At 68.7% G+C, this 55776-nt stretch carries 55 protein-coding genes and 2 pseudogenes (2 of these 57 running past the window's edge); 29 read left to right on the top strand and 28 right to left on the bottom strand.

Features of this window, described 5'->3' with window-relative positions:
- Positions 1–191, top strand: partial view of an oxygenase MpaB family protein gene (locus tag Q9G87_RS14285; RefSeq protein ID WP_305916793.1) — the 3' end only. Its footprint begins 661 nt before the window's first position; the window shows 191 of its 852 coding nt (coding positions 662–852); its start codon lies off the left edge, out of view; it ends in the stop codon at positions 189–191.
- A 14-nt stretch (positions 192–205) separates the two neighbouring features.
- Here Q9G87_RS14285 and Q9G87_RS14280 read toward each other — a convergent pair whose 3' ends face one another.
- From Q9G87_RS14280 to Q9G87_RS14255, 6 genes are all read right to left on the bottom strand, one after another.
- Entirely contained in the window at positions 206–946 is a 741-nt protein-coding gene (locus Q9G87_RS14280) for a PadR family transcriptional regulator (protein WP_305916792.1), read from the bottom strand.
- Positions 943–1746: a DUF4097 family beta strand repeat-containing protein gene (locus Q9G87_RS14275; protein ID WP_305916791.1), complete on the bottom strand. Its 804-nt coding sequence runs from the start codon at positions 1744–1746 to the stop codon at positions 943–945. The genes Q9G87_RS14280 and Q9G87_RS14275 overlap by 4 nt, the downstream gene beginning before the upstream one ends.
- A gap of 90 nt (positions 1747–1836) precedes the next feature.
- Positions 1837–2016 carry a DUF6104 family protein gene (locus tag Q9G87_RS14270; RefSeq protein ID WP_305916790.1) on the bottom strand — a complete coding sequence of 60 codons (180 nt, stop codon included), beginning with the start codon at positions 2014–2016 and terminating at the stop codon, positions 1837–1839.
- Between the two features lie 11 nt (positions 2017–2027).
- Positions 2028–3260, bottom strand: a complete 1233-nt coding sequence (locus Q9G87_RS14265; protein ID WP_305916789.1) for a Fic family protein — start codon at positions 3258–3260, stop codon at positions 2028–2030.
- 167 nt (positions 3261–3427) lie between these two features.
- On the bottom strand, positions 3428–7066 hold the full coding sequence (locus Q9G87_RS14260) for a multifunctional oxoglutarate decarboxylase/oxoglutarate dehydrogenase thiamine pyrophosphate-binding subunit/dihydrolipoyllysine-residue succinyltransferase subunit (protein ID WP_305916788.1): 3639 nt from the start codon (positions 7064–7066) through the stop codon (positions 3428–3430).
- A 204-nt stretch (positions 7067–7270) separates the two neighbouring features.
- Entirely contained in the window at positions 7271–7915 is a 645-nt protein-coding gene (locus tag Q9G87_RS14255; RefSeq protein WP_305916787.1) for a B3/B4 domain-containing protein, read from the bottom strand.
- Between the two features lie 76 nt (positions 7916–7991).
- On the opposite strand from Q9G87_RS14255, the gene Q9G87_RS14250 reads away from it, so the two are divergent.
- Positions 7992–8558, top strand: coding sequence for a winged helix-turn-helix domain-containing protein (locus Q9G87_RS14250; protein ID WP_305916786.1), 567 nt, complete (start codon positions 7992–7994; stop codon positions 8556–8558).
- On the top strand, positions 8555–9910 hold the full coding sequence (locus Q9G87_RS14245) for an MFS transporter (protein ID WP_305916785.1): 1356 nt from the start codon (positions 8555–8557) through the stop codon (positions 9908–9910). The genes Q9G87_RS14250 and Q9G87_RS14245 overlap by 4 nt, the downstream gene beginning before the upstream one ends.
- On the opposite strand, the gene Q9G87_RS14240 is transcribed toward Q9G87_RS14245, so the two are convergent.
- Positions 9858–10703: a glutathione S-transferase family protein gene (locus tag Q9G87_RS14240; protein WP_305916784.1), complete on the bottom strand. Its 846-nt coding sequence runs from the start codon at positions 10701–10703 to the stop codon at positions 9858–9860. The genes Q9G87_RS14245 and Q9G87_RS14240 overlap by 53 nt on opposite strands.
- A gap of 46 nt (positions 10704–10749) precedes the next feature.
- On the opposite strand from Q9G87_RS14240, the gene Q9G87_RS14235 reads away from it, so the two are divergent.
- The 8 genes from Q9G87_RS14235 (at position 10750) to Q9G87_RS14200 (ending at position 19826) form a co-directional block, all read left to right on the top strand.
- On the top strand, positions 10750–11814 hold the full coding sequence (locus tag Q9G87_RS14235; RefSeq protein ID WP_305916783.1) for an MBL fold metallo-hydrolase: 1065 nt from the start codon (positions 10750–10752) through the stop codon (positions 11812–11814).
- Positions 11815–11872: 58 nt separating this feature from the next.
- Positions 11873–12745 (top strand): SDR family oxidoreductase, encoded by an 873-nt coding sequence (locus Q9G87_RS14230; RefSeq protein ID WP_305916782.1) that lies wholly within the window; start codon positions 11873–11875, stop codon positions 12743–12745.
- Positions 12746–12943: 198 nt separating this feature from the next.
- Positions 12944–14101 (top strand): ROK family transcriptional regulator, encoded by a 1158-nt coding sequence (locus Q9G87_RS14225; RefSeq protein WP_305916781.1) that lies wholly within the window; start codon positions 12944–12946, stop codon positions 14099–14101.
- A 16-nt stretch (positions 14102–14117) separates the two neighbouring features.
- Entirely contained in the window at positions 14118–15602 is a 1485-nt protein-coding gene (locus tag Q9G87_RS14220) for a sugar ABC transporter ATP-binding protein (RefSeq protein ID WP_305916780.1), read from the top strand.
- Positions 15602–16606, top strand: coding sequence for an ABC transporter permease (locus Q9G87_RS14215; protein ID WP_305916779.1), 1005 nt, complete (start codon positions 15602–15604; stop codon positions 16604–16606). Before Q9G87_RS14220 ends, Q9G87_RS14215 begins: the two co-directional genes overlap by 1 nt.
- Positions 16603–17649 carry an ABC transporter substrate-binding protein gene (locus Q9G87_RS14210; protein WP_305916778.1) on the top strand — a complete coding sequence of 349 codons (1047 nt, stop codon included), beginning with the start codon at positions 16603–16605 and terminating at the stop codon, positions 17647–17649. The genes Q9G87_RS14215 and Q9G87_RS14210 overlap by 4 nt, the downstream gene beginning before the upstream one ends.
- A gap of 11 nt (positions 17650–17660) precedes the next feature.
- Positions 17661–18818: a Gfo/Idh/MocA family protein gene (locus tag Q9G87_RS14205; RefSeq protein WP_305916777.1), complete on the top strand. Its 1158-nt coding sequence runs from the start codon at positions 17661–17663 to the stop codon at positions 18816–18818.
- A 3-nt stretch (positions 18819–18821) separates the two neighbouring features.
- A complete protein-coding gene (locus Q9G87_RS14200) occupies positions 18822–19826 on the top strand; it encodes a sugar phosphate isomerase/epimerase family protein (RefSeq protein ID WP_305916776.1) in 1005 nt (334 codons plus the stop codon).
- 63 nt (positions 19827–19889) lie between these two features.
- Here the strand turns inward: Q9G87_RS14200 and Q9G87_RS14195 are convergent, their stop codons facing one another.
- Genes Q9G87_RS14195 through Q9G87_RS14185 form a run of 3 tightly spaced genes read right to left on the bottom strand, consistent with a single transcriptional unit; the run spans position 19890 to position 21673 of the window.
- Entirely contained in the window at positions 19890–20978 is a 1089-nt protein-coding gene (locus Q9G87_RS14195) for a Zn-dependent alcohol dehydrogenase (protein ID WP_305916775.1), read from the bottom strand.
- A 54-nt stretch (positions 20979–21032) separates the two neighbouring features.
- Positions 21033–21224: a ferredoxin gene (locus tag Q9G87_RS14190; protein ID WP_305916774.1), complete on the bottom strand. Its 192-nt coding sequence runs from the start codon at positions 21222–21224 to the stop codon at positions 21033–21035.
- Entirely contained in the window at positions 21221–21673 is a 453-nt protein-coding gene (locus Q9G87_RS14185) for a pyridoxamine 5'-phosphate oxidase family protein (RefSeq protein ID WP_305916773.1), read from the bottom strand. The genes Q9G87_RS14190 and Q9G87_RS14185 overlap by 4 nt, the downstream gene beginning before the upstream one ends.
- A 79-nt stretch (positions 21674–21752) precedes the next feature.
- Here Q9G87_RS14185 and Q9G87_RS14180 point away from each other — a divergent pair, with 79 nt between their 5' ends.
- Entirely contained in the window at positions 21753–22388 is a 636-nt protein-coding gene (locus tag Q9G87_RS14180) for a class I SAM-dependent methyltransferase (RefSeq protein WP_371825768.1), read from the top strand.
- A gap of 235 nt (positions 22389–22623) precedes the next feature.
- Here Q9G87_RS14180 and Q9G87_RS14175 read toward each other — a convergent pair whose 3' ends face one another.
- From Q9G87_RS14175 to Q9G87_RS14160, 4 genes are all read right to left on the bottom strand, one after another.
- Positions 22624–23652 (bottom strand): DUF1702 family protein, encoded by a 1029-nt coding sequence (locus tag Q9G87_RS14175; RefSeq protein WP_305916772.1) that lies wholly within the window; start codon positions 23650–23652, stop codon positions 22624–22626.
- Positions 23653–23770: 118 nt separating this feature from the next.
- Entirely contained in the window at positions 23771–24820 is a 1050-nt protein-coding gene (locus tag Q9G87_RS14170; RefSeq protein WP_305916771.1) for a glycoside hydrolase family 15 protein, read from the bottom strand.
- Positions 24817–25527 (bottom strand): class I SAM-dependent methyltransferase, encoded by a 711-nt coding sequence (locus tag Q9G87_RS14165; RefSeq protein ID WP_305916770.1) that lies wholly within the window; start codon positions 25525–25527, stop codon positions 24817–24819. Before Q9G87_RS14165 ends, Q9G87_RS14170 begins: the two co-directional genes overlap by 4 nt.
- The gene (locus tag Q9G87_RS14160) at positions 25527–26774 is read right to left on the bottom strand and encodes a glycosyltransferase family 4 protein (RefSeq protein ID WP_305916821.1); all 1248 of its coding nucleotides are present in this window, start codon (positions 26772–26774) and stop codon (positions 25527–25529) included. The genes Q9G87_RS14165 and Q9G87_RS14160 overlap by 1 nt, the downstream gene beginning before the upstream one ends.
- A 232-nt stretch (positions 26775–27006) precedes the next feature.
- Here Q9G87_RS14160 and Q9G87_RS14155 point away from each other — a divergent pair, with 232 nt between their 5' ends.
- Positions 27007–28035 (top strand): GDP-mannose 4,6-dehydratase, encoded by a 1029-nt coding sequence (locus Q9G87_RS14155; RefSeq protein ID WP_305916769.1) that lies wholly within the window; start codon positions 27007–27009, stop codon positions 28033–28035.
- 64 nt (positions 28036–28099) lie between these two features.
- Here the strand turns inward: Q9G87_RS14155 and Q9G87_RS14150 are convergent, their stop codons facing one another.
- Positions 28100–28927, bottom strand: a complete 828-nt coding sequence (locus Q9G87_RS14150) for an AraC family transcriptional regulator (RefSeq protein ID WP_305916768.1) — start codon at positions 28925–28927, stop codon at positions 28100–28102.
- 62 nt (positions 28928–28989) lie between these two features.
- Here Q9G87_RS14150 and Q9G87_RS14145 point away from each other — a divergent pair, with 62 nt between their 5' ends.
- From Q9G87_RS14145 to Q9G87_RS14135, 3 genes are all read left to right on the top strand, one after another.
- Positions 28990–29571 carry a helix-turn-helix domain-containing protein gene (locus tag Q9G87_RS14145; protein ID WP_305916767.1) on the top strand — a complete coding sequence of 194 codons (582 nt, stop codon included), beginning with the start codon at positions 28990–28992 and terminating at the stop codon, positions 29569–29571.
- Positions 29564–30400: an SRPBCC family protein gene (locus Q9G87_RS14140; RefSeq protein WP_305916766.1), complete on the top strand. Its 837-nt coding sequence runs from the start codon at positions 29564–29566 to the stop codon at positions 30398–30400. The genes Q9G87_RS14145 and Q9G87_RS14140 overlap by 8 nt, the downstream gene beginning before the upstream one ends.
- A gap of 61 nt (positions 30401–30461) precedes the next feature.
- Positions 30462–30872 (top strand): DUF2000 domain-containing protein, encoded by a 411-nt coding sequence (locus Q9G87_RS14135; protein WP_305916765.1) that lies wholly within the window; start codon positions 30462–30464, stop codon positions 30870–30872.
- A gap of 257 nt (positions 30873–31129) precedes the next feature.
- Here Q9G87_RS14135 and Q9G87_RS14130 read toward each other — a convergent pair whose 3' ends face one another.
- Complete coding sequence (locus Q9G87_RS14130) at positions 31130–31855, bottom strand: alpha/beta hydrolase (RefSeq protein ID WP_305916764.1); 726 nt, start codon at positions 31853–31855, stop codon at positions 31130–31132.
- A 92-nt stretch (positions 31856–31947) separates the two neighbouring features.
- On the opposite strand from Q9G87_RS14130, the gene Q9G87_RS14125 reads away from it, so the two are divergent.
- Positions 31948–32331: a VOC family protein gene (locus Q9G87_RS14125; protein WP_305916763.1), complete on the top strand. Its 384-nt coding sequence runs from the start codon at positions 31948–31950 to the stop codon at positions 32329–32331.
- A 273-nt stretch (positions 32332–32604) separates the two neighbouring features.
- Here Q9G87_RS14125 and Q9G87_RS14120 read toward each other — a convergent pair whose 3' ends face one another.
- Entirely contained in the window at positions 32605–32766 is a 162-nt protein-coding gene (locus Q9G87_RS14120) for a hypothetical protein (RefSeq protein ID WP_305916762.1), read from the bottom strand.
- 7 nt (positions 32767–32773) lie between these two features.
- Between Q9G87_RS14120 and Q9G87_RS14115 the strand changes: the two are divergent.
- Positions 32774–33220: pseudogene (locus Q9G87_RS14115) on the top strand (DUF559 domain-containing protein); the annotation flags it as partial.
- A gap of 113 nt (positions 33221–33333) precedes the next feature.
- On the opposite strand, the pseudogene Q9G87_RS14110 reads toward Q9G87_RS14115, so the two are convergent.
- Together Q9G87_RS14110 and Q9G87_RS14105 are read right to left on the bottom strand one after the other, a co-directional pair.
- Positions 33334–34421: pseudogene (locus tag Q9G87_RS14110) on the bottom strand (IS110 family transposase); the annotation flags it as partial.
- Between the two features lie 230 nt (positions 34422–34651).
- On the bottom strand, positions 34652–35845 hold the full coding sequence (locus Q9G87_RS14105) for a cytochrome P450 (RefSeq protein ID WP_305916759.1): 1194 nt from the start codon (positions 35843–35845) through the stop codon (positions 34652–34654).
- A 353-nt stretch (positions 35846–36198) separates the two neighbouring features.
- Between Q9G87_RS14105 and Q9G87_RS14100 the strand changes: the two genes are divergently transcribed.
- From Q9G87_RS14100 to Q9G87_RS14065, 8 genes are all read left to right on the top strand, one after another.
- On the top strand, positions 36199–37044 hold the full coding sequence (locus tag Q9G87_RS14100) for a fumarylacetoacetate hydrolase family protein (protein ID WP_305916758.1): 846 nt from the start codon (positions 36199–36201) through the stop codon (positions 37042–37044).
- Entirely contained in the window at positions 37041–38342 is a 1302-nt protein-coding gene (locus Q9G87_RS14095; RefSeq protein WP_305916757.1) for an enolase C-terminal domain-like protein, read from the top strand. The genes Q9G87_RS14100 and Q9G87_RS14095 overlap by 4 nt, the downstream gene beginning before the upstream one ends.
- Positions 38339–39073, top strand: a complete 735-nt coding sequence (locus Q9G87_RS14090) for an SDR family NAD(P)-dependent oxidoreductase (protein WP_305916756.1) — start codon at positions 38339–38341, stop codon at positions 39071–39073. Before Q9G87_RS14095 ends, Q9G87_RS14090 begins: the two co-directional genes overlap by 4 nt.
- 15 nt (positions 39074–39088) lie before the next feature.
- Positions 39089–40114 carry a sugar ABC transporter substrate-binding protein gene (locus tag Q9G87_RS14085; protein ID WP_305916755.1) on the top strand — a complete coding sequence of 342 codons (1026 nt, stop codon included), beginning with the start codon at positions 39089–39091 and terminating at the stop codon, positions 40112–40114.
- A complete protein-coding gene (locus tag Q9G87_RS14080) occupies positions 40114–41595 on the top strand; it encodes a sugar ABC transporter ATP-binding protein (protein WP_305916754.1) in 1482 nt (493 codons plus the stop codon). The genes Q9G87_RS14085 and Q9G87_RS14080 overlap by 1 nt, the downstream gene beginning before the upstream one ends.
- 50 nt (positions 41596–41645) lie before the next feature.
- Positions 41646–42581, top strand: a complete 936-nt coding sequence (locus tag Q9G87_RS14075; RefSeq protein ID WP_305916753.1) for an ABC transporter permease — start codon at positions 41646–41648, stop codon at positions 42579–42581.
- Positions 42578–43510, top strand: coding sequence for an aldo/keto reductase (locus Q9G87_RS14070; RefSeq protein ID WP_305916752.1), 933 nt, complete (start codon positions 42578–42580; stop codon positions 43508–43510). The genes Q9G87_RS14075 and Q9G87_RS14070 overlap by 4 nt, the downstream gene beginning before the upstream one ends.
- Before the next feature lie 153 nt (positions 43511–43663).
- Complete coding sequence (locus Q9G87_RS14065) at positions 43664–44260, top strand: superoxide dismutase family protein (protein WP_305916751.1); 597 nt, start codon at positions 43664–43666, stop codon at positions 44258–44260.
- 371 nt (positions 44261–44631) lie between these two features.
- Here the strand turns inward: Q9G87_RS14065 and Q9G87_RS14060 are convergent, their stop codons facing one another.
- From Q9G87_RS14060 to Q9G87_RS14025, 8 genes are all read right to left on the bottom strand, one after another.
- Positions 44632–45090: a GNAT family N-acetyltransferase gene (locus Q9G87_RS14060; RefSeq protein WP_305916750.1), complete on the bottom strand. Its 459-nt coding sequence runs from the start codon at positions 45088–45090 to the stop codon at positions 44632–44634.
- Between the two features lie 14 nt (positions 45091–45104).
- On the bottom strand, positions 45105–46310 hold the full coding sequence (locus Q9G87_RS14055; RefSeq protein ID WP_305916749.1) for an ATP-binding protein: 1206 nt from the start codon (positions 46308–46310) through the stop codon (positions 45105–45107).
- 214 nt (positions 46311–46524) lie between these two features.
- Positions 46525–47472: a DNA polymerase ligase N-terminal domain-containing protein gene (locus tag Q9G87_RS14050; RefSeq protein ID WP_305916748.1), complete on the bottom strand. Its 948-nt coding sequence runs from the start codon at positions 47470–47472 to the stop codon at positions 46525–46527.
- A gap of 53 nt (positions 47473–47525) precedes the next feature.
- Positions 47526–48206: a FadR/GntR family transcriptional regulator gene (locus tag Q9G87_RS14045; RefSeq protein WP_305916747.1), complete on the bottom strand. Its 681-nt coding sequence runs from the start codon at positions 48204–48206 to the stop codon at positions 47526–47528.
- 25 nt (positions 48207–48231) lie between these two features.
- Positions 48232–49269, bottom strand: a complete 1038-nt coding sequence (locus Q9G87_RS14040) for an MBL fold metallo-hydrolase (RefSeq protein ID WP_305916746.1) — start codon at positions 49267–49269, stop codon at positions 48232–48234.
- A gap of 33 nt (positions 49270–49302) precedes the next feature.
- Positions 49303–50418 (bottom strand): steroid 3-ketoacyl-CoA thiolase, encoded by a 1116-nt coding sequence (locus Q9G87_RS14035; RefSeq protein WP_305916745.1) that lies wholly within the window; start codon positions 50416–50418, stop codon positions 49303–49305.
- A gap of 41 nt (positions 50419–50459) precedes the next feature.
- Complete coding sequence (locus tag Q9G87_RS14030) at positions 50460–51455, bottom strand: sigma-70 family RNA polymerase sigma factor (RefSeq protein WP_305916744.1); 996 nt, start codon at positions 51453–51455, stop codon at positions 50460–50462.
- A 243-nt stretch (positions 51456–51698) separates the two neighbouring features.
- Complete coding sequence (locus Q9G87_RS14025) at positions 51699–52640, bottom strand: NADP-dependent oxidoreductase (protein ID WP_305916820.1); 942 nt, start codon at positions 52638–52640, stop codon at positions 51699–51701.
- A 77-nt stretch (positions 52641–52717) separates the two neighbouring features.
- On the opposite strand from Q9G87_RS14025, the gene Q9G87_RS14020 reads away from it, so the two are divergent.
- The 3 genes from Q9G87_RS14020 (at position 52718) to Q9G87_RS14010 (ending at position 55490) form a co-directional block, all read left to right on the top strand.
- Positions 52718–53680 (top strand): GlxA family transcriptional regulator, encoded by a 963-nt coding sequence (locus Q9G87_RS14020; protein WP_305916743.1) that lies wholly within the window; start codon positions 52718–52720, stop codon positions 53678–53680.
- Positions 53681–53775: 95 nt separating this feature from the next.
- A complete protein-coding gene (locus tag Q9G87_RS14015) occupies positions 53776–54270 on the top strand; it encodes a SigE family RNA polymerase sigma factor (protein WP_305916742.1) in 495 nt (164 codons plus the stop codon).
- Positions 54267–55490, top strand: coding sequence for a TolB-like translocation protein (locus Q9G87_RS14010; protein ID WP_305916741.1), 1224 nt, complete (start codon positions 54267–54269; stop codon positions 55488–55490). The genes Q9G87_RS14015 and Q9G87_RS14010 overlap by 4 nt, the downstream gene beginning before the upstream one ends.
- Positions 55491–55544: 54 nt before the next feature.
- Here the strand turns inward: Q9G87_RS14010 and Q9G87_RS14005 are convergent, their stop codons facing one another.
- On the bottom strand, positions 55545–55776 hold the final stretch of the coding sequence (locus tag Q9G87_RS14005; RefSeq protein ID WP_371825767.1) for a TetR family transcriptional regulator. The gene runs 422 nt beyond the window's last position; only the last 232 of its 654 coding nucleotides appear in the window; its start codon lies off the right edge, out of view — the gene reads right to left on this strand; its stop codon occupies positions 55545–55547.

Raw genomic sequence — 55776 nt, 5'->3', positions numbered from 1 at the left:
CGGCCGTCCGCGCGAAGCTGGGGCTGCGATGGACGGCCCGGGAGGAGCGGCGGCTGCGGCATCTCGGGCACGCGGTGGCGATGCTGACGCCGCGCCTGCCCGAACGCCTGCGCTACATGCCGATCGCCTACCACGCGCGCAAGGCCGCACGGATCTCCCGCCGCCTCGAGCGCCAGCTCCGCTCCGCGTAGCGCGCGAGGTCGGGTCAGGGCTCGAGGATGTCGCGGATGCGGCGGCCGGCGTCGTCGAGCGTCTGACGCAGCTCGGCCAGCATCTCCGGCGTCAGCCGGGCCTGTGAGGCCTCCTGCCGGGCCTGGGCGACGAAGTCGGCCAGCAGCTCGCCCAGCTCGGCATCGAGATCGGCGCGGCTGGGCGCCTCGCCACCGAGCGTGGCCCAGACCTCGGTCCAGATCCTGCGCCACTCGCCGGCCAGCCGCTCACCCTGCCCCTGCCACTGGTAGGCGTGCTCGGTCCACTGCCGCTTCTGCTGCTCCCGCAGCCGCTTGAGGTCCTCCTTCTGCTGCTGCCTGAGCCGCCTGTTGTCCTCTTTGGCGCCGGTGCGCACGTCCTTGGCCATCCGCGTCAGCTCGTCGCGCAGGGACCTGACCGTGTCGCGGACGTCCTCCTTGACCTCGCGGGCGATGTCGCGTACGGAGGCGGAGATCTCCTGCTCCAGGTCGTCGAGCTCGTCGAGGCGGGCGTTCAGCTCGTCGCGGCCCTTGTCGGTGATCGAGAACACCTTCTTGCCCTCGACCACCTCATGCGTCACCAGGCCCTCCTCCTCCAGGCGGGCCAGGCGCGGGTAGATCGTGCCGGGAGAGGGCGAATAGACGCCGAGGAAGCGGTCCTGGAGCAGCCTGATCACCTCGTAACCGTGGCGCGGGCTCTCCTCCAGCAGCTTGAGCAGGTACAGCCGGAGCCGGCCGTGACCGAATACAGGGCTCATTCCTTCTCTCCCTTGAGCAGCGTGACCTCACCGGAGACCGTGATCGCCGACACCGAGGCCATGCCGCCGCCCAGCCGCCCCGACATCGTTTTCGTGCCTGGGCTGCTCATGGTGGACAATTCCTCGAACGTGCTCACTAGCCTGCCGGACGTGGAACGCACCCTGACGTCCGCGTCCGCGTTCTCTGGCAGTCTGACCAGGATGTCACCGGAGACGCTGTTGAGCGTGACATGACCCGTGGGTTGCAGCGCGAGATCCGCGGTGATGCGGCCGGAGACGGTGTTGGCCCGCAGCCGGCGCGGCGTGCCGTCGGCCACGGTCAGATCTCCTGAGACGCTCTTGAACGCCAGATCGCCGGCCATCGCCCGGCTTTCGACCGCGCCCGAGACGGTCGTGGCGCTGACGTCGCCGCTGACCCCGTCCAGCACGATCTCCGCGCTCACGCTCCTCACCTGGGTCATCTTCTCGAACCCGGCCACCACGGCGGGCGCGGACACCACCCCGGCGTTGACGCTGCAGCCCTTCGGCACGGTGATCGTCAGGACCGTCCTGCGCCGGTCGCGCCGCAGCCAGCCGAGCAGGCCGTCCCAGGTGAGGTCCTTGTACGCGACGATGAGCTCCTTGGCGTCCTCGTCATAGGTCACCATCAGCGGCGAGGCCGACTCGAACTCGGCGACCTCCAGAGTGGGCGGGCCCTCGCTGGCCAGCACGTCCAGCCGCCCGGCGACGATCCGCACGTCGAGCGACTCCACTGGGCCGAACGTCAGCTGTTCCGGTGCCTCGATCGTCCACTGCTGCATGATCCCCGCCCTCCTGGCGACACATCCCTATGTAAGACACGATATGTCGCGTCTAGCCAAAACTCAAGATGTATCGCGTCTATCGCGGGGTTACTCGTCGTCCTCGTCGTCGAGCCGCGCCAGCCACGTGGCCAGCCGCTCGACCGGGATCTCGAACTCGGGGTTGAGGTCCACGAACTCGCGCAGCCGCTCACCCAGCCACAGCAGGCTGACCTCTTCCTCGCCCCGCCGTTCGACGAGTTCCTCGATCCCCCGATCGGTGAAATACATCGTGCTCCCATTCAGTCCGTACGCAGCCGTGACGCCAGGTCGCCGACCGGTATCCAGGCATCGGCGCGCCCTCGTCTGACTTTAGTGAGTAGCCCGCGGTGCTCCAGCTCGCGCAGGTCGGTTCTGGCCGTCTGGAGCACGATTTGGTGGCTGGCGGCGTGGGAAGCCACGGTGTACTCGGCGGTGGGATGGTCGGCGGCATGCGCAAGAAGGGCGACCTGGCGGGCGTTGAAGGCCTCCTTGCGGGCGCGGGCCAGATACGCCTGGACCTCGCGCGTCTCGGCGACCTTTTTGTCGAGGTAGGCGTTCAGGTCGTCGATGGCGCGGCGTAGGACGTCGAGCTGGTGGATGACGAAGTAGGTGAGGTCGTTCTCGTCCTGCTCGACGTGCAGGAAGCTGCGGCCGTAGCGGGCGGGTGAGTTCTTCAGGATCCGGGAGATCGAGATGAACTCGGTGAGCCAATAGCCCTGGTTGAGCATTGACCAGTAGAACAGCGCGCGTGCCGTCCTCCCGTTACCGTCCTCGAACGGATGGTCGTAGGCCAGCATGAAATGCACCGCCACAGCCCTGATCACCGGAGGCACGTACGTGGTGCGCGAGTTGCCGTTGGCGAAATCGCACAATCGTTGGATCCGCTCCGGCAACTCCTCCGCGGGGGGAGGCTCGTGCAGGACCTCGCCGTACGTGTCGGCGACCACGACGCGTTTCTCGCCCGGCAGCTGGAAGCGGCCTGCGGCGGCCGGGTTGTGCAGGGTGCCTTCGGTGACCATGCGCTGGATGTCGCAGATGAGAGCAGGCGTCAGGGGCTCGTTGCGCAGCTCGCCGATGCGGCGCATGACGAGGTAGTTGTTGCGGATCATGACCTCGTCGACCGTCTGCGGCTTGCGGCCGCTGCGCAGCATGTCCTTGGCCACCATGTACGTGGTCGCGGCACCTTCGAGCTGGCTTGACGTGATGGCCTCTTCGATCAGCGAGCCGATGAGATAGCGGTCGCGGGTCAGCGGGTTGGCCACGGGCTCCGGCGTGCCGATCCGGCCGCTCAGGTCGCGGTTGAGCGCCTCCAGGCCCCGCAGCACCTCATCCGGCAATGCGTAGGTGAAGGGCGCACCGGCCGAGTCCGCCAGAGGGAGATCCCGTCGCATGCCGAGCCGCGCCATCTTGAGGCCGAGCCACCACTGCTTGTGTGTCAGACCGGCCGGCGGCGTGCGGCGGCGAACCTCGTCCCAGGGCAGGTAGCGCTCCATGGAATCGACTGCTGACAGCAGCCAAAGACTGTCGGCTTCAAGCCAAAGCTCCCGCCACGGTGGCGGCTTCTGAGGTTGGCGCATGGACCCATCTACTAAAATTGGCAGTTGTTAGCTGCTAATTAGCTGCTAACAACTGCCAATTTAGCAGTTGACCCGCTGGATCGTCAGCCGTACACCTGGTGGAGGATCTCCTCCAGCTCGGTGTCGTGGCCGTGGTGCGAGCCCGTCGCCGGCGAGCTGTTGGGCGTGCGCGACACCCGCCGCACCGGCCGGCCGCCCAGCGTCTGCGGGTCCTCGGCCAGCTTCAGCGTCAGGTAGGGCCACGGCCCCATGTTGGCCGGCTCGTCCTGGGCCCAGATCAGCTCCACCTGCGAACCGTAGCGGCCCAGCTCGGCCTGCAGCTCCTCCGCCGGGAACGGGTAGAGCCGCTCCAGCCGGACGAGGGCGACGTCGTCGCGGCCCGTCTTGTCACGCTGCGCGGCCAGCTCGTAGTAGAGCTTGCCGGAGGTGAGGACGACCTTGGTCACCTTGGCCGGGTCGACGGTGGTGTCGCCGAGGACCGGCTGGAAGGTGCCCGAGGTGAAGTCGGACGCCTTGGAGGTGGCCGCCTTGTGGCGCAGCAGCCACTTCGGCGTGAAGACCACCAGCGGCTTGTGCCGGTTGGACTCCACCTGCCAGCGCAGCAGGTGGAAGTAGTTGGCCGGCGTGGTGGGCTGCGCGACCGTCATGTTGTCGAGCGCGCAGACCTGCAGGAACCGCTCGATGCGGGCCGAGGAGTGGTCGGGACCCTGGCCCTCGAAGCCGTGCGGCAGCAGCAGCACGACCGAGGACTTCTGCCCCCACTTCTGCTCGCCCGACGAGATGAACTCGTCGATGATCGTCTGGGCGCCGTTGACGAAGTCGCCGAACTGCGCCTCCCAGAGGACCAGGGCGTCCGGGCGGACGACGCTGTAGCCGTATTCGAAGCCGAGCGCCGCGAACTCGCTGAGCAGCGAGTCGTAGACGTAGAACTTCGTGGTGCCCTGGTTGAACGCCTTCAGCGGGGTGTGGTCGGCGCCGGTCATCCGGTCCACCAGCACCGCGTGGCGCTGGGTGAACGTGCCGCGCCGCGAGTCCTGGCCGACCAGCCGCACCGGGTGGCCGTCCATCAGCAGCGAGCCGAACGCCAGCGTCTCGCCCATCGCCCAGTCGATCGCGTCATGCTCGACCATCTGGCCGCGGCGCTGCAGCACCGGCGCCAGGCGCGGGTGCGGCGTGAAGCCGTCGGGCAGGTTGAGCTGGGTGTCGACGATGCGCTTGAGCGTCTCGTCGCTGATCGCGGTCGGCGTGTCGTCGTGCGACCACTTGACGACCTCGGTCGGCGGCACCCGCATCGCGGCCGCCTCCGCCGGCTTCTTGGCCGCCTCGCGGACCTCGGTGAACGCCTGCTCCAGCTTGGCCTGGTAGTCGCGCAGCGCGGACTCGGCCTCCTCGACCGTGATGTCGCCCCGGCCGATCAGCGCCTCGGTGTAGAGCTTGCGGGTCGAGCGCTTGGCGTCGATCAGGTCGTACATCAGCGGCTGGGTGAAGGCGGGGTTGTCGCCCTCGTTGTGGCCGCGGCGGCGGTAGCAGATCAGGTCGATGACCACGTCCTTGCGGAACGTCTGGCGGTATTCGTAGGCCAGCCGGCCCACGCGGACCACCTGCTCGGGGTCGTCGCCGTTGACGTGGAAGATCGGCGCCTGGATCATCCGCGCCACGTCGGTGGCGTAGACCGACGAGCGGGACGAGGCGGGCGAGGTCGTGAAGCCGACCTGGTTGTTGACCACCACGTGCACGGTGCCGCCGGTGCGGTAGCCGCGCAGCTGCGACAGGTTGAGCGTCTCGGCCACGACGCCCTGGCCGGCGAAGGCCGCGTCGCCGTGGATGAGCACGGGCAGGACGGTGAAGCCCTCCTCACCGCGCTCGATGAGGTCCTGCTTGGCGCGGACGACGCCCTCGAGCACCGGGTCGACCGCCTCCAGGTGGGAGGGGTTGGCGACCACGGACGCGGAGATCGTGTTGCCGCTCGGCGAGGTGAACTCGCCGGTCGCGCCGAGGTGATACTTCACGTCACCGGAGCCGTGCGCGGTGCGCGGGTCGATGTTGCCCTCGAACTCGCCGAAGATCTGGGCGTAGGACTTGCCCACGATGTTGGCCAGCACGTTGAGCCGGCCGCGGTGGGCCATGCCCATGACAACCTCGTCGAGGCCTTCGTCGGCGGCGTCGCTGATCACCGAGTCGAGCAGCGGGATCAGGGACTCGCCGCCCTCCAGCGAGAAGCGCTTCTGGCCGACGAACTTGGTCTGCAGGAAGGTCTCGAACGCCTCGGCGGTGTTGAGCCGCGACAGGATGTTGAGCTGCTCGTCACGCTCGGGCGACTTGTGTGCCTTCTCCACCCGCGCCTGGATCCAGGCCCGCTCTTCGGGGTTCTGGATGTGCATGTACTCGATGCCGACCGTGCGGCAGTAGGAGTCGCGCAGCACGCCCAGGATGTCACGCAGCTTCATCAGCGCCTTGCCGCCGAAGCCGCCGGTGGCGAACTCGCGCTCCAGGTCCCACAGTGTCAGGCCGTGCGACTGGATGTCGAGGTCGGGGTGCTTGCGCTGCTTGTATTCCAGCGGGTCGTTCTCGGCCATGAGGTGGCCGCGCACCCGGTAGGCGTGGATCAGCTCGATCACGCGGGCGGACTTGGCCACGTCGTCGTCGTGGGTGGCGGAGATGTCCTGGACCCAGCGGACCGGCTCGTAGGGGATCCGCAGTGCCTCGAAGATCTCGTCGTAGAAGCCGTCCTCGCCGAGCAGCAGCCGGTGGATCTGGCGCAGGAAGTCGCCCGACTGGGCGCCCTGGATGATCCGGTGGTCGTAGGTGCTGGTCAGCGTCATGACCTTGGAGACGGCCAGCCGCGACAGCGTGTCGGGCGAGGCGCCCTGGTATTCGGCCGGGTATTCCATCGCGCCGACGCCGATGATCGTGCCCTGGCCCGGCATCAGACGGGGCACCGAGTGCACCGTGCCAATGGTGCCCGGGTTGGTCAGCGAGATCGTGGTGCCGGCGAAGTCGTCGACGCCCAGCTTGCCCGCGCGGGCCTTGCGGACGACGTCCTCGTAGGCCATCCAGAACTGCCGGAAGTCCATCTCCTCGGCGCCCTTGATCGAGGGCACGAGGAGCTGGCGCTCGCCGTTGCTCTTTTGCACGTCGATCGCCAGACCGAAGCCCACGTGCGCGGGCTTGACCAGCGTCGGCTTGCCGTCGACCTCCGCGAAGGAGTAGTTCATCTCCGGCATGGCCTTCAGCGCCTTGACGATCGCGAAGCCGATCAGGTGCGTGAAGGAGACCTTGCCGCCACGACCCCGCTTGAGGTGATTGTTGATCACAATGCGGTTGTCGATGAGCAGCTTCGCCGGGATGGCTCGCACACTCGTCGCGGTCGGGACCGACAGCGAGAGGTCCATGTTGGCCGCCGTGCGGGCCGCGGCGCCGCGCAGCTTGACCTCTTCGGCGTCCTTGGGGACCGGAGTGGCAGGCTGCTTCGGCTTCTCGGCCGCCGGTGGCGCCTTGGGGGGCGCCGGGGTGGGAGCGGGGGCGGTCACAGTGCCGTTCGCCGCTTCTTTGACCGGGGTACGGCCCGGTCCGTAATCAGGGTTGTAGTCAGCGAAGAAGTTCCACCAGGCCTTGTCGACCGACTCGGGGTCCTGGAGGTACTTCTGATAGAGCTCGTCGACAAGCCACTCGTTCTGTCCAAAGCTTGCCAGCGGGTTTGCCCGCGACGACTCAGACGACACGGCGGAAATCGCCCTCTTCCGCAGATCGGCGTTGATGTTAGAGAACCTGTCCAAGGCTACTCGCCCGGACTGGCAGCATGCGCCCGGGTGCCCGTGCCGCCTCGCACGATCCTCTCAAGACCGCGCAAAGAGGTCACGACCCCCTCGTCAATCCAGGTGGTGCCGTGTTTGTTGCTGTTTGGTATCAACACTAGGACATCGGGTTTATTTCCCACTGGACAGCAGTCTGCTAGCGATCCGCACCTCAGGGGACAGCTGGGACAGAAGATCGGCGAGCTCCTCGCCGGCCTCCTTGAGCTCCTCCACCGACATCGGCTCCAGCCGCTCCAGCAGGAAGATCGCGTTCGTGGTCTCCTCGGTGAGGCGCGTGCGCACCACCTGACGCCAGTTCCAGCGGCGGCAGGTGACGCCGACGTCGTCGCGCCAGATCACCTCGCCCGGCTCCGGCGTGCCGAGGGCCTCCTCCGACGCCTCGTCGCCGGCGGCCCTGACCAGTCGCGCCGGGCCGACGTAGCGGTCGAGGTCCTCGCCGCCGATCGGCAGCGCGTGCTTCACGCTGATCGAGTTGTACGCGTCCACGGCCCGGTTGATCTCCGGCAGCGGCATGCGCCGGGTGAGGGCGTCGACCGAGGGCCGGGTCCGCTGCGGCTTGGCCCCGAACGCGCGGTAGGCCTCCTTCCACGCCTCGATCTTCACGCTCTGCACCTCGCACTCGGAGGCCGCCGCCAGCCAGGCGCGGGAGCGGTCGTCGGTCGGCCCGTTGTGGAGCCCGTGCGCGGTCATGACCAGGACCGCGAAGTCGGGACGTAGTTCGAAGACGGCGTCGTCCACCCAGATGTCATCAAGCACGCCGCCCAGTTTATGAGCCCGGCAGTACCGCCAAATTCCCTTTGCAAAATTGTCTTTGCGGTTTAGGGTTGGCGTTGTGGAGGAGCAATACAAGATCAGCGATCCGCAGGTGCTCAAGGTGGTCGCCCACCCGCTGCGGGTGCGCCTGCTCGGCCTGCTGCGCACCGACGGCCCGGCCACGGCCAGCGAGCTGGGCCGCAAGGTCGGCGAGAGCTCCGGCTCGACCAGCTACCACCTGCGCGAGCTGTTCAAATACGGCTTCATCGAGGAGGACGACGAGCAGCGCGACGGGCGCGAGCGGCGCTGGCGCTCCCGCCACCGCTACACCTCGTGGGACGCCGTCGAGATGTCCGGCACCGCCGAAGGGCGCGAGGCCGTCAGGATCATGCACCTGCGCCAGGTCGAGATGGTCGGGCGGGTGATGGAGGAGTTCGACCTCGCCGACTGGCCGCGCGAGTGGGTGGACGCCTCAGGAATGAGCGACCACATCCTCCAGATGCCGCCGGCCGCGTTGCGCGAGTTCCACGACAAGGCCGAGGCGCTGCTGCTCGACCTGGCCGCCCGATACGCCGACGACCCCGAGGCCAGGCTGGTCCACGTCTGGATGGGGTCCGTGCCGCGCACACGACAGGAGGACCCGTGACCGCTCCCTCGGCATTACGCCGCTACCTGCTCGTCTGCTTCCTGACCTGGCTGCCCCTCGGGCTCATGATGGCCTCCATGGTGCTCCTGCTGGCCGGGAGAGGTCTCAGCCTGGCGCAGATCGGCCTGGTGGTGACCGTGTTCTCGATCGTCACCGTCGGTCTGGAGTTGCCGACCGGCGGGCTGGCCGACGTCGTGGGGCGGCGCGTGGTGCTGGCCGCCTCCGCCGCGTTCCTGGCCGCGGCACTCGTGCTCATGAGCGTGGCCACGACGTTCTGGATGTTCCTGGTGAGCGGCGTGCTCAAGGGCGTCGCCAGGGCGTTGTCCAGCGGACCCGCCACCTCCTGGTACGTCGACACGCTGCACAGGATCGAAGGGCCCGGCGCCGACCTCAAGCCCGGGCTGGCCCGGGGCGGCGCGGTGGAGTCGGTGTCGCTGGCCGCCGGCGTGCTCGCCGGTGGCGCCCTGCCGCTCCTGGTGCCGCCTGAGCTGATGTTCCCGTTGGCGGCGCCGAGCCTGGTGGGCGCACTGGCCGCCGCTGTCCTGCTGGTCGTGGTGCTGCTCGCGCTGCCCGAGCCGGGGCGCGGGGCGCCTGGCGGCGCGTTGACTGGGCCGGGGCGCGGGGCGCCTGGCGGCGCGCTGAGCGAGCCCGCGCGTGCCCCCGGATCGCTCGGGAGCGTGCTGCGCGACGTGCCCGCCAGGGTCGCCTCCGGTGTGCGGCTGGCGGTCGGCGGCCCCGTCCTGCGTCGTCTGATGCTCGCGGCCGGGAGCTCCGGCGTGATGCTGATGTCCATCGAGCTGCTCACCCCGGGCCGCCTGGCCGAGCTGGCCGGCACTGCGGAGCAGGGAAGCATGGCGTACGCCGTGGTCGCCGCGCTCGGGTTCGCGGGCAGCGCCACGGGCAGCGCACTCGCGCCCCGCGTGGCACGGCTGGCCGGCGGCTCGGCCAAGGGCGCGATCGCGGGTGTCGTCCTGGCCGCACTATCGGTCGGCGCACTGGCCGCGACGGCCGGGCTGGGCGGCGCCGCTGGGCTGCTGACGGCCGGGGCGGCCTACGTCGCGCTGTTCGTCGGGCACTCCGTGGCCGGACTGCTGTGCCTGGAGATGACGCACAACGCGGTCACCGCCGCCGAGCGCACCACCGTGTCCTCGACGGCCTCGCTGGCCCTGCAGTCCGGCGGGATCCTGGGCAACCTGACGCTCGCCGCCCTGGCCACGCAGGCGGGCGTGGCCGCCTCCTGGGCCGTAGCCGCGACCGTGATGCTGGCCTCGGCCCTGCTGTTCGTACGTATGCCGGCGCCTATAGGCTCCAGTCCAGCTCCGGTCCTACCGGCACGATCCGGCTCGGGTTGATGTTGGTCTGGGTGATGTAGTAATGACGCTTGATCTGGTCGAAGTCGGTGGTCTCGCGGAAGGCCGGGATGGCGTAGAGCCTGCGCGCGTACGCCCACAGCGCCGGATAGTCGATCAGCCGCCGGACCGAGCACTTGAAGTGCGCGTAGTAGACGCTGTCGAACCTGGCCAGCGTCGTGTAGAGGCGCACGTCACTGTCGGTGAGGGTGTCGAAGAGGTAGTCCGACTCCGCCAGGCGCACCTCGAGGAAGTCGAGCGTGGTGAAGACCCGCGACACCGCCTCCTCGTACGCCTGCTGGTCACGGGCGAAGCCCGCCTCGTACACCGCGTTGTTGAGGCCGTGGTAGAGGCGGTCGTTCATGATGTCGATGTCGGGACGCAGGCGCTCGGGATAGAGGTTGGGGACGGTGCCCCATGACGTCTCCAGATCGAGGGTGATCTGCGGGAAGTCGTTGGTGACGATGCGCTTGTCCCGGGTGTCCCAGACGCAGGGGACGGTGTAGCGGCCCGTGTAGCCGGGGTCGGTCGCGTGATAGAGCTCCGACAGATACTCCGGGTCGCCATCGGGGATGCGCCAGCCCTTCTCGTCCCTGATGGGGTCGACGATCGTGACGTCCAGCAGGTCCTCCAGGCCCAGCAGTTTCCGTACGATCAGCACGCGCTGCGCCCACGGGCAGGCGTAGGAGGCGTAGACCCGGTACCGGCCGGGTTCGGGAGGGCCGATCCGTTCCGTGAAGCGGTTCGGCTGCCGGACGAAGCGGCCATCGCCTGAGATCTCGCGGCTCAGCTTCATGGCTCCCAGTAGAACACGATTCGGATCCAGAACTATATTCGGGTATGTGTCGAAATTCGTGGTGACCCCTGCCAGCATGGCGCAGCGGGAAGCGTGGACCGGCGGGACGATCCCGGACGTCGAGCAAGTACGCCCGGGACTGTGGTCCATCCCGGTGCCGATCCCGGTCAACCCGCTGCGGTACGTGCTGGTCTACGCCCTGGAGCTGCCCGGCGGCGTGGCCGTCATCGACGCCGGGTGGAACACCGACGAGGCCTACGAGGCGCTCGTCGCCGGCCTGGGCGTGGCCGGGTACACGATCACCGACGTCCAGGCCGTGCTCGTCACCCACATCCACCCCGACCACTACGGCCTGGCCGGGCGCGTCCGCGAGGCGTCGGGCGCCTGGATCGGCCTGCACCCGGCCGACGCGCGCCTGGTCCGCGAGCGTTACGACGACGCGGCCATCGACTCCCTGGTCCAGCGCGAGCGGGCGCTGCTGGCCCGCTGCGGGGTGCCGCCGCTGACGCTGGACGAGCTGGCCGGCGCGTCGATGATGATCAGGCACATGGTCTCCATGGCTGCGCCCGACCGGCTGGTGGAGGACGGCGACGAGCTCGGCCTGCCCGGTTGGGACCTGCGGGCGGTCTGGACGCCCGGCCACTCGCCGGGGCATCTGTGCTTCGTCTCGCCCGAGCGCAGGCTGCTGTTCTCCGGCGACCACGTGCTGGCCAAGATCACGCCGATCGTGGCCGTGCACCCGCAGTCCGGGCCCAACCCGCTGGCCGACTACCTCGACGCGCTGGCGGCCGTGCGCAAGCTGGACGTCGATGAGGTGCTGCCCGCGCATGAGTACCGGTTCCTGGAACTGGCCGAGCGGGTGGACCACGTGCTGGCGCACCACGACGGGCGGCTGGCCGAGATCGAGCGGGTCGTCGCCGGCGGCGACGGCGTGACATGCTGGGACGTGGCGACCCGGCTGAGCTGGTCGCGGCCGTGGGAGACGATCCCGCCGTTCATGCGGCGCGCGGCCAACAACGAGACCCTCGCCCACCTGGTCTGGCTGGCGGCCAAGGGGCGCGTGGTGCGGGTCCCCGGCGATCCGGAACGGTGGCGCCCCGCTGATCGGTAGGCCCGAGCCGAGTTATGGTACTCGTACTAGAACGTTGTTCTCCTGCGCTGGAGGTTCGATGCTTCGGTTCGATGACAGAGTCGCGATCGTCACGGGGGCCGGGCACGGCCTCGGCAGGGCGCACGCGCTCCTGCTGGCCGAGCGGGGCGCCAAGGTCGTGGTCAACGACCTCGGGGGCGCGCTCGACGGCACGGGCGCCTCGACCGGGCCCGCCGCCGAGGTGGTGGCGCTCATCACGAAGAACGGCGGGCAGGCCGTCGCCAACGCCGACAACGTCGCCACGCCGGACGGCGCCAGGGCCGTCGTGCAGGCCGCGGTGGACGCGTTCGGCACGGTCGACATCGTCGTCAACAACGCGGGGATTCTGCGGGACAAGTCGTTCGGGAAGATGACGGTCGAGGAGTTCGACGCCGTCATGGCGGTGCACGTGCGCGGGTCCTACCTGGTCAGCCAGGCCGCCTATCCGATCATGAAGGCGGCCGGCTACGGGCGCCTGGTCAACACGTCGAGCCCGGCCGGGCTGTTCGGCAACTTCGGTCAGGCCAACTACTCCACGGCCAAGATGGGACTGGTCGGGCTGACCAAGACGCTCGGGATCGAGGGTGCGCGCAACGGCATCAAGGCCAACGCCATCGCGCCCGTGGCCTGGACCAGGATGACCGAGTCGCTGCTGCCGGCCGAGTTCGAGGCCAAGTTCACGCCGGAACGGGTGAGCGCGCTGGTGGCATACCTGGTGCACGAGTCGTGCGAGGTCAGCGGCGAGGTGTTCACCGTCGGCGGAGGCCGGGTGGCGCGGGTGTTCGTGGCCGAGGGGCCGGGGTGGAAGGACGACGACATCACGCCGGAGTCGGTCGCGGGCAACTGGGAGTCGATCATGGCCGAGCAGCCGTACGTGCTGACGGCCGGAGACTCGATGAAGGCGATGATCTGACGCCCTATGCCGTCGTGGTACGGCCCGGTTGTCGTGCGGGCGCCGGTTCTCGTTGCAGGCGGGGGCCGGCGTTCGCGTGTGGGGCAGATCCCGAAATATCCCGGCTGATCGGCCTTTGTTCGATCTGTGGCAGAAGTTGGCGGAGTTTGGTCGATCCTCACTCTTGAATTGCCGCATCTGTGATCATATTGTCGCGACATGACCCCTCTGCCGGGCTCCGCCGGAGATGTGCTGACACTGATCAGCGCCGGTTCGGCGACGACCCGTTCCGATCTTGCGAGGCTCACCGGTCTGGCCAGGTCCACGATCTCCCAGCGCGTGGACGCGCTGATCGAGCGAGGCCTGGTGGAGGAGACCGAGAGCGGCGAGTCCACCGGTGGCCGGCCGCCGCGGCAGTTGCGCCTGCACACCGAGGACCACGCGTTCGCGGGCGTCGACCTGGGCGCCACCCACTGCCGGGTGGCGCTGATGGACATCTCCGGCAATGTGCTCGCCGAGTGCGAGGATTCGCTGCTGATCGACGAGGGCCCCGAGAAAGTGCTCGCGCACGTGGACCAGCGGCTCGACCGGCTGCTCGGCCAGGCCGGGCGGCCGCGGGCGGTGTTGCGCGCGGTCGGGATAGGGGTGCCCGGGCCGGTGGAGTTCGCCACCGGGCGGCCGAACAATCCGCCGATCATGCCGGGCTGGAACGACTACCCCGTCCCTGATTACTTCGACGGCGTGAACGTGCTGGTCGACAACGACGTCAACGTGATGGCGCTGGGCGAGCACCGCAACGCCTTCGCCGGCATCAACCACCTGCTGTTCGTCAAGGTCGGCACCGGCATCGGCTGCGGCATCGTGGCCGACGGCAAGTTGCACAGGGGCGCCCAGGGCTCGGCCGGCGACATCGGGCACATCAGGGTCAGCGGCCACGAGGACGCCGGCTGCCGGTGCGGCAACAGCGCGTGCCTGGAGGCCGTGGCCGGCGGCGCCGCGATCGCCCGGCGGCTGACCGAGCTGGGCCTCCCGGCCGAGACCGGCGCCGACGTCGTGGCGCTCGTGCAGTCGGGCAACACGCAGGCGCTGCGCCTGGTCAGGGAGGCGGGCCGGCTCATCGGCGAGGTGCTGGCCAGCCTGGTCAACTTCTTCAACCCCGAGGTCATCGTCATCGGCGGCGCCCTGTCGCGGGTGCACGAGCATTTGCTGGCCGGCATCAGGGAGACGGTCTATCGCAGGTCGCTCCCGCTGGCCACGCACCATCTGTCGATCACGCCGAGCCGTACGGGGATCAACGCGGCCGCGCTCGGGGCGGGGCTGCTCGCCATCGAGCACTACCTGTCACCGGACAACATCAACCGGATCGTCAACGCCTAGAGGAGTGGGACGTCCGATGCTGGTCATGAAGGGCATCGTCAAACAGTTCCCCGGCGTGCGCGCGCTGGACGGCGTCGATCTCGACGTGCGAGCGGGCGAGGTGCACTGCCTGCTCGGCCAGAACGGCGCCGGCAAGTCCACCCTGATCAAGGTCCTGGCCGGCGTGCACCAGCCGGACAAGGGCACCATCGTCTTCAACGGCGACCAGGTGCGGCCGAGCAGCCCCATCGACGCCATCAAGCTCGGCTTCGCCACCATCTACCAGGAGCTGGACCTGGTCGACGGGCTCAGCGTGGCCGAGAACATCTTCCTCGGCCACGAACACGGCCGCTTCGGCTTCGTCAACCGGCCGGCGGCCAGGAAGGCCGCCCGTGAGGTGCTGGAACGGCTCGGCCACCCGGAGATCCGGCCGTCGACCGAGGTCGGGCGGTTATCACCGGCGGCCAAACAGGTCGTCTCGATGGCCAGGGCGCTCTCCCACGACGCCCGCCTGATCATCATGGACGAGCCGTCCGCCGCTCTCGCCCACGACGAGGTCGCGAACCTCTTCCGCATCATCCGCGAGCTCACCGCCCAAGGCGTGGCCGTGGTCTACATCTCGCACCGCCTGGAGGAGATCCGCGAGATCGGCGACCGGGTCACCGTGCTGAAGGACGGCCGCACGGTGGCCGTCGGCCTGCCGGCCCGCGATACCCCCACCACCCAGATCGTCTCCCTCATGACCGGCAGGAACGTCGAATACGTCTTCCCGCCCCGCGGTGGCCGCACGCTGGGGGAGGAGGTGCTCCGGGTCGAGGGCCTGACCGCGCCGGGCGTCTTCCGCGATGTGTCGTTCTCCGTACGGGCGGGCGAGATCGTCGGGCTGGCCGGCCTGGTCGGCTCGGGTCGCTCGGAGATCCTGGAGGCGGTGTACGGGGCCCGCCCGGCCGCCGGCCGCGTCCTGCTCGAAGGGCGGCCGGTGCGCCGCGGCGTCGTCGGCACCGTCCGGCACGGCATGGGCCTGGCCCCCGAGGAACGCAAGGCCCAGGCTCTGATCCTCGACCAGAGTGTTACCGCCAACATCACGCTGGGCACCCTGCCGGGGTTCGCGAAGTTCGGCTGGATCGATCGCAAACGCGAGCGGAGCGAGGCCAAGCGGCTGTCGGACATGCTGGACATCCGGCCACCCGACCCCGAACGCCCGATCAGGAACCTGTCGGGCGGCAACCAGCAGAAGGCGGTGCTCGCCCGCTGGCTGCTCGGCGGCCGCAAGCTGCTCCTGCTTGACGAGCCCACCAGAGGCGTGGACGTGGGCGCCAGGGCCGAGCTGTACGCGGTCATCCACGACCTGGCCGAGCGGGGCATTGGCGTGCTGCTGGTCTCCAGCGAGGTGCCGGAGGTGCTGGGCCTGGCCGACCGGGTGCTGGTGCTGCGCGAGGGGACGGTGATCCACCAGGGTGACGCGGCGGACCTGGACGAGCATCGCGTACTCGACATGATCATGAATGGGAGGGCGGCCTGATGAGCGAGCCCACAACGAAGGGGCCTGTCGCCGGATCGGCCGTGGCTTCGGTGAGCCGCTTCGGTCTCGGTGAGATGCGACATCTCGGCCTGCTGGCGGCGCTGGCGATCCTGGTGGTGGTCGGCCTGGTCACCAGGCCGGACAACTTCGCCACCGCGTCCAACCTGGTCAGCATCCTGTCGCTGGCCGCCACGATCGGCGTGATCACGGTCGGGGCCACGTTCGTGATCATCGGTGGTGGCATCGACCTGTCGGTGGGCGCGGTCATGGCGCTCGCCTCGGTCTGGGCCACCACCTTGGCCACGCAGTCGTACGGGCCCTGGGTCATGGCCATGTGCGCGATCCTCGTCGGCACCGGCGCGGGGCTGGTCAACGGGTTGCTGATCTCGTACGGGCGATTGGTGCCGTTCATCGCCACGCTCGCCATGCTGGTGGCCGCCCGAGGGCTGGCGCAGCGCATGTCCGACCGCAAGACGCAGCTCATCCAGCCGGAGAACTCCGCCCTCGTGGACCTGTCCACCCAGCGGTTGCTCGGCGTCCCGCTGCTGGTCTACATCTTCGCTCTGGTCGTGGTGCTGGGGTGGATCATGCTCAACCGCACGACGTTCGGGCGGCGGACGTACGCGGTCGGCGGCAACCCCGAGGCGGCCCGGCTGGCCGGCATCGACGTCCGCAGGCACACGATGCTGCTCTACGCCCTGTCCGGGCTGTGCTGTGGCATCGCCGCCATTCTGATCATGGCGAGGACCACGACAGGCTCGTCCACCCACGGCGACCTGTACGAACTCGACGCCATCGCCGCCGTGATCATCGGTGGCACGTTGCTCACCGGGGGGCGGGGGACGATCGTGGGCTCGATCCTGGGCCTGCTGATCTTCACCCTCATCACCAACCTGTTCATCCTCAACGGCCTCAACACCAGCGACCAGCTGATCGCCAAGGGCCTGATCATCGTCATCGCCGTCCTTCTCCAGCGGCGGAACTTGAAGGAGAGAGCACCATGAGTGAGAACGTCGCGCGCAGGGGATTCCTCGTCGGCGGGGCCGTGCTCCTGGCGGCCGGCTGCACCAGCAACGAGCCCGCGGCCGGGCCCACCACCGCGGCCCCCGCCCCGGCCCCCGCGGCCAGCGGCAACGACCAGCCGGGGACGAAGGTCACCATCGGCTTCTCCGCGCCGGCCGCCGACCACGGATGGATCGCGGCGATCGCGAAGAACGCCGAGGCCACCGCGAAGCAGTATTCCGACATCGACTTCAAGCCCGTCGAGCCCACCAACGACATCAACCAGCAGATCTCGGCCGTCGAGTCGTTGATCGCGGCGAAGGTCAACGCGCTGGTGATCCTGCCGAACGACGGTCAGCAGCTGAACCAGGTCGCGCTGCAGGCCACGGAGGCGGGCATTCCGGTGATCAACCTCGACCGGATTTTCCCCGACAAATTGGCATATCGGACCTGGGTCGGCGGCGACAACTACGGCATGGGCGTCGCGGCCGGGCACTTCATCGGCAAGCAGCTCAAGGACAAGGGCGTGGCGAACCCCGTGATCGTCGAGATCCAGGGCATCGCCACCCTGCCGCTGACACAGGACCGCACCAAGGGCTTCGCCGACGCGCTGAAGACGTACGGGTTCAGCGTCACGGCCAAGCAGGACGCCAAGTTCACGGTCGAGACCGGCAACCAGGTGGCCACGTCGCTGCTCCAGGCGCACAAGAAGATCGACGCGCTCTGGAACCACGACGACGACCAGGGCGTCGGCGTGCTCGCCGCGATCAGGGAGGCCAGCCGCGACGAGTTCATCATGGTCGGCGGGGCGGGCTCGCTCAACGCGATGAAGGAGATCCAGTCGGGCACGTCGGTGCTGCAGGCCACCGTCACCTACAGCCCGACCATGGCCTCCTCGGCGATCAAACTGGCCCGCTTGATCGCGCAGGGGAAGGGCATGAGTGATCTGGTGGAAAACCAGGTGCCACAGTCCATCACGCTCGCATCGGAGACCATCACCAAGGATAACGTCGAGAAGTACCTGGCACTTGGCTTCGAATCCTGATCGGGGGTTGCATGTCACACAAGACCACCATCGGCGTGGGAATGGTCGGCTACGCGTTCATGGGCCGCGTCCACTCACAGGCCTGGCGCAGCGTGGGGGCCTTCTTCGACCTGCCGCTCGCGCCGCGCATGGCGGCGCTGGCCGGCAGGTCGAAGGAACGCACCGAGGCGGCCGCCGCGCAGCTCGGCTGGGACGCCGTAGAGACGGACTGGAGAGAGCTGATCAAGCGCGACGACGTGCAGATCGTCGACATCTGCACGCCCGGCGACTCGCACGCCGAGATCGCCATCGCCGCGCTGGCCGCCGGCAAGCACGTAATCTGCGAGAAGCCGCTGGCCAACACCGTCGACGAGGCCGAGGCCATGGTGCGCGCCGCCGCCGCGGCGCCGGCTTCGGTCAAGAGCATGGTGGCCTTCAACTACCGGCGGGTGCCCGCGGTCGCGCTCGCCCGCCGGTTCGTGGAGGAGGGCCGGCTCGGCGAGATCAGGCACGTGCGGGCGCAATACCTGCAGGACTGGATCGTCGATCCGGAGTTCCCGCTGGTGTGGCGGCTGCAGAAGGACAAGGCCGGGGCCGGGGCGCTCGGCGACATCGGCTCGCACATCGTGGACGCGGCCGAGTTCATCAGCGGGCAGCACATCGTGGGTGTGTCCGGGCTGATGGAGACCTTCATCAAGGAACGTCCGCTGGCGGGCGAGTCGGCCGGGCTGGGCGCCTCCCGTACGGACGCGACGGGGGAGGTCACCGTCGATGACGCCGCGTTGTTCTTCGGCCGGATGTCGGGCGGGGCGCTGGCCTCGTTCGAGGCCACGCGGTTCGCCACCGGCCGCAAGAACGCCATGCGCATCGAGATCAACGGTCAGCTCGGCAGCCTGGCGTTCGACTTCGAGGCCATGAACGAGCTGTGGTTCAGCTCCGGTGGCGGCGGCTTCGAGCGGATCCTGGTCACCGAGCCCGATCACCCCTACGTGGGCGCCTGGTGGCCGCCCGGGCATGGGCTCGGCTACGAGCACACCTTCACCCACGAGATCAAGGACTTCCTGGAGGCGATCGCCACCGGAGCCGACCCGTCGCCGTCGTTCGCGGACGGTCTCCGGGTGCAGCGGGTCCTGGAGGCGGTAGAGCGGAGCGCGGCTGACGGCAGCCGCTACACGAACGTGGAGGATTGACTCATGCGACCAGTCACACTGTTCACCGGACAGTGGGCCGACCTGCCGTTCGAGGAGGTCTGCCGGCTGGCGGCTGAATGGGGCTACGACGGGCTCGAGATCGCCTGCTCCGGCGACCACTTCGACGTGGGCCAGGCCATGGCGGACCCGTCGTACGTGGAGCAGAAGCACGCCCAGCTCGACAAGCACGGCCTCAAGGTGTGGACGATCTCCAACCACCTGGTCGGCCAGGCCGTCTGCGACCACCCCATCGACGAGCGGCACAAGGGCATCCTGCCCGCCCGCATCTGGGGCGACGGCGAGCCCGAGGGCGTGCGGCAGCGTGCCGCCGAGGAGATGAAGAACACCGCCAGGGCCGCGTCACTGCTGGGCGTGGACACGGTCGTGGGCTTCACCGGCTCGTCCATCTGGCACACGGTCGCCATGTTCCCGCCCGTGCCCGCCTCGGCGATCGACGCGGGCTACCAGGACTTCGCCGACCGGTGGAACCCGATCCTCGACGTCTTCGACGAGGTCGGCGTACGTTTCGCGCACGAGGTCCACCCGAGCGAGATCGCCTACGACTACCACACGACCGTGCGCACCTTGGAGGCCATCGACCACCGGCTGGCGTTCGGGCTCAACTGGGACCCCTCGCACATGGTCTGGCAGGACCTGGACCCGGTGGGCTTCATCCTGGACTTCAAGGACCGCATCTACCACGTGGACTGCAAGGACACGCGCATGCGCGTCGGCGACGGCCGCCGCGGCCGCCTGTCCTCCCACCTGCCGTGGGCCGACATGCGCCGCGGCTGGGACTTCGTCTCGACCGGACGCGGCGACGTGCCGTGGGAGGACTGCTTCCGCGCCCTCAACTCGATCGGGTACGAAGGCCCGATCTCGATCGAGTGGGAGGACGCGGGCATGGACCGGCTGGACGGGGCGAAGGAGGCGCTGGGCTACATTCGCAAGCTCAACTCCATCACCCCGCCCACCACGGCCTTCGACGCTGCCTTCTCCACGACGTAGAGAGCCGCAAAGGAAGGCGCCGGAACGCTCGCCGTTCCGGCGCCTTTCCTTGGAAGGTACGTCTCAGTCCATGAGGACGATCTGGCGCAGGACCTCCCCGGCGCGCAGGGCCGCCACCGCGTCGTTCAGGTCGGCGAGGCGGATGCGGGCGCTGATCATCGACTCGAGGTCCAGCTGGCCGGCCTTGTGGAGCTTGGCGAAGTACGGGAAGTCGTGCCGCACGTCCGCCTCGCCGTACAGGCTGGACAGCAGGTTCTTGCCCTCGAACAGCAGGCTGAACGCCGAGATCGACACCATGTCGTCCATCGCGCCCGCGCCGACCACGATGACGTCGCCGCCCTGCCGGGTGATCTGCCACGCGCTCTGGATGGTGGCCGACTTGCCGACCACCTCGAAGCCGTAGTCGAAGCCCGAGCCGCCGGTGAGCTCGTTGAGCGCGTCAGGCACCTGCTCGGGCGTGACCGCGTGCGTCGCCCCGACCTTCTTGGCCAGCCCGTGCTTGGACTCCAGCGGGTCCACCGCGAGGATCACCCTGGCGCCGGAGACGCGGGCGCCCTGGATGACCGACAGGCCCACGCCGCCGCACCCGATCACCGCGGCCGTGGACCCCGGGCGTACCTTCGCGGTGTTGAGCGCGGCGCCCACGCCGGTCGTGATGCCGCAGCCGATCAGGGCCGCCGCCTCCCACGACACGTCCGGGTCGATCTTGATCGCGCCCTGCCAGGGAACGACGATCTCCTCGGCCCACGTGCCGCAGCCCGCCATCCCGAACGCCGTCGCCCCGTCGCCGCCGAAGCGGAAGTTGCCCTTGGTGAAGCCCTCGATCACGTACTTCATGCACAGGTAGGGCTGGCCGCCCAGGCACAGGTCGCACTCCTGGCAGGCCGGCCGCCAGTTGATCACCACGTGGTCGCCGGGCTGCAGGGAGGTGACGTGCTCGCCCACTTCGACCACCTCGCCCGACCCCTCGTGGCCGGGGACGAGCGGCACGGGTTGCGGCAGCACGCCCGACATGGCCGACAGGTCCGAGTGGCAGACGCCTGTGGCCTTGATCCGCACGCGGACGTCCGTCGGGCCCACCGGGGCCAGCGTGACGTCGTCGCGGATCTCGAGCTTGTCGTTGCCTACGGCGTGCAGGATCGCGGCGCGCATGGGGGGTTCCTCCTCCGGCTCGAAGGCTGGGTCCTCGAGGGGGTCCTCGAGGGGCTATTCCTCGATGGACAGAGCGGCTTTGGGGCAGGACCTGACCGCGTGGCGGACGCGGTCCTGCAACTCAGGGGGTGGTTCTGGAAGAAGGATGTGCAGCTGGTCGTCGTCGTCCACGTCGAACACCTCCGGCGCGAGCCCCATGCACACGGCGTTGGCCTCGCAGACCAGCTCGTCGACCTTGACCTTCATGTCAGCCTCCTGTGGTCCCATGAGACCACTTTGGTGCGCTCGACGACGTACGCAACCCGCTTGCGCCCGGTCTGCTCCACATACGGGCTCAGCAGCTCGTCCGGCACCCCAGGAGTCATCCTGCGGGCGACCATCATCCCGATGGCCATGACGCCGTCCCGGTCGGCGATCGGCTCGGCCTTGCCGTATACCAGGACGCCGCGCAGTTGGTCGTAGTCGTCACCGGTCTCGATCAAGCAGCTTACCCGCGGGTCGCGGGCCAGGTTGCGGGCCTTCTGCGCCTTCGCGTATGTCCAGAAAGCGATCCGGCCGGCGTCGAGGCCGTAGAACATGGTGACCAGGTGCGGTGTGCCATCCGGGTTGATGGTGGCCAGTTGCAGCTTGCGTGAGCTCTCCAGGAAGGCGGCGAGGTCGTCGTCCGACATCGCGATGCGAGCGCGCTGGTTCACGTGCCAAGTAGAACAGGTTCCAGAAGTTGGCTGCAAGAGTTCCCCGGAATGTTGTTCGGTTCGGCTAGGGTTCCGTCGTATGACGATGCCGTCAGCGCTGCTTTACGCAGCGAAGCATGCCAAGGGGTTCATGCCGGACAACGAGGGGCTGGCGCTGTTCGCGGCAGCCTGCCAGTACGGCAAGCTCGGGCCCATCTGCGAGATCGGCACCTACTGCGGCAAGTCCGCGATCTACCTCGGCGCGGCCGCCAGGGAGGCGCGCTCCGTGGTGGTCACCGTGGACCACCACCGTGGCTCCGAGGAGATCCAGCCGGGGTGGGCGCACCACGATCCGACGCTGATGGACATCCGGTTCGGGAAGATGGACTCGCTGCCGACCTTCCGCGCCACGATCGCCGCGGCGGGTCTCGAGGACGAGGTGATCGCCGTCGTCGGCAGGTCGGAACGGGTGGCCGGGCTGTGGAACACGCCGCTGGGCATGCTGTTCATCGACGGCGGGCACTCCGAGGAGCCGGTCACCCGCGACTACGAGGGCTGGGCGCCGCACATCATGCCGGGTGGGGCGCTGATCTTCCACGATGTCTACCCCGACCCGGCCGGCGGCGGTCAGGCGCCTTACCGGGTCTATCGGCGGGCGCTGGAGTCCGGGGCGTTCGGTGAGGTGTCGGCGGAGGGCTCGCTCCGCGTGCTGGAACGCGTCGGTCCCGGCATCTAGCCGACCTACCGGCGGACCCCTGTATTCCGCCGTTCCCGGGACTGGCCTTGCGCTCCTTCGCTGCCCTCCGCACTTCGGCGGAGGTCCTTTGAGAGGAGAGCCGAGGTCGGCGGAGGTCCCGTGGGTGGCCGGAGTGCCGGCGGAGGCCCCTCGAGTGGCCGGAGTGCCGACGGAGGTTCCTTGGGTGGCCGGAGTGCCGACGAGGGCCCTTGGGTGGGCGGAGTGCCGGCGGAGGTCACTTTGGGAGGGGCACAGGGCCGGCGGTCGTCTGGACGGTGTGGCGGCGGGTCCAGGAGTGCCGGGTCTGGGACTGCCAGCGGCGGAAGTCCTCGTGCGTACGGGCCTGGTGCCCGAGCGCGATGAGCGCCCGGTCGGTCCACGCGGCCGCCTCCTCCGGCGCGGCCCCCGCCAGGATCGACGCGGCCTGCGCCGTGTGATCCGGCACCATCCCCGACCGCAGCCGGGCGGCCACGGCGAACGCGCACCCCTGCGCCAGATGGGCGCGGAACCCGTCGGCCCCGGCGTGCTCGGTCAGCCACCACAGCTCGTCGGCCTCGGCGCCGCCCGTGTACGCGGCCGCGAACCCGACCCCGCTCCACAGATCGGCCCGCCGCACCGCGGGAAAGCCTCCGATCCTGGCCGCGACGTCGTCGGGCGAGCCGCAGTCGTGGTACCAGAGCAGCCGCCCGAGTCCCTGGTCGAACACGGCGCAGTGGGCTCGGCTGAACAGGTCGGGCATGGTCCGCTCGCCGATCATGCGATCGGCCCTGGCCAAACTCCACTGGAAGCCGAACCCGTCCACCGCCAACCACCGCAGCAGCGGATGGGCCTGCCGGGCGCCCCGCATGGGACGCAGGCGCACCATGGCGTACCCGCGGCCGGCGCCGAGGTGGGCGGCGTGCCGGTGGTGCTGGGCGGGGCCGGCTAGTAGCTCGTGAAGGCGCCGGCCCCGGGTCAAGGTGAGCAGGTCGAGGACGGTGCAGGCGGCCGCCGCCCCTTCGTAGCCGAAGGGCCGCTGCTCAGCCGGGATCTCCTCGACCTTCTCTACTTCTTTCGACATCATCGCGTTAAAACCGAAAACGAAGGATTTTTCGGCTTTCGCGAAGACCGTCCGACAAGCTCCGTGTCTGATCCGGAACCTGCGCCGGCTCAGATCGCACTCCAGCGGATCCTTGATCAGGAACCTCCGCAGCCCCGTCGCCGCGGTCAGCGTCGGCTCGGTCCCCGCCTGGTCCAAGAACGATGTTGTGCCCGTGTCGCCCACGCTTCCCCCGAAGACGCATCGTACGGCCACTACGAAGCTAGTGACCCCATTGCGCCCGTCATCGGCGACGCACCGGATTTCCCCGGCAAAGAACCGGCAAAAGGCCTTGCGGCGCCGGTCAGTGGACCTGCGGGGGCAGCAGCGGGGCCGAACAGCCGCACACGTCGGGGTCGAACACCGACGTTCCCGCGATGTCGCGGAACAACCCGGCTCCGGGGGACGACTCCAGCAACGCGTCCGCCGCCAGGACCACGGCCGCGGCCGTGTAGCCGGAGCGCTCGTACGGGAAGTGCTTGCGGTTGGCGAACTGCCACCCCGTCCAGTACGAGCCGTCCTCGTGCCGCAGATGTTGCACGTCGGCGAACAGCCGGACCGCCCGCTCCCGATCCCCGAGCGCGTCCAGCGCCAGCACCAGCTCGCACGTCTCGGCCCCGGTCACCCACGGCTGGTCGGACACGCACCTGATGCCGAGCCCCGGCACCACGAACGTCGCCCACTCCCGCTCCAGCAGCTCGTACGCCTGCTGCCCGCGTACCGCGCCGCCGAGCACCGGGTAATACCAGTCCATCGAGAAACGACTCTTGTCGGCGAACGCCTCGGGATGCGCCGTCAGCACGTGCGCCAGCCGGTCGGCGGCCAGCTCCCAGTGCGGCTGCGGGTCGCCCAGGTGGTCGGCCAGCCGCACGCCGCACCGCAGCCCCTGGTGGATCGAGGAGCACCCGGTGAGCAGGGCGTAGGCGGCATCTCTGCCCTGAGCGTCCCGCTCCCAGACGATCTCGCCCCGCTCGGTCTGGAGCCCGGCGACGTAGTCGAGCGCGGCCTTGACCATGGGCCAGCTGTCCTCGGTGAAGCCCTGGTCGCCTGTGACGAGATGGTGGTGCCAGAGGCCGACGGCGATGTAGGCGGCGTGGTTGCTCTCCCCGCCCAGCTCGGCCGGGACGCCGTCGACCAGCTTCATCGGCCAGGAGCCGTCGGCGCGCTGGTGACGGGCCAGGTACGCGTACCCGCGCCGGACCGGCTCGTCGAGGCCCGCGACGGACATCGCCATCAGGCACTCGATGTGGTTCCACGCGTCGACGTGCCCCTCCGGCCACGGGACGCCGCCGTCCTCCTGCTGCATCGCCGCGATGCTCTCGGCCGTCCGCACGACCTCGGCGTGGGAGATCATGGCTTCCGGACGTACAGGACCACGCTCTTGCCGATGATCGGATTGAGCACGGCCTCGGCGATCCTGGTCGCGGCGGGGCGCTTCATGATGTCCCAGACCAGCAGCTCGTGGTACGCCTTCGCGAGCGGATGGTCGTCGTTGTTGACGCCGACCGCGCACTTGATCCACCAGTAGGGGGCGTGCAGCCCGTGAGCGTGGTGGTGCGGGCCGATCTCGAAGCCGGTGGACTTCAGCTTGGCCGACAGCTCCGCCAGCGTGTAGATCCGCACGTGCCCGCCGGGGGCGGTGTGGTAGTCCTCGTCCAGCGCCCAGCAGATCCGCTCCGGCAGGAAGCTCGGGACGGTGATCGCGGCCGTGCCGCCGGGCTTGAGCACGCGGAAGATCTCCCGCATGGCCGTCATGTCGTCCGGGATGTGCTCCAGCACTTCGGCTGCGATGACCCGGTCGAAGGCGCCGTCCTCGAACGGCATGTCGAGCGCCGTGCCCTGGACGGTCTGGCCGGTGGCATCGGGCGGCACCTCGCCCGCCTTGTCCATCGCCGCGAACATGGCCGCCACGTTGTCCAGCTCCGACTGGTCCATGTCGAACGCGATCACGTCAGCCCCGCGGCGCAGCACCTCGAAGGCGTGCCGGCCGCCCCCGCAGCCCAGGTCCAGCACGCGCGTGCCGGGGCCGACGGGAAGCCGGGCGAAGTCGACAGTCAGCACTATTTCTCCTTGTGGGCCTGGATGGCCTCGCGGTACGCCTCGACGGTCTTCTTGGCCACGACGTGCCAGGTATAGCGCTCCATGACGCGGTCGTATCCCGCCTGGCCCACCCGCTCGCGCTCCTCAGGCGAGTCGTGCAGGCGGCGCAGCACCGCGGCCAGCTCCTCCGGGTCGCCCGGCGGCACCTGGACGGCCGCGTCGCCCACGACCTCGGGCAGCGCGCCCGTACGGCTGGCCACGAGCGGCGTGCCGCAGGCCATGTGCTCGACGGCGGGCAGGGAGAAGCCCTCGTACAGCGAGGGCACGACCGAGATCTCCGAGGTGGCGATCAGCTCGCCCAGCTCCTCGTCGGTGATGCCGTGCACGAACCGCACCCGGTCCTGCAGCGACAGCTCCTGCACGAGCTGCTCGGTGGGGCCGCCCGGGGTGGGCTTGCTGACCACGGTGAGATGCACGTCGCGCTCGGTGGCCAGCTTGGCCACGGCGCGCAGGAGCGTCGAGACGCCCTTCATGGGGGAATCGGCGCTGGCCACCGCCACGATCGAGCCCTTGCGCCTGGGCTTGCCGGGGCGCGGGTGGAAGTAGCGGGTGTCCACGCCGAGCGGGATCAGCCGCATGTTGGCCTGCGGGACGTTGAAGTCGCGGTGGATGTCGGCCAGGGACGACTCGCTGACGGTCAGGATCGGGCTGAGCCGGGGCGCGACGCGCGACTGCATCTTCACGAACCCGTACCAGCGGCGCATGGTCAGCCGCTTCGCGCCGGTGGCGGCCTCGAGCTCGATGCGCCGGTCCACGCTGATCGGGTGGTGGATGGTGCCGACCACAGGGAAGAGCTTCTGGATGCCGAGCAGGCCGTAGCCGAGGGTCTGGTTGTCCTGCACGACGTCGAAGTCGCCCACCCGCTTCTTCAGCTCGCGGTAGGCGCGCAGCGTGAACGTCAAGGGCTCGGGGAACCCGGCCGTCCACATCGTGCCGACCTCGAGCCAGTCGATCCAGTCGCGGTATTCGTGCAGCTTGGGCGTCCTGAACGGATCCTCGTCGCGGTAGAGGTCGAGGCTGGGCACCTCGCGCAGGATGACGCCCTCGTCCAGCTCGGGGTAGGGCTGGCCGGAGAACACCTCGACGTGGTGTCCGAGCGCGACCAGCTCGCGGCTCAAGTGGCGGAGATAGACACCCTGCCCACCACAGGTGGGCTTGCTGCGGTAGGACAGCAGCGCGATCCGTAGCCTTCGCTCCGGCACGGACACCCCTTTCACCGCTGATTAGATCATGAATGATGACCTTAGCCCGAGAAGGCTACCATTCGGTAGGTCGTCTGGAATTGTTCACAACGGCTTCCACAGGCCGTGCGAACTGCGACGTTACTGTAACCGAGCGTGGTTCGGTGGAACACGTTCTAGGGGGCTTGATGCTCTTTCCAGGCGCTTAGCTGTACATTCCCGTCACAAAGGGATGCGGTACCCGATCGTTGGAGGACCCTTGGCCAGGCGCGCTCTGATCACCGGCATCACCGGCCAGGATGGTTCCTACTTAGCGGAGCACCTGCTCGAGCAGGGGTATGAGGTCTGGGGGCTGGCCAGGGGGCAGGCGAACCCGCGGGTTTCGCGGATGCGCAAGCTGCTGTCCGACGTGCAAGTGGTGCGAGGTGATCTGCTGGACCAGGGGTCGCTGATCTCGGCTGTGGAACGGGTTCAGCCGGACGAGGTGTACAACCTGGGCGCGATTTCGTTCGTCCCCATGTCGTGGGAGCAGGCCGAGCTCACGGCCGAGGTGACCGGGATGGGCGTGCTGCGCATGCTCGAGGCGATCCGGGTGTGTTCGGGGGTGTCGCGGGGGGCTGCGGGCGGCCCGTACGGACAGATCCGCTTTTATCAGGCTTCATCCTCTGAGATGTTCGGCCAGGTCAGCGAGACCCCGCAGACCGAGCGCACCGCCTTCCACCCGCGTTCCCCGTACGGCGTGGCCAAGGCCTATGGGCATTTCCTCACCCAGAACTATCGCGAGTCGTACGGCATGTTCGCCGTGTCCGGGATCCTGTTCAACCACGAGTCGCCGCGCCGCGGCGCCGAGTTCGTGACCAGGAAGGTGTCGCTCGGGGTGGCCAGGATCAAGCTCGGTTTGGCTACGGAGCTGCGGCTGGGCAACCTGGAGGCACGGCGGGACTGGGGGTTCGCCGGGGACTATGTGAAGGCCATGCAGCTCATGCTCCGGGCCGGCACCCCTGAGGACTACGTGATCGGCACCGGGCGGATGAAGTCGGTCAGGGAGCTGGTGGAGGCGGCGTTCAGCGCGGCGGGGCTGGATTGGGAACGCTACGTGGTGACCGACCAGACGCTGCACCGGCCGGCGGAGGTGGACCTGCTGTGCGCGGATCCGAAGAAGGCGCGGTCGCAGCTGGGGTGGGAGCCGAAGGTGGCTTTTGATGAACTGGTCGCGATGATGGTCGAGGCTGACTTGAGGCTCCTGTCGGATGGCGGCGACCCCGATCAGGACAGTTCCTGGCCGTAAACCTCTGACAGCCCTTCACCGACTGAGCGCCGTTACGGTGCGCAAGGGGCACCTTGTTCCGTGGTCATGGCCTGACCGCCTGGCGGTAGGCGCCTGGGGTGAGGCCGAAGTATCGCGTGAACCAGCGGGTCAGGTGGCTTTGGTCGGCGAAGCCCGTCGCGTTGGCCGCTTCACTGATGGGCGTTCCAGTCGCGATGAGATCGCGAGCCCTTCTGAGGCGTAGCTGGCGCTGGTAGTCGCTGGGTGGAAGGCCGTACTCGGCCTGGAAGGCGCGGTAGACCGTGTAGCGGCTCGTGTCGGTGGACCGAGCCAGATCGTCGATGGACAGATCGTCCGTCATGCGGTCGTGGAGCAGCTGTCTGGCCTGTCGGGCGATGGCTGTCGACCGGCTGGGCTCGGCTGGGCCGGGAAGGGGCTTCGTTGCCGTCCGGTGGACGATGCGGGCGATCGTGGCCGTGAGCAGCTCGTCGCGGCGGAGGGCCGGGGCGCCCGGGTCCAGGAGGGCCACGTGGAGGGCGCGCAGGGTGGTCGCCAGGGCCGGGTCGGCGGCTACGGGCGCCGTGAAAAGGGGGAGTCCGGTGCGGTGGCCTGTCGCGTCCTGGAGGGCGTCGGCGACCAGGCCCGGGGCTATGTGGATCATCCGGTAGGTGAAGCCGAGGGCGTTGGCGGCGTGGCCGTCGTGGGGGTCGTCGGGGTTGAAGGCCATGACCATGCCCGCTGCGCTCGTGTGCGCCGAGCCCCGGCACGTGAACGACTGCGCCCCGGTCTCCGTCACGCCGAACGAGTAGGTCTCGTGGCTGTGACGATGGTAGACGTGCCGCTCGAAGTGGGCGTGCATGGCCTCGATCGGCCGATCCGGCGATCGCCAGTATCTGGACCAGTCATGCGGCATCCCTCCATTCTCTCGGAACGCCATTGACAAAGAGGATTTTTACGTAAAGGATTCTTTTTGCGATGAGAGATGTCCTGTACCTGGAAGAGATCGAGCAGGCCGAGGCGCTGCTCAAGCCGCAGCGCGTGGAGGTGCTGCGGCAGCTGGCCGAGCCGCGCACATGCTCGGAGGTCGCCGAGCGGCTCGGGCAGACGCCGCAGCGGGTCTACTACCACGTGAAACGGCTGGTCGAGGCGGGGTTGGTAGACCTGGTGTCCGAGCGCAAGGTGCGCGGGATCTCCGAGGGCATCTACCAGGCCGGCGCCCGCTCGTACTGGCTGTCGCCGCGCCTGGTCGGCCGGATCGGCGGGTTGCGCCAGGCGCAGGACGAGCTCAGCCTCGGCTACCTGCTGGACCTCATGGAGGAAGTGCAGGCCGACATCGCGGCGCTCGACAGGACCGCGCCCGAGCTGCCGTCCATCGGCCTGTCCGGGGAGATCCACGTGCGTCCGGAGAACCGTCAGGAGTTCCTGAGCGAGCTCCAGACAATGCTGCAGGACCTGTTCACGCGGTACGGCGGGGCCGAGGGCGACGCCTTCAAGCTCGCCGTCGCCTGCTATCCGAAGCAAGTCGACGACTCGTCAGAAGGAGACGACCATGACTGAGCCCATGATCGTGCACGCCCGCGTCCAGGCGCCGCTCAAGGAGGTGCGGCAGGCGCTCACCGATCCGGCCGCTATGCGGATCTGGCTCGCCGAGCACGCCGAGGTGGAGCTGCCCGACCGGTTCGGGTTCTGGGGGCGTACGACCCCTGAGGGGGATGCGCCGCACCAGAGGCTGCTGCACGCCGACGAGCGGACGGTGCGGTTCGCGTGGGTGCTGGACGGCGAGGAGACGACTTCCGAGTTCACGCTGGAAGAGGAGAGCGAGGGCGTCACCGTCGTGACGCTGTCGCAGACGCACTACGACTTCCAGGACGTGATCACGGGCAAGAGCATCCGGGGCGTGCTGCAGACGTACTGGTGCCAGGTCCTGGCCAACCTGGCCGAGCACTTCGAAGGGCGTGAGCTCACGCCCAAGGTGGACTTCACCACTACGGAGATGCGAGTCGACGTCACCATCGACGCCTCGCCGTCCGACGTATTCGCCTCGATCACGGACTCGGAGGCGGTGACGAAGTGGTTCGGGTTCCCGATCGAGATCGAGCCGTTCGTGGGCGGGCGGTTCGCGATGGGCGGACTCGCCAACGACCCGAGCCCGGCGAAGGTGCTGGAGCTCGAGCCCGGTCGCAAGTTCTCCCTCGACTGGGGCGGCCCCGGGGTCGGGACGTGGGAGCTGGAGGGGTCCGAGGGGAAGACGCGGCTGACGCTGGTGCAGAGCGGGTTCGACGCCCAGCGGCCGCCGTACGCGGCGTGGGGCGGCTTCCTGTCGGGCGTATCCGAGCTGCGGCGCTATCACGAGGTGCCGGACTGGCGGCCGGCCATCACGGCATAGTCGACTTTGCCCGCACGAGCGTTCAAGACTGGGCTGGGGCGGGGCGTGGAGACTTGCTGCCATGCGTTTCGACACCAAGATCGGCATCGTGGTCCGCGCGGATCTGGCCGCATGGCAGCAGCTCAACGTCACCGCCTTCCTGGCCAGTGCGGTCGCGGGCGGGGTGCCGGAAACCGTTGGGGGGCCGTACGAGGACGGGTCGGGCAACTCGTACCTGCCGATGTTCCGGCAGCCCGTGCTGGTTTACGTGGCGGGTCTGGAGGAGTTGCGGGTCGTGCGGGAGAAGGCGGTGGGGCGGGGGATGGATGTGGCCGTGTACATCGAGGAGATGTTCAAGACGGGGCACGACGCGGACAACCGGGCGGCTGTGCGGGCTGTGGAGGCCGATGAGCTGGGGTTGGTGGGGGTAGCCGTCCATGGGCCCAGAAACGGCGTTGACAAGGTCCTGAAAGGCCTCACCCTGCATCCCTGAGGCCGGGTGCCGTCACAACTGACGAGCCGCGTTGAGCATCAACCCAACAGCCGACGCGGACGTGTGGAGCGTCCGTCCCGCGGTGTTGACGTCACGCCGGCCGCTCAAGGCAGCCAAAGCGGCGTTGAAGCCACTGGCCAGAAAGGTGCAGCCCGATGGTTCGTGACTGAGCTCAGGCATAGAGATCCGCGATGCCCACGAGGTGGATATTTCCGGCCTGCAAGATCTAGGTGCGGGCGCACCGACGGGACCACTTGTCAGGCGTACCGACGGAGCCAGTCTGCACACAGAACCGTCCATCGGTGGACCTCAGGATCGCCCTCGCCCAGTCCGAAACCATGGCCGCCGTGCGGCAGGACATGCAGCTCGACAGGCACGCGGAGGCGAGCCAGCGTTTCCGTCAGGAGCAGGGAATGGCGGACGGGAATGACGAAGTCGTCCGCGGCATGGATGGCCAGCACGGGTGGGGTGTCCTCGGTGGCTATCAGTTCAATGGAGACGGCATCGCGCTGCGCGCGGGTGGGTTCAGGACCGAGCAGCGAGTCGCGCCGTGGCGAGCCTGGTCCGAAGCGGTCGATCGAGCCCCAGGACGAGGCGGGGTAGACCAGGACCGCGAAGTCCGGCCGTGCGTCGCGGGAGGTTTCCACAGCCGTGGCCACGTGCGCGGCGAGGTGTCCGCCCGCGGAGAAGCCGAGGACGCCGAGGCGTCTCGGGTCGATGCGGTGGTGCGCGGCATTGGCGCGCAGGTGGCGCAGCGCGGCGCGTGCGGTGTTGAGCGGGAGCGGGTGGAAATCGTCCGGGCCCACCGGATACTGGAGGACGAATGCGGCGTAGCCGAGGGAGTTGAGCCACTCGGCGACCGGTTTGCCTTCGTGCTCGGCGAGGTGGGTGTATCCCCCGCCGGGGAGGACGACGACGCCGGGAGCCGGGTCGGCGCTGGGACAGGGATATGGCGTCAGAAGTGGCGCGACGTCGAAGTCCATGATCGGGACAGTAAGGCACCAATGCCGCGGTGGTACAACCCTTTTCGTGCCCCTGTTCTGCCGATGAGCGCGCACGGCGGTACTTTGCAGGCATGGCGACACATTGGACGCTCGGTTCCCATGCGGCCGATCCGCATGGGATTGCTGCGTTCTGGGCGATCGCGCTCGGGTATGTGGCTGAGCCGGGGTACGACGACCCAGACGGAGCATCCATCGTCGATCCGGACGGCGTGGGCCCAGCCATCGGCTTTCTCCGGGTGCCTGAGGGCAAGACATCCAAGAACAGGATGCACATCGACATTCGCGTGGCAGGCGGGCCGCCATGGGACATGGCCGAGCGCGAGCAGCTCATCCGTGCGAAAGCAACCGAGCTGGTCACCGCCGGCGCCACGAATGTCCGCGAGGAGTTCTACGGTGAGCACCTCGGTCATGTCGTGATGCTCGACCCAGAAGGCAACGAGTTCTGCGTCGCGTGATGATGAGAGCACAGAAACCCGCTGCGGTCTCCTCCGGATTGCCGTGCGTGGCGTTCAGCCCACGGATACCGCCGACGCGGATGGGAGATTGTCGGCGCCGACCCATGACTGCTTCGATCGCACAGTTCTCCACAGAATCCCGTTCGGCCCCGCTGCGGCGGGCTCCGCCCCGGCATCCTTCTCGCCGTGAAACCCACGCCCTCGCCCGACAGCCCCCTTGATCGACCGTGCCAGGCGGATAACCCGCGCGGTCCCGCAGGCCGTCGTCTGTCGTCAGACGGCCGCCTGGATCTGGGGCCTGAACATCTTGCCCGCACCGCCGGACGACTCGCCGATCGAGTTGACCGCCCCCAGCCACTTGGCGGTTCCCGACTGCGTCACCTGCATCGCGCCCTTGCCCGATGAGGACATCACCGAGCACAAGGGTGTCCGCATCACGACCATGGAACGCACCGCCCTCGACTGCGCCCGCTGGTTGCCCCGCATGGAGGGCGTGGCGATCCTCGACCAGTTCGCCAGGAAGGGAGTCGACCTCGAAGCGCTGTGGCACCGCCCGTTCAACTCCTGGCGCCTGCGTGACACCCTGAGCTTGGCCGACCCCGGAGCCGCCTCTCCCAGGGAGAGCTGGCTTCGCGTCATTCTCGTGGAGGGCGGCCTCCCCAGGCCCACCACCCAAATCAGAGTCGACCTGGACGATGACAAGCACGCCTACCTCGACCTGGGCTGGGAGGACTTCAAGGTCGCCGTCGAATACGACGGCCAGGAACACCACACCTCGACCACCGACCAGCAACATGACGTCGACCGCCGCGAGGAGCTACGCCGGCGCGGCTGGCGGGTGATCGCCGTCCGGAGAGACGTCATTCCCGGCCAGATCGCCGACCTCCTCCACCACGTGGCCGACGCGCTGATCGAGCGCGGCTGGCAACCCGGCCCGGAAGGCACCACACGCATCCTCCGCGGCATTCGCGCAGCCCGCCGCCAGTCCCGCTTCAGGTCGGATGCTCCTATGGATGTCAAGCGGGGCGTTCTTGATCGTTTGTTGTGATGAGCCCGTAGAGTTCGCGGGCGACGTAGCGCTTCAGGCAGCGGATGATCTCTTTCTTGGACAGGCCGTCTTGAGTGCGTCGTTCCATGTAGGCGCGGGTGCGGGGGTCCCAGCGCAGACGGCATAGGACGACACGGTAGAGGGCCGCGTTGGCTTGCCGGTCGCCGCCGCGGTTGAGGCGGTGCCGGGTCGTCTTGCCGGAGGAGGCGGGGATCGGCGCGACGCCGCAGAGCATGGCGAAGGCGGCTTGGCTGTGGATCCGGTCGTGGTTTTCGCCGGCGGTGACCAGGAGCTGCCCGGCGGTGTCGGTGCCCACGCCGTGGGCGGCGGTCAGACGGGGGTTGATCGCCGCCACCAGGGTGTCCAGGAGTTCGTCGAGGTCGGCGATCTCGGCGGACAGCTGCTGGTGGCGGCGGGCCAGGGAACGCAGCGCGATCTGGGTGGCGGTGACCGGGCCGGCGGCGTGGTCGCGGTCGGGGGTCTGGGCGGCGCAGGTGCCGATCAGTTTCGTGGTCGTCAGGCCGCGCAGGCTTTGGCGCAGGGCCTCCGGGGCGGTGACGATCAGGGCCTTGATCTGCCGCTGGGTGTCGGCGCGCTGGTCGACCGCGCTGCGCCGGGCGATGCGCAGGGTGCGCAACGCTTCGATCCGGCCGTCGCGCTGTTTCGGGGTGGCGGTGCGGTCGCCGGCGAGGGCGGCCTTGGCGGCGGCGATGGCGTCGATCGGGTCGGACTTGCCCTGGAAACGACGCCTCTTGCGGTCCGGCCGGTCGATCTCGATCACGTCGATGTGCTCGGCCTGCAACAGGCGGGTGAGCCCGGCTCCGTAGACGCCGGTGCCTTCCACCCCGGCCCGCCTCAGGTGCCCGAAGGTACGCATCCAGGCCAGCAGCGCCGTGTATCCGGCCGCCGTGGCGGGGAACTGCTCGGTGCCCAGCACCCGGCCGACCGGGTCGATCACTGCTGCGGTGTGGGTGTCCTGATGGGTGTCCACGCCGCCGGCGACTTCGGCGATCGGCGTGTTGTCGGGTGTAATGGAGGTCATCGTCGTCCTGTCGTCTTGACCCGGGGGCAGGGCGGCACGCACCAGCCGGGCAATGCGGACAAGACAGTGATGGGGCCTCTGGCCAGGCTCCTATGAAGTCACAGGTGCCGCGTCCGGTGAGTGCACATGAGCGCTTCCCGCCCAGGGCCGACAGATCCCGTTGAGGACCTCGAGGTCAGTCAGCCGATGGGTCAGACCCTGCCGGGAAGCGCTCACCTCCATCATCACTGTCAGCCGATGGTGACGGGTAGCTCCTTGATGCCGTTGATGAAGTTCGAGCGCAGGCGGCGGGCCGGGCCTGTTTGGCGCAGGCGGGGGCGGCGGCGGGCCAGTTGTTCGAACAGGACGCGGAGTTCCAGCTTGGCGAGGTGGTTACCCAGGCAGAAGTGGGCGCCGCCGCCGCCGAAGCCTATGTGCGGGTTCGGGTCGCGGCCGATGTCGAAGACCTCGGCGTCGGGGAAGACGGCGGTGTCGCGGTTGGCGGCGGCGTAGAAGACCACCACCTTGTCCTCGGCCTTGATGTGCTGCCCGCCCAGCTCCTGATCCTTCGTGGAGGTGCGGCGGAACAGGTTGACGGGGGAGATCCAGCGGACGATCTCGTCGGCGGCCGTCTTGGTCAGCGTGGGGTCCGCGACGAGGCGGTCCCACTGGTCCGGGTGCTCGAAGAGGGTGAGCATGCCGCCCGAGGCCGCGTTGCGGGTGGTCTCGTTGCCGGCGACCACCAGGAGGAGGATGAAGAGGTCGAATTCGTGCTCGTCGAGAGTTTCGCCGTTCTCGTCCGGCTGCAGGAGTTTGGTGACGATGTCGTTCTTGGGGTTGGCTCTGCGCTGTGCCGCCAGCTGGTTGGCCCAGGCGTAGACCTCCATGGCGGCGGCAGAGCCCTCCTGGGGGTTGGCGGCGTAGTCGGGGTCCTGCGCGCCGATCATCCGGTTGGACCAGGCGAACACCTTGTCGCGGTCGGATACGGGCGCGCCGAGCAACTCGCAGATCACGTAGAGGGGCAGGGGCGCCGCGATTTCGGTGACGAAGTCGATCTCGCCCGTGCACTTGTCGAGGAGGTCGTCGCAGATGTCGCGGATGTGTTGTTCGAGGGCTCCGATGGTCCGGGGGGTGAAGCCCCGGTTGACCAGGGAACGGCGTCTGGTGTGCTCAGGCGGGTCCTGGTTGAGCATCATGAGCCGCTGGAGGGCGATCTGCTCCTCCGTCAGCTCCTCGATCAGGGCGAGCTTGCGGTGCGAGGAAAACAGGTCGGAGTGGCGTGAGACGTGGACGACGTCCTCATAGCGGGTGACGGCCCAGAAACCGGGCTCGCCTTCGTGCCAGTGGACGGGAGAGTTCGCGCGCAGCCAGGCGAACTGGTCGTGCGGTGGTCCAGCGGTCGCGTAGCGGTCCCTGTCGACGAGGTCGATGTGCACCTGGGTCACCCTCTTGATCAAACGCTTGGTTACACCCGTACTGAAACGTGTTCTATTACGGTCCTGTACGGCCGTCAAGGAGAGTGAATGGTGGCCTGGCCGTTCCGCCTCGTGCTGTCGCCGCGCTGCGTGGCTTACCTGTGGCCTTGCTCGACCTCCGATGTCTCTTCCCGTGGACATTTCGGCAGCGTGGACGCGGTTCTCCGGACGGTAAACCCGGTTCACAGATCGGGCTTGGCTCTTTGCGAAGAATCTCCAGGTCACGGATCGGATGTTTCCCTCTTCTCACCCTTGACACATGCCGGTAGCTCACACGAGCATCTGGAGACGAGACATCCGATGTATATGATGAAGGATGCGGTGTGAAGCTGCTGCGAGTAGGACCTGTCGGACAGGAGCGGCCGGCCGTGCTGGATGACGCCGGCAACCTGCGCGACATAGGAGAGCCTGACATCGATGGCGCCTTTCTCGCCTCCGGGGGAGTGGCACGCGTCCGCGAGGCGCTCGAGCGCGGTGACCTGCCGGTCATCGATGTCGAGGGGCTGCGCGTCGGCGCACCGATCGCGCGACCGGGCAAGATCGTCTGCATCGGCCTGAACTACAGCGACCACGCCGCGGAATCAGGCTTGGAGGCGCCGGCGGAGCCGGTCGTGTTCATGAAGGCTCCCAACACCGTGATCGGCCCGTACGACGAGGTGCTCGTTCCGCGGGGGAGCGTGAAGACCGACTGGGAGGTCGAGCTGGCCGTGATCATCGGCCAGAAGGCCCGTTATCTGAGCAGCAAAGAGGAAGCGCTGGGTGTGATCGCCGGCTATGCGGTCGCCAACGACGTGTCCGAGCGCGAATTCCAGCTCGAGCGCGGCGGGCAGTGGGACAAAGGCAAGTCGTGCGAGACGTTCAACCCCCTCGGCCCCTGGCTGGTGACCGCCGACGAGGTCGGCGCCCCGCAGAGCCTGTCGCTGCGCCTCTGGGTCAACGGCGAGCGCCGCCAGGACGGCGACACCAAGAACATGATCTTCGATGTTGCGGAGATCGTGCGTTACCTCAGCCAGTTCATGGTGCTGGAGCCGGGTGACGTCATCAATACGGGCACGCCGGCCGGTGTGGCCATGGGGATGCCTGGGCAGCCGTACCTGAAGGCCGGCGACGTGATGGAGCTGGAGATCGAGGGGCTGGGGCGGCAGCGGCAGACGGTGGGGCAGGCATGACCGGAGCAGGGGCGACATACAAGATCGTCGGGATGGAGACGCACGACGTGCGGTTCCCGACGTCGCGGCAGCTGGACGGGTCGGATGCGATGAATCCTGACCCCGACTACTCCGCGGCTTATGTCGTGCTCAAGACCGATGACGGGTTCGAGGGACACGGGTTCGCGTTCACCATCGGGCGTGGGAACGACATCCAGACGATCGCTATCAGCGCGCTCGAGCCATACGTGCTGGGCAGGGACGTCGAGGACCTCGGCACCCTGTACAAGGACATGGTCAACGACTCGCAACTGCGCTGGCTGGGGCCGGAGAAGGGCGTCATGCACATGGCGGTCTCCGCCGTGGTCAACGCCCTGTGGGATCTCAAGGCCAAGCGGGCGGGCAAGCCGTTGTGGCGACTGCTGTCCGAGATGTCCCCTGAGGAGATCGTCGATCTCATCGATTTCCGCTACCTGAGCGACGCACTGACTCCGGACGAAGCCCTACAGATCCTGAGAAATGCGGAAAACGGTAAGGAAGAGCGGATAAATCAGCTCATCGAGGTTGGTTACCCCGCTTACACGACCTCACCGGGGTGGCTGGGGTACGACGACGAGAAGTTGCGGCGGCTCTGCAAGGAGGCCTTGGAGCAGGGGTTCGGGCAGATCAAGCTCAAGGTCGGCGCGGACCTCGACGACGACCGGCGCCGCTTCCGGGTGGCCAGGGAGGTGTGCGGCCCCGATTTCCCGATCGCGATCGACGCCAACCAGCGCTGGGACGTCGGCTCGGGCATCGCGTGGATCAACGCGTTGCGTGAGTTCAACCCCCACTGGGTCGAGGAGCCGACCAGCCCCGACGACGTGCTCGGGCACGCCGCCATCGCCAAGGGCATCGAGCCCATCCCGGTGGCGACCGGCGAGCACGTGCAGAACCGCATTGTGTTCAAGCAACTGCTGCAGGCCAAGGCGATCTCCTACCTGCAGATCGACTCCGCCCGCGTCGGCGGGGTCAACGAGAACCTGGCGATTCTGCTGCTCGCGGCCAAGTTCGGGATCCCGGTGTGCCCGCACGCGGGCGGCGTCGGGCTGTGCGAGCTGGTGCAGCACCTGTCGATGTTCGACTACGTGGCGATCACCGGGACCATGGAAGGCCGCGTGATCGAATACGTCGACCACCTGCACGAGCACTTCGTCGACCCGGTCGTGATCCGTGACGGCCGCTACGTCGCCCCGGCCGCGCCGGGCTTCAGCGCGGAGATGCACCCCGAGTCGATCGCCGCGCACACCTTCCCCGGCGGCGAGGTCTGGAGGGACGTGTGACGCTGAAAGCGATCGTGACCGGCGGCGGGTCCGGGATCGGACTGGCGGCTGCCACCTTGTTCGCCGAGCGCGGCATGAAGGTGGCCTGCCTGGACCTCACTCCGCCGGGCGAGCCGTTCATCGGGATCAAGGTGGACGTCACCGACGACGCCGCGGTGCGCGCCGCCGTGGCCGAGGCCGCCGAACGGCTCGGCGGCGTCGACGTGCTCGTCAACAACGCCGGCATCGGCGCGCAGGGCACCATCGAGGACAACCCGGACAGTGAGTGGCATCGGGTGTTCGACGTCAACGTGCTCGGCATGGTCCGGGTGGCGCGGGCGGCGCTGCCGTACCTCAGGAAGTCCCCCCATGGCGCCATTGTCAACACCTGCTCGATCGCCGCGACGGCGGGCCTGCCTCAGCGGGCCCTCTACAGCGCGACGAAGGGCGCGGTGTTGTCGCTGACACTGGCGATGGCCGCGGACCACCTCCGCGAGGGCATCCGGGTCAACTGCGTCAATCCCGGGACCGCGGACACCCCGTGGGTCAGCAGACTGCTCGGCTCGGCCTCCGATCCGGAGGCGGAGCGGGCGGCACTCAACGCCAGGCAGCCGATGGGCCGCCTGGTCACCGCGGAAGAGGTCGCCGCGGCCATCGTCTATCTGGCCAGCCCCGAGGCCGGTGCGACCACCGGGACCGCTCTCGCGGTCGACGGCGGCATGCAGGGGCTCCGGCTCCGGCCAATCGATTAAGGAAGGTAACCCCCCATGAAGTTCGGACGGGTGATCGCAGGTGCGGCCCTAGTAGCGGTCGTCACCGCTTGCGGCTCAGGGACGTCCACGACGGCAGCAGGAAGCGGCGGCGGCAAGGTCGGCATCGACCACCCCCGGGCCGACTCTGACTTCTGGAACTCCTACATCAAATACGTCCCCCAGAAGGCGGGCGAGCTCAAGGTGGACCTCATGCCCGCCACGAACTCGCAGAACGACGTGGCCAAGCTGGTCAATAACGTGCAGGCGTTGATCGGCCAGGGCGCCAAGGCGATCGTCATGGCCCCGCAGGACACCGGCGCCATCGCCAACACGCTGCAGCAGCTCGAGAACAAGAAGATCCCCGTCGTGACCGTCGACACCCGGCCGGACAAGGGCAAGGTCTTCATGGTCGTACGCGCCGACAACCGCGCGTACGGGACCAAGGCCTGCGAGTTCCTCGGCGACAAGCTCGGTGGCAAGGGCAAGGTCGTCCAGCTCCAGGGCGCGCTCAGCTCGATCAACGGCCGTGACCGGTCCGAGGCGTTCCTGGAGTGCATGAAGACCAAGTTCCCCGGGATCACGGTGTTCAGCGAGCCGACCGAGTGGGAGGGCAGCAAGGCCGCGTCCATGCTCCAGACCCGCCTGGAGCAGAACCCCGACATCAAGGGCATCTATATGCACGCCGGCGGCGTCCACCTGGCGCCGACGCTGCAGACGCTCAAGCAGAAGGGGCTGCTCGTCCCGCCGGCCGACTCCAAGCACATCTTCGTGGTCTCCAACGACGGGATCCCCCAGGAGTACGAGGCGATCAGGAAGGGCGAGATCGACGCCACGGTGTCGCAGCCGGCCGACCTCTACGCCCAGTACGCGCTCTTCTACGCCAAGGCCGCGCTGGAGGGCAAGACGTTCAAGGCGGGCCCGACGGACCACGACAGCACGATCATCCAGCTTCCGAACGGCCTGGAGGACCAGCTCCCCGCGCCGCTTGTCACGAAGGACAACGTGGACGACAAGAGCCTCTGGGGTAACCAGGTCAAGTGATGAACATTCACGTTGAAGCCCGAAATGTCGTCAAGCGCTTCGGCCCCACCGTGGCGCTCAACGGCGCGAAGATCGCCATCGCCGAGGGCGAGACCCATGCGCTGGTCGGTCGCAACGGCGCGGGCAAGTCCACCCTGGTGTCGATCCTCACCGGGCTCCAGCAGGCTGACGAGGGCGAGGTGCTGTTCTCCGGACAGGCGGCGCCCGCCCTCGCCGACCGCGACGCCTGGCGGCAGCGTGTCGCCTGCGTCTACCAGAAGTCCACGATCATCCCGGCGCTGACGGTCGCGGAAAACCTCTTCCTCAACCGCCAGACGGACCGCCCCGGCCCGATCGCCTGGCGCGCGCTGCGAGCCAGGGCGCGCGAGCTGCTGGAAACGTATGAGGTGGAGGTGGACGCGCAGGCGCTGGCCGGGGACCTGAGCGTGGAGCAGCGCCAGCTCGTGGAGATCGCTCGCGCGCTGTCGTTCGGAGCCAGGTTCATCATCCTCGACGAGCCCACCGCCCGGCTGGACGGGCCTGCCATCGAGCGGTTGTTCGCGCGCATGCGCTCGCTGCGCGAGCAGGGCGTCACGATGATGTACATCTCACATCACCTCGACGAGGTGTATGAGATCTGCCAGAGCGTCACGGTCTTCCGCGACGCCCGGCACATCGTGACCAGGCCGGTCGCCGACCTGCCGCACGACGAGCTGGTCGCCGCGATGACGGGGGAGGCCACGGCCGCGTACGCGTCCCGCTCCCGCACCCCCGGCGACCGGGTGGTGCTGTCGGGCGAGGGCCTGTCGCTGGCCGGCCGCTACGCAGATATTGATATTTCGGTTAAATCCGGCGAGGTCGTCGGCCTCGCCGGCTCCGCGAGCAGCGGCAAGGTCGGCCTGGCCGAAACCCTGGTCGGGCTGCGCAAGGCCGACGCGGGCACGGTCACGGTCAACGGCGCCCGGGTCAAGCCGGGCGATGTGCCGGCGGCCATGAAGGCCGGGCTCGGATTCGTGCCCGAGGACCGGCACCACGAGGGCTTCATCCCGCTCCTGTCCGTGGGGGAGAACGCCACGTTCCCGATCGCCCGCAAGCTGGGCCGCTACGGCATCGTCTCGCCGATGCGCCGTCGCGCCAAGGCCGAGCAGATGATCGGGACCCTGGACATCAAGACCGAAGGCCCCGATCAACCCGTCGGCGACCTGTCCGGGGGGAACGCGCAGAAAGTGGTGTTCGCGAGGGCGCTCGTGGACGACCCGACGGTGCTGGTCGTGATCAACCCGACCGCCGGCGTCGACGTCAAGGCCAAACAGGCCCTGCTCGGCGCCGTCGAGGACGCGGTCGAGAGGGGCGCGGGGGCGGTCGTGGTCTCCGATGAGCTCGACGACCTGCGGATTTGCGATCGCGTGCTGGTGATGTTCCACGGCAAGGTCGTGAAGGACGTGCCGCGTGGGTGGACCGACCACGAGCTCGTGGCCGTGATGGAAGGCATAGAAGATTGACCACTTTGACCGCACCGATTCCCCGGGTACGACTGGCCAGGTTCCGTGACTTGACGCTCGTACCAGTGATCGCGATCCTGCTCGTCGTCGGCGCGATCCTGGACCCGACCTTCCTGACTGCGGGCAACCTGACGAACGTGCTGCAACAGCAGTCGGCGATCTCGCTCCTCGTCCTGGCCGAGGCCATGATCCTGATCGCCGGCAAGTTCGACCTGTCGCTGGAGTCGACAGTCGGCACCGCGCCCGCGATCGCGGTGATGCTGGTGATCCCGGTGTCGGCCGGCGGGTTCGGCATCGGGCTGCCCGGCGCGCTGGCGATACCGCTCGCGCTGCTGATCGGCGCGGCCATCGGCGCGTTCAACGGGTTTCTGATCATCAGGTTCCAGCTGTCGGCGTTCATCGTCACGCTGGCCATGCTGATCATCGTGCACGGCCTGCTGCAGGGGCCCACGGAGGGCAAGACGCTGTTCCAGCTGCCCGACTCGATCCTCTACCTGGGCAGCGCCACGTGGCTCGGCCTGCCCGCGGCCATCTGGATCGCCGGGGTGCTGTTCGCGGCCGGCATCTTCGGCCTCGGCTACCTCAGGGTCGGCCGCGCCCTCTACGCCGTCGGCGGCAACACTGACGCCGCCCGCGCCGCCGGCATCCGGGTGGACCGGGTGCTCTACGGCGTGTTCATCGTGGGCGGCACGCTGGCCGCGCTGGCCGGAGTCCTGGAGACCGGGCGCCTCGGCGCGATCGGCAACAACATGGGCGTCGGCTGGATCTTCATGGTGTTCGCCGCGGCCGTCATCGGCGGCGTCAGCATGGACGGCGGCAAGGGCACGATCCTCGGCGCGCTCACCGGTGTGCTGGTGATCGGCCTCGTGCAGAACATCCTGACCCTCATCGGCGTCTCCGGGTTCTGGCAGCCGGTGATCTATGGCGGCATCATCCTCATCGCACTGATGATCAGCCGAATCGCGGGCGGAAAGGCACAAGATTGACGATCGAGCTGCCCAGATACGGGCTCGGCGGCGCGCCGCTCGGCAACCTCTTCCAGGAGGTGACGGACGAGCAAGCCCGCGCCACGGTGGACGCGGCGTGGGACAGCGGCGTGCGCTTGTTCGACACCGCGCCGCACTACGGGCTGGGCCTGTCGGAGCGGCGTCTGGGCGCCGCGCTGGCCGGCCGTTCAGGCTACGTCCTGTCGACCAAGGTCGGCCGCCTGCTCGTCCCTTCTTCCGGCCCCGGCCGTGACCAAGAAGGCTTCGACGTGCCGGCCCAGCTGGAGCGGGTGTGGGACTTCTCACGCGACGGCGTACGCCGGTCGCTGGAGGAGTCCCTGGACCGGCTGGGCCTGCCCGCCGTCCACGTCGCGCTGATCCACGACCCGGACGATCATCTGGACCAGGCGATCGCCGAGGCGTACCCGGCACTGGCCGAGTTGCGGGCCGACGGTGGGGTGCAGGCGATCGGCGTCGGCATGAACCAGTGGCAGGCGCCGCTGCGCTTCGTCCAGGAGACCGACATCGACGTCGTCATGCTCGCCGGCCGCTACACGTTGCTCGACCAGTCCGGCCTCCCGTTGCTGGAGGAGTGCGTGAAACGCGGCGTCAGGGTGCTGGCGGCCGGCGTCTTCAACAGCGGCATCCTGGCCACGGACAAGCCGGCGGGCACGTACAACTACCAGCCGGCGCCGGCGGCGCTGGTGGAGCGGGCCACCAGGATCGCCGGGGTCTGCGAACGCCACGGCGTCTCGCTGCCTCAGGCCGCCATGGCCTTCCCTCTCCGCCACCCAGCCGTCGCGACCATCGTCCTGGGTGCCCGCACGCCGGACGAGGTCACCACGAACGCCGCCCTGTGGTCCCGGCCGGTGCCTGAGGAGCTGTGGGAGGAGCTGGAGTCGAAGGGGCTTCTGTCCCAGGAGCGCTAGGCCTGCTCAGGCGTTTGGATTGGGGTTGGATGCTCGGTCCTGGTGCGTTGTTGGAGCGACCGATAACGCCCGCGGGTGTGCCTGCCATGAAAATGGGTACGCGGGTAGATTCTCGCTGGAACACAAAGCACGGCAACCAGGTACGGGGGCGTCATGCCTGGAAAGATGCATTTGGCTCTAGCCGTCATGCTGGGCACGGGAACGGCAGGTCTCGCGGTCGCCGGGACAGCGGAGGTAAAGCTAGCGCAACCGGCGGCCGAGGCTGTTATCAAGGATGTCGATGGCAAGAGTGTCGGCTCACTCCGTGTGGACAGCGGGGATGCCGGCACGTCCAAAATCACCGTTGCCGTCAGCGGCCTCCCCGCCGGGTATCACGGCTTTCACGTTCACACCAAGGGTGTCTGCGATCCCAGATCGACTGACCCCTCCACCGGCAGCCCATTCTTCAGCGCGGGCGGTCACTTCGACCTCGGCTCCGGCAGCCACCCGGACCACTCCGGCGACCTGCCTGCCCTCCTGGTGAGCTCGGACGGCGCAGGCAACGCGACTACTGCCACCGACCGATTCCGAGTTGAGCAGCTTTTCGACGGCGACGGCAGCGCCATCATCATCCATGCCGGACGGGACAATCAGGCCAATATCCCGGACCGCTACCGCCAGACGAATGGCAAGGCCGGCCCCGACAACGAGACCCTCAAGACGGGGGACTCCGGCGGCCGTATCGCCTGCGGCGTGATCAAAGAACGCTAACGCCTCAGGTAGGCGGCCGAATTGAGGTGGGACTGCATTGCCAGGGTGGCCCCCTGCAGGGTCTTCGCTGACGGCATGGCCATTACTTGATGGCCGTACTGGCGTCAGACAGCCCTTAGGGGGTCCGAGGCGGATGCAGTGGGCGGCCCGAGCACGCGTGGCAGCCGCGCAGGTGTGGGGGCTCGTGCACCCGTGGGCCGCCTGTGCGCGCTTGAGCCCGCGCGCATGTGGGCCTGCGCACGTGCGAGCGGGTGCCTTCGCGTGTCTGCGGGAAGGTGCCTTTCTGCAGGCATGTGTTGGGCACGCTGGTGGGTCTCATGAGCTCGGGCATTGGCGGCTTGCGAGGGTTGAGCGGTTGGTGGGCTGCGGGTTCAGGAAGGGACGAGGACATAGTTGGCGATCCACAGGCCGGGGATCACCTCGACCTCTCCGGCCAACCCGAACCCAAGCCCCTCGTACAACCTCCGCGCGGGTGCGTTGTCCCGCCCGGTGGACACCACGACCCGCCGCACCCCTGCCCGTACCAGGACCTCCTTGACCAACGCCCGCCCGATGCCGCGCCGCAGCGCGCTGGGATGCACGATCAACCGGTTGATGTCCATCTCGTCATCGGTCTCCTCCCACGCCACGGCCCCGGCCAGCCGCCCGTCCTCGTCCACGGCCCCGAGCCACTGCAATGGCTGCGCCCGCAGGTCGGCCAGGCTCTCGTGCAGCGGTGGGATGCGATCATCCTTAATGATCGCGGCCTCGACGGCGTACGCGGCCTTTTGCAGAGCGAACAGCTCGGCCCCGAGCGGCTCGCCGGCGGGCGACATTTCGGCAATGAGCACCGGACGAGTATCCCCTATCCGACCTCCCATATCGCGCTCACGGGCATGGCCAACATCCGGTCGCCGAAGGGAAGCGTTTGCGGGCCAGTGTGGAGGACAATCCCTGCGATGAAGTCATCGCCGAGTCGATCGGCGAGGTGTCGCAGGCCCTTGAAATCCCCGGCTCGGACGGTAGAGGCGGCCTTCACTTCGATGCCTACAACCTGGCCTCGTCGGTTCTCCAGGATGGCGTCCACTTCGACTCCGTCCTTTGTGCGGTAGTGGTATAGGTCGACGCGGCTTTCCGCCCAGGTCAGCTGGCGTGCCAACTCCATGAGCACAAAACCTTCGAGCAATGGACCGAACAATCCATTCGGGCGCACCAGGCCTCGCGTGTCGACACTGAGCAGGCTCGCCCCGATTCCAGAATCCACGAAGGCCACCTTGGCCGTGCTGACGGCGCGATTGCTGAGATTCCGCGACCAGGCGGGTATGCGCTTGATCAGATAGACCTCTTCGAGAAGGCCTAGATATCTGTACGCGGTGCTTGTGGGAAGCCCGAGTTCGCGACCGATGGATTGGCGCACGAGCAGCTGACCGGATCGTGCGGCGAGCAGCCGAGTGAGTGCGTGCATGTCGGACACCCGCTCGATCTCGGAGAGCTCATTCACATCGCGGACGATCAGATCCCCGATGTAAGAGTCGAAGAAGCGCTGCCGCCGTCGAGTGTTCGTCCGGCTGACGGCTTCTGGAAAACCGCCTCGAACGACACGCTCAGCGTAGTCCGAGCGCGAGATCTCGGAGGTGTGGCGAAGATCGGCTCCCTGAGCGAAGATCGCATCGATGAAGCCGTCTGGCGTGCTGTCGATCTCGCCTTGAGAGAAGGGCCAAAGCTCAACGGTCTCCATCCGGCCCACAAGGGTGTCTGGCAATGCCCGCAGTCCGAGTATGCGGGCCGAACCCGTGAGGAGGTAGCGACCAGGCTTGGGATCGGCATCTACCTGTGCCTTGATGGCCAGCAGCAACTCGGGCGCGCGTTGGATCTCGTCGATGACCATCATGCCGGCGAAGTCCACGAAGCCTTCTGGGTCGCTCACAGCCCCCTGACGGATGAACTCCTTGTCCAAATCACGCCATTCTGCTGTCCTGCCCTTGGCGATCTGCTTGACCATGGTGCTCTTGCCGGATTGCCGCGCGCCGTTGACTAGGACGACCCGAGTGTCGGTCAGGGCCTCTACCACGGCTCTTTCAGCGTGCCGTGGCACGACCCTGCCCAAAGGAGTGCTGACCATGAGGCCAGCATGGCACATATCGACGTCGAGCGTGGTTATTTGGTCGCTAGGTCCGCGGGCAAATGGACGCTATGATCGTGGTGAAATGGTCGCATGGCTGATGATGACATGGTCGCAGTGATCGTGGTGACATGGTCGTACCAGCCAGGGTGAATCTGTCGCGCTATGAAGGGATGAACAGCCAGGACTTGGACAGGCCCGGCTCGTACGGTGAGTCCAGGCGTTTGGCCACCACCCCCGGCAGCCCCTGCTCGCGAGCCGCCTGCCGCACCGGCCCCGCCTCCCCAGGCCAGGACGGGGCGGTCTGCCAGTGGGCGCCCGACAACCCGAGGGCCTCCAGGGCCGCTCTCCGGGCCTCATACGGCTCCGCGACCAGCGAACGCCCGTCGTCGTACAGGAGATCGTAGAAGACCAGGATCTCCGCGCCGCCGAGCGTGGCGAGCTCGCCGTCCAGCACCGCCGTGCGGCTGCCGAACGACTCCGCCAGCCCGCGCAGCCACGGATGCTCGCGGGCCGCGTCCGTGCGCCCGCCTTCGATGGGGACCAGGAGGCGGCGCCCGCCCCACGCGAACTCGAACGCGTACCCGGAGGCGTTCTTCGGCGGTTTCGCCCGCTCTGCCGGGAGCATGGGCTCCAGCGGTGGGAACGGGTCGTGGACGGGGCCGTCCATGCGGTGGATCATCCAGTTCTTGCCCCGCGTCTGGAACAGCACGAACCGGCCGGAGGCCCGCTTGCCGTGCAGGACCACCTTGACCTCGCGGTCCGACCACTTCTCGGTCTCGTAGGTGCCGGTGTCCCAGACGGTCATGGTGCCGCCGCCGTACTCGCCTTTGGGGATCTCGCCGTGGAAGGTGAGGTATTCCATCGGGTGGTCCTCGGTCTGCACGGCGAGGTGGTTGGTCTTCGGGTCGGCGGGCAGCCCTTTTGGGACAGCCCAGGAGACGAGGACGCCGTCGCGTTCCAGCCGCAGATCCCAGTGCAGCGACCGGGCGTGGTGCTCCTGGATGACGAACGCGTTGTCGTCCCCGGTGGGCGGGGCCTCGGCGGGGATGGGCTCAGGGGTGCGGGTGGGGTCGCGCTTGCTCCGGTATCGCTCAAGTTTGTCCGCCACGCCCTGTGTTCTACCCGCCGTCACTCTCCCTCACCATGAGGCGAACGCGATGATCAATCCAGCTCCAGCGCCTTGCGCAGCCACGACTCCACGCCTGCCACGTGCACGGTCGCCCAGGAGCGGGCGACGTCGGCCTGGCGGGCCGCGATGGCCTCGTAGATCGCGGTGTGCTGCTCACGCGTCTTGTCCATCGCGCCCTCCTGGGTGAGGCCCCGCCAGATCCTGGCCCGAGTGGTCGGACCTGACAGGCTCTCGATGAACGAGCAAAGCACGCTGTTGCCCGACCCCTGTGCGATCCGCTGGTGGAAGCGCAGGTCGTTGGCCACGAGCTCCTCGACGGTGGGCTCGGCAGGCAGCGCCTCCAGGATCACCCGCAGCTCGTCGATCTCCTCGTCGCCCATCAGCTTGGTCGCCATCGCCGTCGCGGCCGGCTCCAGGATGCGGCGGACCTCGAAGAACTGCAGCACCGTGTCGTCGCGGTGCAGGTCGAGCACGAACGACATGGTGTCGAGGAGCAGCCGCGGCTCCAGGCTGGTGACGTAGGTGCCGTCGCCCTGGCGCACGTCCAGCACGTTGATCAGGGACAGCGCGCGCACGGCCTCGCGCAGCGAGTTACGCGAAAGGCCGAGCCGCTCGGCCAGGTCGGCCTCCTTCGGCAGCCGGTCGCCCGGGGCCAGCTCCCCGGAGACGATCATCTGCTTGATCTTGTCGATGGCTGCGTCGGTGACCGCCACACTCTTCTCCCTAGACATCGGATGTCTATGAGTCTAGAGCCTGGAAACGGACTGGATCGACCCCATCGACCCCCGAGCTCCGCGAGATCCGCCGCACTCCGCCCCTGGCCTCCAGGGTGCGCAGGTGCGCCGCGGCCTCGCCGGCCGCCATGCCTCGCAGCATGGGGGACAACTCGCCCCACGGTCTGTTCCACGTCATCATCGCGGCGACCTCCCAAATGGTCAGCGGCTCCGGCCGCTGGACCAGGAGGGCGCGCAGCCGTGCGAGCTTCTCCTCGTGATGGTGGCGGATCTCGGCGGCGCGTGCGGCCACATCCTGAAATATCCACTCATGGGCGGGCAATGCGTCGAGCGGGCCCAGCTCGCCGACCCGGTCCAAGGACTCCAGGAAATCACCCAAAGGATCGACATCATCACGGTCAAAGGGATAAATGCCGACGTGGGGGGTGATGTCGGGGAGGACGTGGTCACCGGTGAACAGCCGGTCGGCGTCCTCCAGGTGCAGGCAGATGTGCCCGGGGGTGTGGCCAGGGGTGTGCACGGCCCGTAGCTTGCGCCCCGGCAGGTCGACCAGGTCACCGTCACGGAGCTCGCGGTCGGGCAGGGCAGGGGGCGTCGGCCGGCTCACCGCCTCCTGGACCTCGCCCGGGTCGGCGCCCGCCCGCCTGAGCATGTCGGACTGGAAGCTCGCGTGCTCGCTCTCGGCCAGCTCGTGCATGAGCCTGACCAGTGCCGCGTCGCTCTCGTGCAGGGCGATCCAGGCGCCGGACGTCTCCCTGACCTGCCCGGCGAGCCCGGCGTGGTCGGGATGGAAATGGGTGACGACCACCCCGCTCACCGTGCGCACGTCGATTCCGAGCGTCGCCAGGCCGCCGCTGAGCGCCTCCCACGCCTCCGGATGGTTCCACCCGGCGTCGACCAGCACCGGCCCCTTGGGCGACTCGATGGCGTAGACGAGCGTGTAACCGAGCGGGTTGCCGGGGATCGGCACCGGCACGCTCCACACCCCGCCGCCGAGGTCCTGCGGGCGCTGCTGCGCGTACGGCCTGCGTCTGCTCTTCATCCATCCCCCGATCGAAAGGCGCCGAATTAGTGATCAGCTGATCCGCTCCAGGATCGTGGCTGTGGCCAGCGCGCCGCCCGCGCACATCGTGACCAGCGCGGTGGTGGAGTCCGAGCGCTCAAGCTCGTGCAGGGCCGTGGTGATCAGCCGGGCGCCCGTGGCGCCGACGGGATGGCCGAGCGCGATCGCGCCGCCGTTCACGTTGACCCGGTCGAGGTCGGGCTCGTGCACGCTCGCCCACGACAACACCACGGACGCGAACGCCTCGTTCACCTCGAACCTGTCGATGTCGCCGATCGTCATGCCGGCCGCGGCCAGCACCTTGGCGGTCGCGTCGACCGGCCCGTCCAGGTGGTAGTGCGGCTCGGCCCCGACCAGCGCCTGCGCCAGGATCCTGGCCCGGGGCCGCAGCCCGTGCCGCCGCGCCGCCTGCTCGCTGGTCACCAGCACGGCGGCGGCGCCGTCGGAGATCTGCGAGGAGGTGCCGGCGGTGTGCAGCGCACCCTCCATCACCGGCTTGAGCTTGGCCAGCCCGTCCACGGTCGTCTCACGCAACCCCTGGTCCCTGCGTACGTCCCCGACCGGCACGATCTCCCGCTCGAACCGCCCGTCGGCCCACGCCTTGGCCGCCAGATGTTGCGAGCGCGCCCCGAACCAGTCGAGCCGCTCGCGCGTCAGCCCGCGCCGCCTCGCGATCCGCTCGGCCGCGGTGAACTGGTCGGGCAGGTCGATGCTCCAGTCGTCGGGCTTGGGCTTGGCGGGCCGCACGTTGCTGCCGAGCGGGGCCCGGCTCATCACCTCGACGCCGCATCCGACCCCGGCCTCGATCACGCCCGCGCTGATCATCGCCGCCGCCAGGTGCACGGCCTGCTGCGAGGACCCGCACTGCGCGTCCACGGTGGTGACCCCTGCCTGGTAGGGCAGCCCGGCATAGAGCCACGCGTGCCGCCCGACGTGCCCGCCCTGCTCGCCCGCCTGGGTCACGCACCCGGCGAACACCTGGTCGACGGCCGCCGGCTCGATCCCTGACCGCTGGATGAGCCCGTTGAGCGCGGTGGCCAGGATCTGTTGCGGCTTGAGCTCGGCGAGCCAGCCCGCCCGCTTGCCGATGGGGGTGCGAACGGCCTCGACGATCACAGGTGTGCCCATACGTCGCCTCCAGAACGATGCTCTGGCGACTGTAACGCGTTCTACTTTGGCGTGGAAGCCTCGCTCTCCAAAGTCGAAGGAAGCCCGAAGGTCTCGAAGAGCCTCTCCTCGTGGAACATGCCGACATGGCTGATGCTCTCCCCGGAGAACGTCAGCACCATGATGGCGAACTGGCGGTGGACGCCGTTCTCGCGCAGATACATGGCGAAGGCCGGCTGGCCGTTGGCGGCGATCGGGACCAGCTTGAGGTCGCCGGAGCGCTTGGCCGGGCACTGGTTCTTCGTGAGCTCGACGATCGTCTCCGGACCCTGGTACCACCCGATGAACGGCGGCATCTCCCAGATCGCGTCCTTGGTGAACAGCTCCACCAGGCTGTCGATGTCGTAGTCCTGGAACGCGGCGACGTAGCGATCCAGCTTGGCCTGCTGCTCCTCGCTCAGCGGCTCCACCGGGTCGTCCAGGCTCGGGGACACCTCGTTGAGCTGGGCCCGGGCCCGCTGCAGGATGCTGTTGACGGCCGCCGTGGACACGCCGACGGCCTCGGCCACCTCGGCGGCCTTCCACTTGAGCACGTCACGCAGGATGAGGACCGCGCGCTGCCGGGGCGGCAGGTGCTGCAGCGCGGCGATCAACGCGAGCCTGATGCTCTCACGCGAGGTCACGATCGAGGCGGGGTCGTCGGCGCCCGCGCCGGCCAGCGCGTCGGGCACCGGCTCCAGCCACGGCACCTCGTTGTCCTGCACCAGGGGCGCCGTCGGCTCGGTGCTGGGCGCGCCCAGGCCGGTCGGCAGCGGTCGCCTGTTGCGGCTGTCCAGCGCGGTCAGGCACGCGGTGGTGGCGATGCGATAGAGCCACGTACGCAGCGAGGAACGCCCCTCGAAGCCGTCGTAGCCCCGCCACGCGCGGAGGTAGGTCTCCTGGACGAGATCCTCGGCGTCGTGCACCGACCCCATCATGCGGTAGCAGTGCGCCAGCAACTCGCGCCGCATCGGATCGGCCAGCCGGAGGAAGTCCTCGTTGGTCGGCTTGTCGCTCATACCTCCCTGTATAGACCTCGGCACCGACAGACCGATGACTTTTTCCCCTCCGCCCGGTCAATTGAGGCGATCCCTGTAACGGAAGGCAAAGAAATCACCATGAAAACGGATCGCCGGGAGCACGGCCTCCTCCGGGAGCCGCGGGGGCGTCTCGGGGGAGGCCGTGAGGCGAGCCGTCCGTGAGGCCGAGGATCTTCCGTGGCGTCCCCGCGCGAGGGACGGGGACGCCACGGAACCTCGTAGTCAGTGGGGGACCGTGAGGACGATCTTGCCGGTGGTGCGGTTGGTCTCGCCGAGCTCGTGCGCCTTGGCGGCATCCGCCAGCGGCAGCGCGGCCGCCACCTCCACCCGCAGCCGACCGGCCTCGACCAGCGCCGCGATCGCCCGCATCCCGGCCTGATCCGGCTCCACCAGCATGGTCTCCGAGCGCAGGCCGAGATCCTTCGCCACGTCGTGCACACCCCGGTCGAACAACGAGAGCGCGAGCGAGACGATCGTGCCGCCCTTGCGCATGGTGCGCAGCGAGCGCGGCCCGTAGTCGCCGCAGATCGTGTCGAGCACCACGTCCACGTCCCGCACGATCTCCGAGAAGTCCTCGGTCCGGTAGTCAATGAGCTCGTCGGCGCCGAGGCCTCGCACGAAGTCGTGCTTGGCGGCGCTGGCCGTGCCGATCACGTACGCCCCGCGGGCCTTGGCGATCTGCACCGCCAGATGCCCCACACCGCCGGCCGCGGCGTGAATGAGCACCCGCTGGCCACCTTTCAGCCCGGCCACGTCCACGAGTCCCTGGTACGCGGTCAGCGCGGCCAGCGGGATCGCGGCCGCCTGCACGTGGTCGAGGGTGGCCGGCTTGCGGACGAAGTGCCGGGACGGCGCGGTCACGTACTCGGCGAAGGCGCCGTGCCCGTCCGGGTATTGCAGCATGCCGAACACCTCGTCGCCGGGCTTGTAGAGCGCCTGCCCGATCCCCGACGCCTCCACCACGCCCGAGACGTCGTAGCCGAGTATGAACGGCGGCGGTGTGCTCAGCAGGCCGCCGCTCTCGCGGGTCTTCCAGTCGGTCGGGTTGAGCCCGGCCGCCTCCACTCGCACCAGGACCTCGGTCGGGCCCGGCTCCGGCCGGTCCACCTCGACCATCTTCAGCACTTCCGGGCCGCCCAGGGCGTCCTGGCTGATCGCCTTCATCTTCATGCCGTCCAGCCTGCTCTGCACGTAGTCCGCCCGCGAGTGGCCCAAAGGTCATGATGTGTAAAAATCGGGCCATGCATCGTGTGGTCGTCCTTGCCGTTGACGGCGTGATCCCGTTCGAGCTGAGCGTGCCGTCCCGGATCTTCTGCGTGGCCAGGGGAGCCAGTGGCGAACCGCTCTACGAGGTCCTCACGTGCACGATCGACGGCAAGCCCGTCGCCACGGCCGCCGACTACTCCCTCGCCGTCGAGCACGACGCGGGCGCGCTGGCCGGCGCCGACACGGTGGTGGTGCCCGCGGCCGAGTGGTACGCGGAGATCACCGACAGGGAGTCACTGCCGGCCGGGCTGGCCGAGGCGCTGGCCGGGATACGGCCGGGCACGCGGGTGGTGTCCATCTGCATCGGCACGTACGTGCTGGCCGCCGCCGGCCTGCTCGACGGACGCCCGGCCACCACGCACTGGCGGCACGCCGAGCGGTTCGCCACGCTGTTCCCCCAGGTGCGGATGGATGCGGACGTGCTGTTCGTGGACGACGGCGACGTGCTCACCTCAGCCGGGGCGTCGGCCGGCGTGGACCTCTGCCTGCATCTCGTCCGCCGCGATCATGGCAGCGAGATCGCCAACCAGGTCGCCAGGTTGTGCGTGGTCCCGCCATGGCGCGACGGTGGCCAAGCCCAGTACGTCGAGCAGCCCGTGCCCGATTCGTACGGCGCCGGCATCGCCCCCACCAGGGCCTGGGCCATGGAACGCCTGGGCGCCCCGCTCCGGCTCGACGATCTGGCCGGGCACGCGGGCATGAGCCGGCGGACGTTCACCAGGCACTTCCGGCAGGAGGTCGGGATGAGCCCAGGGCAGTGGCTGACGCAGCAGCGCATCGCGCTGGCCAGGCACCTGCTGGAGAGCAGCGACCTGCCCGTGGACCGCATCGCCGACCGCGCCGGCTTCGGCACCGCGGCCTCGCTCAGGCAACACCTCCAGGCGGCCCTCGGCGTCTCTCCCCACGCCTACCGCCGTACGTTCCGCGCGCTTGAGTAGTGCCTGTTCAGGCGCCCGGCCGGCGGTGCTCCCCTGTCGGATGCAACACTTGCCGTCTCCGTTCCGTCTAGGTCGGGATGGAGGAGGATGCAGACGTGCAGGAAGATCCGCTGTTCGAGCAGTTCGTGGCCGAACGCGTAGATGGATTGCTCCGCTACGGCTACGTACTGACGGGCAACCCGCACGACGCGGCCGACCTGGTGCAGGAGGCCCTGGTCCGGCTGCGGGGCTCGTGGTCACGGGTGCGCAGGAAGAACGCGCTGGACGGCTACGTCCGGACGACGATGACGCGCCTGCACATCAATTCCTGGCGGGTGCGCAGGCGCGAGCACATCACGGCCACGCCACCCGAGAGCACCTATGAGGATGTCGCTTACGAGGGCTCCGGCCTCTGGGAGGTGCTGTCCAAGCTGCCGCGCCGTCAGCGTGCCGTGCTCGTGCTGCGGTACTACGAGCAGTTGACGGACGCCGAGATCGCGGACGTCCTCGGCGTCTCCCGCGGGACCGTACGCAGCCAGGCCTCCCGCGCCCTGGACAAACTCCGCGGCGACCTTCCCGGAATCGTGGAGAAGATGGGGTACGTCACGTGACCAACGACCTGGAGATGTCCCTGGCCGCCGAACTCGCCGCCGCGGCCCGCCACGCCCCCCGCCCCGCCGACGACCTGCTGGCGCGCGTCGAGGAAGGGCACCGCAGGCGCCGACGGCATGGCGCGGCGGGGTTCGCCGCCGCGGCGGCCGTGGTCCTGCTGACCGCCGGCGCGCCGTTTGCGATCGACGCTGCGAGAGGAACACCGGCGGCGACGCCCCCGCCCGCCGTCGCCACCACCAAGGCGCCGGTCCAGGAGGCGGACCCGACGTACCCGCCGATCGAGGAAGTCTGGCCCGACGCCGTGCACGTCGTGCCCGCGAGGCTGCCGAACGGCAGGCCGTTCAGGCCGGAGGTGTTTCTCGACGACCACACCGTGCTGGTCCGTACGGAGAGGGACGGCCATGCCGACAAGATGGACGGCCTGTGGGCCTACGACGTCGAGGCACGGACGGGGCGGCTGCTCGTCCCGGTCACGCCGCCGCCCAAGACCGTCGTCACCGCGTCGTTCGTGCAGGCCGACCGCGATCGGCTGTACTGGTGGACGGTGCGCAAGCAGGAGCGCAAGCGGATCGTGGACATCTGGACCGCGCCCCGCGCCGGCGGCACGCAGCGCAGGCTGACCACGTTCGAGGGCGTGCCCGGCTACGGCGGCATCGACCTGGAGATCGTCGGCGACAAGGCAGTGTGGACGCTGTGGGGCAAGGGCGGCGTCTTCGAGATGCCGCTGTCGGGCGGCAAGCCCCGGCTGCTGCCCGGCACATCCGGGTACACGCTGATCGGCTGGCCCTGGGCCGCCACCCCGCGCCAGAACCACAAGCAGGGGATCAACAAGCAGGTGATCTACGGCGACCTGCTCAACATCGAGACGGGCAAGCGCAGCAAGGCCCCCGTCGAGCCGTTCGCCTCGTGCGGGATCAGCTGGTGCGTGAAGGACGGCGCCCTGGTGGGCCGCGAGGGCGGCACCCGCGACCTGCCCGGCATACCAGACATCTTCCCACCGGCGTTTGATCGCTTCCTCGCCCTGCTCCAGAGCGGCAAGGGAGGCGAGCTGCGTGGCCAGGTGCTGTACGACCTGACCACGGGCCGGGGCGGCGATCTCGGGCTGCGGCCGGCCAAGCAGGGGATGCCCACGGCGACGCTGGACTACCGGGCGCGCGGGCTGTTCTGGTACGGCCGGGACGGCAAGCAGGTGATCGTGAATCTGGGCGCCATCCGGTGATCGGACGCGCCGGGAGCGGAGCAGGTGACGGACTCTGGGGCCGACTCCTGATGGTCAGATGTCGGCCAGCAGCCGGGCGGCGGCGGTTTCGATGCGGCGCTGGATCTGGTCATAGGTGCGGCGGCCGCGCAGCATCTCCAGCAGTTCCTGCACCCACACGCTGGCCAGCGACCCCGCCAGGTCGCGCTGCTCCTCGCTCGCCTGCTCGAGCGTCAGCCCCTCGGCTGAGACCCGCAGCAACAATCCGGTCATGCGGTCGCCGAACGGCGTCTGCACCTCCGCCATG

It is taken from the genome of Nonomuraea turcica, assembly GCF_030718205.1.
Taxonomy (GTDB): Bacteria; Actinomycetota; Actinomycetes; order Streptosporangiales; family Streptosporangiaceae; genus Nonomuraea.
This window is presented reverse-complemented; position numbering and strand designations above follow the sequence as displayed.

Coding starts and splice junctions, on each gene's coding strand:
- Q9G87_RS14280 (WP_305916792.1), bottom strand. CDS start 946: ATGAGCCCTGTATTCGGTCACGGCCGGCTCCGGCTGTACCTGCTCAAG.
- Q9G87_RS14275 (WP_305916791.1), bottom strand. CDS start 1,746: ATGCAGCAGTGGACGATCGAGGCACCGGAACAGCTGACGTTCGGCCCA.
- Q9G87_RS14270 (WP_305916790.1), bottom strand. CDS start 2,016: ATGTATTTCACCGATCGGGGGATCGAGGAACTCGTCGAACGGCGGGGC.
- Q9G87_RS14265 (WP_305916789.1), bottom strand. CDS start 3,260: ATGGAGCGCTACCTGCCCTGGGACGAGGTTCGCCGCCGCACGCCGCCG.
- Q9G87_RS14240 (WP_305916784.1), bottom strand. CDS start 10,703: ATGAAGCTGAGCCGCGAGATCTCAGGCGATGGCCGCTTCGTCCGGCAG.
- Q9G87_RS14230 (WP_305916782.1), top strand. CDS start 11,873: ATGCTTCGGTTCGATGACAGAGTCGCGATCGTCACGGGGGCCGGGCAC.
- Q9G87_RS14225 (WP_305916781.1), top strand. CDS start 12,944: ATGACCCCTCTGCCGGGCTCCGCCGGAGATGTGCTGACACTGATCAGC.
- Q9G87_RS14220 (WP_305916780.1), top strand. CDS start 14,118: ATGCTGGTCATGAAGGGCATCGTCAAACAGTTCCCCGGCGTGCGCGCG.
- Q9G87_RS14215 (WP_305916779.1), top strand. CDS start 15,602: ATGAGCGAGCCCACAACGAAGGGGCCTGTCGCCGGATCGGCCGTGGCT.
- Q9G87_RS14210 (WP_305916778.1), top strand. CDS start 16,603: ATGAGTGAGAACGTCGCGCGCAGGGGATTCCTCGTCGGCGGGGCCGTG.
- Q9G87_RS14205 (WP_305916777.1), top strand. CDS start 17,661: ATGTCACACAAGACCACCATCGGCGTGGGAATGGTCGGCTACGCGTTC.
- Q9G87_RS14200 (WP_305916776.1), top strand. CDS start 18,822: ATGCGACCAGTCACACTGTTCACCGGACAGTGGGCCGACCTGCCGTTC.
- Q9G87_RS14195 (WP_305916775.1), bottom strand. CDS start 20,978: ATGCGCGCCGCGATCCTGCACGCCGTAGGCAACGACAAGCTCGAGATC.
- Q9G87_RS14190 (WP_305916774.1), bottom strand. CDS start 21,224: ATGAAGGTCAAGGTCGACGAGCTGGTCTGCGAGGCCAACGCCGTGTGC.
- Q9G87_RS14180 (WP_371825768.1), top strand. CDS start 21,753: ATGACGATGCCGTCAGCGCTGCTTTACGCAGCGAAGCATGCCAAGGGG.
- Q9G87_RS14170 (WP_305916771.1), bottom strand. CDS start 24,820: ATGATCTCCCACGCCGAGGTCGTGCGGACGGCCGAGAGCATCGCGGCG.
- Q9G87_RS14150 (WP_305916768.1), bottom strand. CDS start 28,927: ATGCCGCATGACTGGTCCAGATACTGGCGATCGCCGGATCGGCCGATC.
- Q9G87_RS14145 (WP_305916767.1), top strand. CDS start 28,990: ATGAGAGATGTCCTGTACCTGGAAGAGATCGAGCAGGCCGAGGCGCTG.
- Q9G87_RS14140 (WP_305916766.1), top strand. CDS start 29,564: ATGACTGAGCCCATGATCGTGCACGCCCGCGTCCAGGCGCCGCTCAAG.
- Q9G87_RS14135 (WP_305916765.1), top strand. CDS start 30,462: ATGCGTTTCGACACCAAGATCGGCATCGTGGTCCGCGCGGATCTGGCC.
- Q9G87_RS14130 (WP_305916764.1), bottom strand. CDS start 31,855: ATGGACTTCGACGTCGCGCCACTTCTGACGCCATATCCCTGTCCCAGC.
- Q9G87_RS14125 (WP_305916763.1), top strand. CDS start 31,948: ATGGCGACACATTGGACGCTCGGTTCCCATGCGGCCGATCCGCATGGG.
- Q9G87_RS14120 (WP_305916762.1), bottom strand. CDS start 32,766: ATGCGGACACCCTTGTGCTCGGTGATGTCCTCATCGGGCAAGGGCGCG.
- Q9G87_RS14095 (WP_305916757.1), top strand. CDS start 37,041: ATGACCGGAGCAGGGGCGACATACAAGATCGTCGGGATGGAGACGCAC.
- Q9G87_RS14085 (WP_305916755.1), top strand. CDS start 39,089: ATGAAGTTCGGACGGGTGATCGCAGGTGCGGCCCTAGTAGCGGTCGTC.
- Q9G87_RS14080 (WP_305916754.1), top strand. CDS start 40,114: ATGAACATTCACGTTGAAGCCCGAAATGTCGTCAAGCGCTTCGGCCCC.
- Q9G87_RS14065 (WP_305916751.1), top strand. CDS start 43,664: ATGCCTGGAAAGATGCATTTGGCTCTAGCCGTCATGCTGGGCACGGGA.
- Q9G87_RS14040 (WP_305916746.1), bottom strand. CDS start 49,269: ATGAAGAGCAGACGCAGGCCGTACGCGCAGCAGCGCCCGCAGGACCTC.
- Q9G87_RS14035 (WP_305916745.1), bottom strand. CDS start 50,418: ATGGGCACACCTGTGATCGTCGAGGCCGTTCGCACCCCCATCGGCAAG.
- Q9G87_RS14030 (WP_305916744.1), bottom strand. CDS start 51,455: ATGAGCGACAAGCCGACCAACGAGGACTTCCTCCGGCTGGCCGATCCG.
- Q9G87_RS14025 (WP_305916820.1), bottom strand. CDS start 52,640: ATGAAGGCGATCAGCCAGGACGCCCTGGGCGGCCCGGAAGTGCTGAAG.
- Q9G87_RS14020 (WP_305916743.1), top strand. CDS start 52,718: ATGCATCGTGTGGTCGTCCTTGCCGTTGACGGCGTGATCCCGTTCGAG.